Source organism: Plantactinospora solaniradicis (genome assembly GCF_042658085.1).
Lineage (GTDB): Bacteria > Actinomycetota > Actinomycetes > Mycobacteriales > Micromonosporaceae > Plantactinospora > Plantactinospora solaniradicis.
Genome location: NZ_JBHSPR010000020.1, coordinates 417,051 through 474,295, shown reverse-complemented (window position 1 = coordinate 474,295; position 57,245 = coordinate 417,051). Strand labels below are relative to the sequence as shown.

The following is a 57,245-nucleotide window of genomic DNA, read 5'->3' as shown; positions in this document are numbered from 1 at the left end:
GGGTAGGTCGGTGGCCGCTGGTAGAAATGCCGGGGGTGGATGATGAGCCGACGATCGGCGCCGGCCGGGCGATAGATCATGATCAAGGCGGAGGCGGGTACCGGATGGCGGACGGGGATCGGGCACTGGTGCGGGAGCGGGCCGAGGCGGTGCTGCGCCGGTTGGCCGGCGAGCACGCCCGGCTCCGGGACGACCAGTGGCGGGCCATCGAGGCGCTGGTGGTCGACCAGCGCCGGGTGCTCTGCGTACAGCGCACGGGGTGGGGGAAGTCGGCGGTCTACTTCGTCGCGACCGCGCTGTTGCGGGAGGCCCCGAGCCGCGCCGCCGGGCAGGTGGCGGGTGCCGGACGGGCTGCGGTCGCGGGTCCGACGGTCATCGTCTCGCCGTTGCTCGCGTTGATGCGCAACCAGGTCGAGGCGGCTGCCCGGGCCGGCATCCGGGCCCGCACCATCAACTCCGCGAACTCCGACGAGTGGGACGAGATCGCCGGGGAGATCGAGACCGGGGCGGTCGACGTACTGCTGATCAGTCCGGAGCGGCTCAATAACCCGGACTTCCGGGACGGGGTGCTGCCCCGGCTGGCGGCCACCACCGGCCTGCTGGTGGTGGACGAGGCGCACTGCGTCTCCGACTGGGGACACGACTTCCGTCCCGACTACCGCCGGCTGCGTACCTTCCTGGCCGGGTTGCCGGCCGGGACGCCGGTGCTGGCCACGACCGCCACCGCCAACAGTCGGGTCACCGACGACGTGGCAGAGCAGCTCGGTGACGCGTTGGTGCTGCGTGGGCCGCTGGAGCGGGAGTCGCTGCGGCTGGCCGTACTCGACCTACCGAGCCCCGTGTACCGGCTCGGCTGGCTCGCCGACCACCTCGACCGGCTTCCCGGATCCGGGATCATCTACACCCTGACCGTCGCCGCAGCCGCCGAGACCGCCGAGTTCCTGCGGGCGCGCGGCTACGCGGTCGCGTCGTACACCGGTCAGGCCGACGACGCCGACCGCCGCGCGGCCGAGCAGGACCTGCTGGACAACAAGCTGAAGGCCCTGGTGGCAACGTCGGCGCTGGGCATGGGGTTCGACAAGCCCGACCTGGGATTCGTGGTGCACCTGGGCGCACCGCCGTCGCCGATCGCCTACTACCAGCAGGTCGGGCGGGCCGGGCGGGCCGTCGGCGAGGCCGAGGTACTGCTGCTGCCCGGCCAGGAGGACCAGGCGATCTGGCGGTACTTCGCCTCGCTGGCCTTCCCGCCGGAGGAGCAGGTGCGGGCGGTGCTCGGCGCGCTGCGTCCGGACCGTCCGCTCTCCACCCCGGCCCTCGAACCGATCGTCGACCTGCGCCGGGCCCGGCTGGAGCTGATGCTCAAGGTGCTCGACGTCGACGGCGCGGTGCGCCGGGTCCGAGGCGGCTGGCTGGCCACGGGCGAGCCGTGGCACTACGACGCGGCCCGGTTGCGCCGGGTGGCGGAGGCGCGCACCGCCGAGCAGCAGGCCATGCGGGAGTACGCCACGACCGACGGCTGCCGGATGGAATTCCTCCGGCGCTGCCTGGACGATCCGGCGGCCACCCCCTGCGGGCGCTGCGACCGCTGCGACGGGCCACGGTTCGGAACCGAGGTGTCGGCGCCCGCACTCGCGGCGGCGCAGGCGTTCCTCGGCCGCCCCGGAGTGGAGATCACCCCGAAGAAGCTCTGGCCGACCGGGCTGGAGGCGATCGGCGTACCGCTGCGCGGCAAGATCGGTCCCGGTGAGCAGGCGTATCCCGGGCGGGCCGTCGGACGGCTGTCCGATCTCGGTTGGGGTGGGCGGCTGCGCGCCCTGACCGGCCCGGACGCGTCGGACGCGGCCCTGCCGGACGACGTGGCGGCCGCCGTGATCGAGGTGCTGAAGGCCTGGGCGCACGGCGACGATCCCTGGCCGGACCGGCCGGTCGGGGTGGTGGCCGTCGGCTCGCGCCGTCGCGCCCGGCTGGTGCGCGGGCTGGCCGGACGGATCGCCGAGGTCGGCCGGCTGCCGCTGCTCGGCGAGGTGGCCGCCCGGACCGGGGAGCCGGCCGGCCCGGGTCCGCGGGGCAACAGCGCCCAGCGGGTACGCGCACTGCACGGCGCCTTCGAGGTGCCGGAGCCGCTGGCGGAGGCCCTCGCCGGGCTGACCGGTCCGGTGCTGCTGGTCGACGATCTGGTCGACTCGGGCTGGACCATGACGATGGTCGCCCGGCTGCTGCGCCAGGCGGGCGCACCCGGCGTACTGCCGCTGGCGCTCGCGGTGGCGGGCTGAGCAGGCAGGTCAGCCGGGTCGGCCGTAGCCACGGATCGGTTGGTAGTCGACCCGGTCGATCCGGATCCTCGCGCCGGTGCGGGGAGCGTGGATGATCTTGCCCTCGCCGATGTAGATCGCGACATGGTGCAGGTCGCGGTAGTAGAAGACCAGGTCCCCCGCCTGCCGCGCGGCCCGGCTGACCTGGGGTACGGCTCTCCACTGCCGGGCCGCGTTGTGCGGCAGCCGTACGCCGGCAGCCGCCCACGCGGCCGAGGTCAGGCCGGAGCAGTCGTACCCGTCGGGGCCGGATCCGCCCCACCGGTACCGCTTGCCGAGCTGGGCGTACGCGAACCGCACCGCCTTTCCGGCGGCTCCGGTGACCGGCTCGGGCAGCCGGGGTGTGGCCTCGGTCGGCAGGCCCGCCGAGGGATCGGGCAGGTGGGACAGCCGGGCCAGCTCGGTCTCGATGGCGAGCTTCCGGGCGGCGAGCTGCCGCTCCTGGCCACGTTGGCGGACGGCCAGCGCCTCGGCGGTACGCCGGGCCGCCGCCAGCCGCGCGTGGGACTCGGCCAACCGCGAGATGACCCGGTGCTGCTCCCGGCTGAGCCGGTCGAGCAGGATCAGCGGGTCCACCAGGTTGTCCGGTGTCGCGGCGCTGAGCAGCGTACCCACGACACCCAGCGAGCGGGCGTCACCGGTCCGGTAGGCGTGCGCCGCCAACAGGCTGGCCTCGGCCCGGTGCGCCTCGATCGAGCGCTCCAGCGGCCCCATCTCGGCGTGGATCGCCGCGCTGCTCGCCCGGGTTTCGCGTAGCTCCTCGCGCAGGTCGTTGTACTGCTCGACGACGATCTCCAACTGCTCCGCCATGGCGTCGAGCTGCTGTTCGATCGGATCGGCGACCGGAGCTGCCCGGCCCGGAGTCGGGGTGAGGGCCAACGCCACGGTCATCCCGGCGGCGAGGGCAGCGGCGCGACGTGGCAATGCGATGGTCGGCACGACCCTTCAACGATCGACGCCCGGCCCAGGCCACGCCTTGCCGAGAGAATCTGTCCAGACGCGTACCGTAATCGGAACCGTCGGTTGGATACGGTCGGTGACCGGAAGTGCGCCGCGACATGACCGGGGGGTAACCTGCCCGGCGTGACCCAGGAGCAGCCAGCGGAAGCCGCGACGAGCCGGACGGACGCGGCGGCGGCCGGTAGCCGGGCGGAGCGGGCGGTGCCGAACTCCGCACGGACCCGGCAACGGCCGGCCGCCGGCAAGCCGGGCACGGGCGGCTCCGGTGCTGCCGACGGGGCGGACGGCTCCGGTGTTGCCGACACATCGGCGGCGGACGTGTCCGCCGTGCCGGACCGGGGCACCATCCGACTCGCGCTCACCCTGGGCGGCCTGGTCCTGGCCCTGCTCGCCGGCTTCGGCCTCGGCCGGCTGGACACCGGGAGCACTGCCGCACGGGTCACCGGCCCGCTGCCGAGCAGTACCGACGACGGACACAGTCATCCGCCGGGGATGGGCCCGCACGAGCACCCGACCGGTGCCGCCAGCCCGGGACCCGGCGGCGACCCGGGCGGCCTGGCGGTGAGCGCCGCCGGGTACACACTGGTTCCCACGGGTACCTCCCTGACCGCCGGCCGCCGCCAGGACTTCCGGTTCCAGGTGCGTGGGGCGGATCGGCGCGCGGTCACCGGGTTCGCCGTCGTGCACGAGAAGCCGCTGCACATGATCGTGGTCCGTCGGGACCTCACCGGCTACCAGCACCTGCACCCGACGATGGCGCCGGACGGGACCTGGAGCGTGCCGCTCACCCTGCCGACCCCGGGCGCCTGGCGGGCGTACGCCGACTTCACCGTGCTGGACGGCGCGGCGGGGCAGGTTCCGGTGACGCTCGGCGTCGACCTGGTGGCCGCCGGCGCGTACGCTCCGCAGCCGCTTCCCCCGGCGGCCCGGGAGGCCACGGTCGACGGGTTCACCGTCACCTACGAGGGCACACCGCAGGTCGGTGCCACCCAGCCGCTGCTGTTCCGGGTCTTCTCCGGCGGCAACCCCGTCTCCGCACTGGAGCCCTACCTCGGCGCGTACGGGCACCTGGTGGCGCTGCGGGAGGGCGACCTGGGCTACGTGCACGTCCACCCGGAGACCGAGCTGGCGGGCGGGGCGGTGAAGTTCTGGCTGGCCGCGCCGAGTCCCGGCCGCTATCGGCTGTACTTCGACTTCCAGGTTGCCGGTGCGGTACACACCGCCGAGTTCACCCTGACCGTCGCCTGACCCGTCGCCTGACCCGTCGTCTGACCCGTCGTCTGACCCGTCGTTCTGTCCGGCTCGCTGCCTGAGTGGGCCTATCCGGCTCGCCGGACCTGGCGATGGGCCAGGTAGCGCAGCATGTCGCGGATCAGCTTCTTCTCCTCGGGCGCCACGGCGGGATCGGTGAGCCGGGTCATGATCACCCTCAGGTCGGCATCCACCGGCGGCTCGACGCGGTCCTTCCGGGCGAGGCTGGTCGGCTCGCCGTCGGGCAGCCCGAGCGCCCGGAACGCCGCACCGACCGGTACGTCGAGGGCGGAGCAGAACCCGCGTACCTTGGCCAGCTCCGGATAGTCCTGCCAGTCGCCGGCCAGCCAGCGGAAGACGGTCGAGCGGCCGACCCCGGTCTGGGCGGCCACGTCGCTGACCGTCCAGCCGTGCTCGCTCTTGGCGTCGTCGATGGCACGCCGCACGAAGCGGGCGAACGCTGCCTGTGGCGAGTCTTGTGCAGCACCGATGCTCAGCGGAAATCCCTTTCGCCAGACCTCGGGTGGTCGTTTTGAGACTAGTCCGCGAGGGTGGTGGAGAAATCCGACTGACCGACCATCCCGCCGGTACCCTCGGCCAGATATCGCATCCGGTCACCGGCCGACCACGCCGTTATCGGCAGCCGCCCCATGGTCGTGGCGCCGGCCCCGGCTTCCGCCCGGGCCCGGACTACCCGGACCGGGCCTGTCGGTCGAGCAGGGTCTGGAGTCGGGGGGTGAGCTGCCATTCGCCGATCAGTGCGCGGTACTCGTCCCGTTGCTGGGCGGTCGGTTCGGCTCCGGTGTACCGGGCCCGCAGCAGCAGATTGCGCGGGGTGTGCTGGGAGTCGACGAATTCGACCACCTCGACCCGGTAGCCGTGCAGTCGCAGCAGCGCCGCCCGGAGGGCATCGGTGAGCACGTCGGCGAAGCGTTCCCGCAGGATGCCCTGCCGGACCAGCGGGTCGTACGGGCCCGGGGCCGGATGGGCCCGCAGTTGCGCGGCGAGGTCGTGGTGGCAGCACGGGGCGGCCAGCACCCACCGTGCCCGCCAGCCCACCGCCCGGGCCAGAGCCTCGTCGGTCGCGGTGTCACACGCGTGCAGGGCCAGGACGAGATCGGGTGCCGGTTCCACCGCCGCGTCCAGAATCGTGCCGGCCACGAACCGGACCTGGTCGGCGCAGCCGAGTTCACCGGCGAGCGCGGTGTTGCGCTGGCGCTGGTCCTCGCGTACGTCCACGCCGACCAGTTCGACGTCGAGGCCCCGACCGGCCAGATAGCGGTACGCGGCGAAGGTCAGGTACGCGTTCCCGCAGCCGAGGTCGACTACCCGCAACGGGCCGGTCAGGTCGTCGGGCAGGGTCGCAGCCAGGGCGCGCAGGAACGCGTCGACCTGACGTCGCTTGGCGGCGCTGCCGCCGATCGCCGCGAACAGCGGATCGCCGGGATCGAGGAGGTGCTCCTTGGCGCGGTCGTGCGAGCCGGTCGGATCCGTTCCGCGCTGTGCGGCGGCCCGGTGCACCTGTGCCTCGCCCCGCTTAGTCACCCGGAGTTGCAGGGTCGCCGTCGCCGTCTCGACGTGCCAGTTGCCGAACGGTTCGGCCAGCAGCGCGTCCACGGCGGCGTCCGCCTCGGGCCCGGGTTCGACGTTCCGGGTGTACGGGCGGGCACCGTCGTCGGTGACGATCTGCAACCGGGAGCCCGACTTGAGGGCCACCGGGCGGAGTTCGGCGCGTACCACCGTGGGCGGTTCCCCCCGTCGTCGCCCGGCGGCGACGGCGCGGGTCAGTCCAGGGTCGAGCAGCAGCGCCCGTACTTCGGCGAGCGCCACGTCGAGATGCTGGGGCATTTTTCCATTCTCCGCCGGTCTTCCCCGGCCTGGTCGCCGGTCGCCGGCGTCAGCGGAGGTGTCCGGTGCCGGGCGTTTCCGGCAGGTACCGGTGGCCGGGGCGGAACCCGACCACCTCACTCGGCGTGCTGTTCTCAGTTGTCGGTCGACTGCTCGCCGGCGGTACCGGATCCCCGCCGCCGACGTCGCCGCCGACGCGGCTTGCCGGCCGCATCGCCGTCGACCACTGTCGGCGCGCCGCCAGCGGTGCCGTCGGTGGTCTCGGTTGCCAGGCCGACCCCGGCCTCCACGGTCTCCGGCGTTCCGGCCGTTCCCGCCGTCTCGGCGACGACCTCGCCGGCACGACGCCGGCGGCGTTGCCGCCGTCGTGGTTCGTCCGAACCGGTGACCTCGGCTTCCGGTCCGACCGGCTCGGCCGGGCTGGTGCTCCGGCTACTGCCACCACGCCGGTCGCGGGAACGTCCCGCACCCTCGCCGCGACCCGGGCCCGGGCCGCGACGACCGGCCGTACCCCGGGACCGGCCACCGCCGAGGTCCTCCTCGACCTCGGCGGAGAGCCCGGCCCGGGTCCGCTCGGCGGACGGCAGCGTGCCGGCGACGTCGGTCGGGATGTCGAGGTCCGTGTAGAGATGGGCCGAGGTGTGGTACGTCTCCTGCGGTTCCGGCATCTCCAGCCCGAGGGTCTTGTCGATGATCCGCCAACGGGGCATGTCGTCCCAGTCGACGAAGGTCACCGCGACACCCGTCGCGCCGGCCCGACCGGTACGGCCGATCCGGTGCGTGTAGGTGTCCTGGTCCTCGGGACAGTCGTAGTTGATGACGTGGGTGACGCCGGTGACGTCGAGCCCGCGCGCCGCCACGTCGGTGGCGACCAGTACGTCGATCTTTCCGGCCCGGAACGCCCGCAGCGCCCGCTCCCGGGCACCCTGACCCAGGTCGCCGTGTACGGCCGCGACCGCGAACCCGCGGAAGTCGAGGTCCTCGGCGACCCGGTCGGCGGCCCGCTTGGTACGGGTGAAGATCATGGTCAGGCCACGTCCCCGGGCCTGCATGATCCGGGCGACGATCTCGATCTTGTTCATCGAGTGGGTGCGGTAGACCAACTGCTCGGTCTGCGGCGACGGTCCGGTCTCGGCGGTGTGGCCGGCGTGGATGGTCACCGGCTGGCGGAGGAAACGCCGGGACAGCGCGACGATGGGATCCGGCATGGTGGCCGAGAAGAGCATCGTCTGCCGGTCCTCCGGCAGCATCGCCAGGATCTTCTCGACGTCGTCGAGGAAGCCCAGGTCGAGCATCCGGTCCGCCTCGTCGAGGACCAGTGCGTGCACCCGGTCCAGTCGCAGATGCTTCTGCTTGGCCAGGTCCAGCAACCGGCCGGGCGTACCGACCAGGATCTCGATGCCCTTGCGGAGCGCGTCGACCTGCGGCTCGTACGCCACACCGCCGTAGATCGGCAGTACCCGTACGCCCCGGGTCTTGCCGGCCGCGGCGAGATCCTTCGCGACCTGCAGGCCCAGCTCACGGGTGGGTACGACGACCAGTGCCTGCGGCAGCCCGTCGCTGCCCTCGCCGGGCGCGAAGACCCGGTCCAGCAGTGGTACGCCGAAACCGAGGGTCTTGCCGGTGCCGGTGGGTGCCTGGCCGATCAGGTCCGTGCCGCGCAGCCCGATCGGCAGCGCGTACTCCTGGATGGCGAAGGCCCGGGTGATGCCGACCGCAGCGAGTGCGGCGACCGTTTCCTCACGTGCTCCGAGCTCCGCGAACGTGGGAGCCTCGGGGCGGACTGGTGCGTCGGCGGCCAGCGCCTCGCCGGCCATGACGTCTTCGATGTGATCGCTCATGTGGTTGTGGGGGTGCCCTCTCGTGGTGCGCCCCGTTCGTCCGAAGGGCGCGATGTCGGTATGGCGCGGGCCACACGGTTGACGGCTGAACCGCCGAGAAAGACCGGGCCGCACGCGCGCCGCGGAGCAGAATTTTGCGGGGACCGACAGGACCCTTGGATCTCTGCCGCCTGCGGCAACTGATCCATGCTACCTGAGCCGGGTAAATGTCGCCTCCGGTCGGTCAGGTTCGCCTTCGACCGGGGTGGGTCGATGTGATGTCCGTTACATCCGGTCGGCGCGGGTGAACCGTCCCGGATGTCCGTTACGGGCCCTCGAGTCGCCGCGTTCGGAATCCGTCCGGCTCCTCCGCTAGGGGCCCGGCGGACGTCGTCGGGCGGTAACCTGCGGGCGTGTCCGCCCCCGCAGAGCCCACCCGCGCCACATCGGCCGCATCGGTTCCCGCTGTCCCGGTTGTCGCCGACCCCGTCGACCCGCCGACTTCGGCGGCCGTCGTCGACCTGCTCGGCCTGGTCGCCTACGGCGAACTGGTCGCCTTCGACCGGATGGCCGCAGACGCCCGGTTGGCACCTGACCTGGCGCGACGTGCCGTACTGAGCGAGATGGCCGCCGTGGAGATCACGAACTACCGGAGGCTCGCCGATCGGCTCACCGAACTCGGCGTGGCGCCCGGCGAGGCGATGTCCCCGTTCGTGCCGGCGTTGCAGTCGTACCACGACTCGACCGAGCCCAAGGACTGGCTGGAGGCGCTGACCAAGGCGTACGTCGGCGACGGCATCGCGGACGACTTCTTCCGGGAGATGGCGGTCTTCCTCGCCGAACCCGACCGGCAACTCGTGCTCGACGTCCTGCACGACTCCCGGTACGACGAGTTCGCCGGTCAGGAGATCCGACTGGCGATCGCGGCCGACCCGAAGGTGGCGAACCGACTGTCGATGTGGGCACGCCGACTGGTCGGGGAGGGATTGTCCCAGGCCGTACGGATGGCCGCCGAGCGGATGACACTGACCGGCCTGATCGCCCGCGGATTCGACGATCAGGCCGGGGTGCAGGTCCTGTTCAAGCGAATCACCGCCGCACACACCATCCGGATGTCCGCGGTGGGGCTGAACAACTGACCTACGACGCCAAACTGGCCTACGGCGCCGACCGACCTACGGCACCCACCCGCCATGGCGGGGACGGAATCAGCGGGAGACGAACCCGACCGCCCGGGGCGACGCCTCGGCGATCTCGACGTAGGCCACCTTGTCGACGGGCACGATGACCCGTCGGCCCTTCTCGTCCGTCAGCGACAGCGTGCCGTTGTTGGTGAGGGCGTCCGTCACGATCTGCTCGATCTCGGCCGGCGTCTGCGCGCTCTCCAGGACCAGCTCGCGCGGCGCGTACTGCACGCCGATCTTGACCTCCACGGGGCCTCCTCATTCGGGGCGAAAGATCCGCCGTCGGCAAGGCTATCCGATTGGCGGGGGTAACCGTCAGGCCGACTCGCCCTGCAGCGGAAAGCTCGCGATTCCCCGCCAGGACAGGCCGGTGAGCAGCGCCTCCGCCTCGGCCTTCGGCACCTTCCGGCCGCCGGCCAACCAGAACTGGGCCGCCGTCTCCGCCGCGCCGACCAGCCCGGAGGCGAGCAGCTCGGCGCGCGACCGGCTCACTCCGGTGTCCGAGATGATGGTGTCGGTGATCGCCGCGATGCAGCCCTGCTCCACCCGCTCGACCCGCTCGCGTACGGCCGGCTCGTTGCGCAGGTCCGACTCGAAGACCAGCCGGAACGCCCCGCTCTCGTGGTCGACGAAGTCGAAGTAGGCCCGGACGGCTCCGCTGACCCGTTCCTTGTTGTCGCTGGTCGCCGCCATGGCTTCCCGGACCTTCGCCACGATCGCGTCGCAGTGCGTGTCCAGCAACGCCAGATAGAGCTCCAGCTTTCCGGGAAAGTGCTGGTAGAGGACGGGCTTGGAGACCCCGGCCCGCTCGGCGATGTCGTCCATCGCGGCCGAGTGGTACCCCTGGGCGACGAACACCTCCTGGGCCGCCGCGAGCAGCTGCTTACGCCGTGCCGAGCGCGGCAGACGAGTTGGCCGGCCGGCTGTCTGCGCGCCGTTTCCCACCTGGGTCATGGTCACCTCCGCTTCACCTCGCACGCCACCGACCTCACCCACGAACCGGGCGGGGTACCTGACTCGACTGCCGAATTAGCCCGCCGCTGTAACTTATCGGCACTGCCACCACACGGTAGCCTCAGCGGGGGCGACCAAGGAGCGCACGGTGGACGAAACAGGGCAACCCGGAGCCCCCACACCGGGAGAGCACGCTAACGGGGCAGGTCCGCAGGGTGATCCGGCCCGCTCGGCCAATGGCTGGGCGGCCGATGCGGGCTGGTCCGGTGCTGAGATCGGCGTCGATCCGAACGGACGGCAGTGGCATCAGCCGGCCGAGCCGGTGGTGACCCACGGTTGGGGTGACCGTTCCGCGCAGTATGTTCCCCGGCCGCTACCGGCATCGCCCGGCATTCCGATCCGCGAGATCCGGCAACCGGTCAACGGCGTACACCTGGGTGAGGCGCAGGAGGCCGAGCGCGGGTGGGCCGGCGGGCGGACGGTGCCCGGCGAGGCGGTCTATCCGTACGAGGCGGACGGCGCCGACCCGTCCGACCGGCGGGCACCCGGGCCGGACCCGTCGAGCGGCGCGGGGACGGACTATTCCGGTCATCCGCTGTCGCAGCCCCACTACGACGAGGTGGACGCCGCCGGAACGCCACGGCACGCCTTCGGGGACCAGGAGCGTGGCGCCGGACAGGTAGCTCAGCCGCCGCCCTGGCGCGATTCGGGCCAGCCCGGTCAACCGCTGCCGACCTCTGCTCCGCCGGCCAGTTTCCCCGCGCCCTTCTCGGCGCCGCCGGCAGCGGTATCCGCCCCGCCGGCCAGTTTCCCCGCGCCTTTCTCCGCACCGCCGGCAACGGTGTCGGGCCCACCGGCCGCGATGTCCGGTCCGTCCCCGGCCGCGGTCTCCGGTCCGCCGGCCGCGACATCGGGTCAGCCGGGCGCAGTCTCGGCCGCCCCGGCCGGCCCCGCGTCGGAGTACCTGGTGCCGGCGGACTTCGAGCGCCCCCACTACGACCGACCGGTGTCCGAGCGGACCGCGCTGATGCCCGCGGTTCCCCGCCAGCCCGACCACGGTCCGAACCACGTTCCCGGTGCTGACCAGGGCGGATCGCCCGTTCGAGGCTGGCGCGACGCCCAGCAGGAGGAGCGCCAGGCACCGCCGGCCGCTCCCGCCGACGTCCGGAGCGGAGATGCCGGAGCCTGGTCGCCCGGCTGGGCGCCGCCCTGGGCCTCCGGCGGGGCGGTCGCCGACCAGCAGGGTCCCCGGGACGGGGAGAGTTCCCACCGCGCCGAGTCCGCCCCAGAGGCCGAGCAGGGCCGGGACGCGGAGGCGCCCCGGGAGCGCGAGCACTGGTCGCCGTCGACCTGGGCCGATCAACCGGCACAGCGGGCGCCCGAGCAGCCACCGCAGGCCGCCCGGGCCTCCGGGTTCCAGGACGGCTATCCCCAGGCGCTGAACGGGCCCGGCTATTCCGGAGGTCCGGCTGTCGCCAGAGGCGTACCGGCGGCGACCCCGGAGGCGCCCGCCTACCGGTCCGGGACGAACGACTTCGGCGGCCCTGCCGGGCCCGCCGCCCTGACAACCGCGCCAGGTCCGGAGTCGCCGGGTTATCTACCGGGGCCGGGCGGGTTGTCCGGTAATTCCGGTACATCCGGCACGTCGGGTGCGGAATCGGCCGGTTACCTGCCGGGGCCCGGCGGGTTGTCGGCCCCGCCCAGCCCGTCGTCGCCGGGTTATCTGCCCGGGCCGGGCGGACTGGTCGCCGGCGGACCGAACGCCGATCCGGCGAGCTATCCAGTCGACCCGGCGAGCTATCCAGTCGACCCGGTGAGCTATCCAGCAGAACCGGCGAGCTATCCACCCGCATCGCCCGGAGCCGGGTTCCCGCCCGGCCGGGAGCCCTCGGGCTATCCATCGGGGCCGACCGGGTCGGCGCCCCCGCCGTCGGTCGCGGACGCCTCGGGTTATCCGTCCGCGCATGGTGGTGCCGGAGTTCCGTCGGGTGGCGAGTCGTCGGGCTACCCGTCCGCACCCAGCGGCGCCGGGCACGGGCCCGCTGCCGACCCGCCGGGTTATTCGCCCCGACCGGGCGGGACCGGGCCCTCGGCGCCGGCACCGGAGCCATCGAACTATCCGGCCGGGCTCGGCGGTGCCGGGCTTCCGCCGGGCGCCGAGTCGTCGGGCTATCCAACCGGGCCGGGCCCCGTCAGGCCGTCGCCGGCTTCGGAGTCGCCGGGATATCCGACCAGCGGCCGGTCGGCCGCCTATCCACCCCGCCGGGAAGCCCTGGCGTTGCCGACGGCGCCGAGCCAGCCAGGACAGGCGTACCGGTATCCGGAGTCGGCACCGGCGGAACCCGCGTCCCGGCCAGCGGACTCCAGCCTGGACGTGCTTCCGCAACGGGTGCCCGCCGAGCCGGACGTACCGACCGTGCCGGAGCCGCCAGCCGCGGAGCCTCCCGCCGAGACGCCGGAACTCGCCCGAATCGCAACCCACCTGCGTCGGGAGGATGGAGCGGCACAACTGCACGAGCGACCGGACGGTTTCGACGTCAACGCGATCCTCGCTGCGGTCCGGGGCGTGCCCGGGGTACGGGACGCCTCGTTGCGTACCACTCCGGCCGGGGCACACAGCCTCCGGCTGGACCTCTCCGACGGCGCCGACCCCGCCGAGGTGAGCCGCCAGGTGGCACGGCTGCTCCAGGAGCGGATGGGGCTGGCCGCCGCACCACAGAATCTGCCCGGCCCGCCTGCCGCGGGTCCGCCCGGCTTCGGCGCACCGCCGTCCGCCGCCCCCGCGCCCGGCTACGGGTCCGGACAGGCGCGGCAGTCCCCGGCCGAGCCCCGGGAGGCCGCGCCGGCCACCCATGCCGAGCCGTCGACCGAGGAGCCCCGTCGACGCCGGCAGGCACCGAGCCACCGGGGGCGGGCCGCCGTCGGGGAGCAGCCCGCGGGGGCGCCGACCGAGACCCTCCGGGGCGCCCCGGCCGGTACGACCGGAGTCAGCCCCGTTACGGCCGGCACCTCGTACTCCGGCAGTCAGGTGACGACGACCGAGACGGCACCGTCCCGGCCGCTCAACCCGGGATCACCGCCGGGACCCCGCGTGATCATCGATCACGTGCAGGTGAGCACGTTCGGCCTGGACGCCACCGTCGAGGTCCGGCTCGCCGCCGGGGAACATCCGGCGACCGGGTTGGCCACCGGTCCGGCGGTCGACGGGTACGTCCTGCGTCTCTGCGCGGTCGCGGCGGCGGCGGCGATCGACGAGCTGCTCAGCGCCTCGACCCGGGTGACCGAACGGGGCCGCTGCTTCGTGGAGCACGCCGCGGTCGTACCGTTCGGCAGTTGCGAGGTGGCCACCGTGGTGGTCCTGCTGGTCTGCGACGGCTGGGTCGAGCAACTCGCCGGATCGGCGCTGGTCGCCGGTGACCCACGCCAGGCGGTGGTCCGCGCCACCCTGGCCGCGGTGAACCGTCGGCTTGAGGCGTTGCTCACCTGACCCGGCGACGGGACCTGCGGAACGGCAGCGCAATCGTGACGACCGGGGAGGAGGCGCGCACATGGTGTCTCCGCCCCGGTGCCCCCGCGGTCGGACCTCCCGCAGCAGCCCGCACGATCGTCGTGCCCCCGGCACACTTGACAGATGAAACGTGCGCTGCTGGAGGCGGACGAGTCGATCGCCCGGGACGAGCTGCCGCCGCCGTGGCCCGGCCGGGCCGTACGGATCGACGGGTCCGTCACGTACGTCCGGGACACCCCGGCGACCCGGGCGGACGCCGAGCCGGCGCTGTACGTGCACGGACTCGGCGGCTCGGCGCAGAACTGGACAGATCTCGCCGGCCTGCTCGCCGACCGCCTGGACGGCCAGGCCATCGATCTGCCCGGCTTCGGCCGGAGTGACCCGGGTCATCGGTACACCATCCCCGCCTTCGCCGATCGGGTCATCCGGTACATAGAACATTCCGATCGGGGTCCGGTGCACCTGTTCGGGAACTCGCTCGGCGGTGCCATCTCGGTACGGGTCGCCGGCCTGCGCCCCGACCTCGTGCGCACGCTCACCCTGATCTCGCCCGCGATGCCGTTCCTCGATCCCCGGCGGTCGTTGCAGGGTCGGATGGTGCCGCTGCTGGCGGTGCCCGGGGCGGAACGGTTCGCCTCGCGATGGCTGACCCAGTTGCCGCCGGAGGAGATGGCCCGCCAGGTGATGGAGGCCTGCGTGGCCGACACGCGGCGGATCTGTGACCAGCGGCGCCAGGAGGCGATCGACGAGATCCGGATCCGGTACACCGCCGAGCACTACGCCTCGGCCTACCTGCGTACGCTGCGCGGGCTGGTCGGCAGTTTCGTCCGGGCGTACCTGCCCGGTGCCGGTTCGCTGTGGCGGATCGCCGGTCTGATCACCGCGCCGACCCTGGTCGTCGGCGGTACGCAGGACCGGCTGGTCGACGTCCGGGTGCCGGCCCAGGTGGCTCGACTGATCCCGGACAGCCGACTGCTGGTGCTGGACGGCGTCGGGCACGTGCCGCAGATGGAGGTGCCCCGGACGGTGGCCCGGGCGGCCGCCGCGCTGCTGGCCGAGACGGCCCCCGTCTCGGCTGCTGGATAGGACCGGCCACCAGTTGGGAGGCACCGGCGTCAGCCGAGCGCGGTGGCACTTCCGAGCTGGCCCGATGTCACCAAAGATGCAACCAAACTGATGGGCCTGGCGTACTAAGTAGGCGTGTGGATCAACGTTCGGCCCGACCCCTCGGCACCCGGCTCCGCCCCGCCGTCCGATGAGACGGATTCGGGACCACGGGAAGCCCGGCGGCGCCGTTCCCGACGCGGTCACCTGCTCGCGGTGTCCCTGTCGGGCGTGGCCGCCACGGTCGCGGTCGTCGCGTTGCTGGTGCCGCCGGCCGACCATTCGGCCGCCGAGGAAGCGCCGACGTCGGCTCCACCCGCCGGGCCGACGGCTCCGGTCAGCGTCGTCACCCCGACGCCTACGCCCACGCCTACCCCGGTCGTACCGCCACCGCCCGTCCTGCGGCTCGCCGGTCCGGTCCCGCCGACGGGGTCGGGCAAGTTCAGCTACGCGACCGGTCGGGGCGAGGTGCTCGGCCGCGCCGGAACCCTGCGCCGCTACCGGGTGGCGATGGAGCGGGGCGCCAACGAGGACCTCGAGGAGTTCGCCGCGAAGGTGGACGCCTCGTTGGCCGACCCGCGCAGTTGGATCGGCAGCGGGCGGCTGCGGTTGCAGCGGGTCCCCGACGGCGCCGGACACGACTTCACGATCTATCTCGCCACCGCCAACACGACCCGGACGATGTGCGCCCGGTCCGGGGTGAACATCCAGGTCAACGGCAGGCCGTACACCTCCTGCCGGGGCACTGGACGGGTGATCCTCAATCTCGACCGCTGGCGGCTCTCCGTCCCGCACTTCGTCTCCGCCAAGGTGCCCCTGGAGGTGTACCGGACCTACGTCGTCAACCACGAGGTGGGACACGAGCTGGGGCACGGACACGAGCAGTGCCCGCGTACCGGCCGGGCCGCGCCGGTCATGATGCAGCAGACGCTGTTCCTCAGGGGTTGCCTGGCGAACCCGTGGCCGTACCTGCGGGGGAAGCGGCACGCCGGCCCATCGCTGTGACGCGGAGCCGCCCGGTCCGTTCCGTCGGTCGGCTTATTCCCGCTCCCGGATTTCGGGCAGGTGTTTCACCTCATGGTCGGTTTCGGGTCCGGCGAGCGACAATGGCCCGACATGCCACTGTCGATGCGCTCAGCCGCCGGCTGAGCGACGATCGGAACCGGGGAGTCCACCGTGTCACTGCCCCCGCTCGTCGAACCCGCCGCCGAGCTGACCGTTGACGAGATCCGCCGCTACTCGCGCCACCTGATCATCCCGGACGTAGGGGTCGAGGGGCAGAAGCGGTTGAAGAATGCCCGGGTGCTCTGTGTCGGGGCCGGTGGCCTCGGCTCGCCCGCGCTGATGTACCTGGCCGCGGCCGGAGTCGGCACGCTCGGCATCATCGACTTCGACACCGTCGACGAGTCCAACCTGCAACGGCAGATCATCCACGGCCAGTCGGACGTCGGCCGGCCGAAGGCCGAGTCTGCGGCGGCCACCATTCGGGAGATCAACCCCCTGGTCCAGGTGGAGATCCACAACACCGCCCTGGACCGGGACAACGTCAAGGAGATCTTCAGCCAGTACGACCTGATCGTCGACGGGACGGACAACTTCGCCACCCGGTACATGGTCAACGACGCGGCGGTGCTGCTCGGCAAGCCGTACGTCTGGGGGTCGATCTACCGCTTCGACGGTCAGGCGTCGGTGTTCTGGGCCGAGCACGGTCCCTGCTACCGCTGCCTCTACCCGGAGCCGCCGCCGCCCGGGATGGTGCCGTCCTGCGCCGAGGGCGGCGTGCTCGGCGTGCTCTGCGCGTCGATCGGCGCGATCCAGGTCACCGAGGCGATCAAGCTGCTCACCGGAATCGGTGAGCCGCTGGTCGGCCGGCTGATGGTGTACGACGCACTGGAGATGTCGTACCGGAAGATCAAGGTCCGTAAGGATCCGGCCTGTGCGCTGTGCGGGGAGAACCCCACCGTGACCGAGCTGCTGGAGGACTACGAGGACTTCTGCGGCGCCGTCTCGCCCGAGGCGGAGGCGGCGGTGGCGGAGTCCACCATCACCGCCCGGGAGCTGAAGGACTGGCAGGACGCCGGCAAGGACATCTTCCTGGTCGACGTCCGGGAGCCGGCGGAGTACGAGATCGTCCGCATTCCCGGCGCGACGTTGATCCCGAAGGGTGACATCCTCTCCGGCGCGGCCCTGGCCACGCTGCCGCAGGACAAGCAGCTCGTGCTGCACTGCAAGTCGGGCGTACGGTCCGCCGAGGCGCTGGCCGCGGTGAAGGCCGCCGGGTTCCGCGACGCGGTGCACGTCCAGGGTGGGGTGCTCTCCTGGATCAAGCAGATCGACCCGTCCCTGCCCGCCTACTGAGGTCCACCCCGGCAGCCGGCGACACCGCCTGATCGCGGGGCAGCTCCCTTCCTGGAGCTGCCCCGCGACGCGTTTTCCCGGCGGATCGTCGTCCTACGGATGCTCGGCGAATATCTCTTGCCGGCGCACGATGTAGTAGATGTACTATCTTCTCGCGTAGGAGTTAGACGGGGAGGTGTAGCTCTATGACCATCGTCGGACAGCCGGAACGGACACCTGAGCCGGCCGGAGTGTTGGCGGAGCGGCCCGTGCTGGACGTGCGTGACCTGCGGATGAGGTACGGCAGCACGGACGTGCTGACCGGGGTGACCTTCACCGCCCGCCCCGGCGAGGTGCTGACGCTGCTGGGTCCGAACGGCGCGGGCAAGACCACGACGATCGAGATCCTGGAGGGGTTCCGGATGCGCTCGGCCGGCGAGGTCACCGTGTTGGGTGTGGACCCGGCCCACGGTGACGAGCGGTGGCGGGCGCGGCTGGGCGTGGTGCTCCAGTCCTGGCGGGACCATTCCAAGTGGCGGGTACGCGAGCTGCTCGGCCACCTCGGTTCGTACTACCCGCCGTACTCGACGGAGCAGATCCGGCGGCCCTGGGACGTCGACGAACTGGTGGACGTGGTCGGGCTGACCCCGCACGCGCACAAGCGGGTCGGCCAGCTCTCCGGCGGGCAGCGGCGGCGACTGGACGTCGCGATCGGCATCGTCGGCCGACCCGAGCTGCTGTTCCTCGACGAGCCGACGGCGGGATTCGACCCGGAGGCCCGCCGCGAGTTCCACGACCTGGTGCACCGCCTGACCGACCTGGAGCAGACCACGATCCTGCTGACCACCCACGATCTGGACGAGGCGGAGAAACTGGCCGACCGGATCCTGATCCTGGCCGGCGGTTCGATCATCGCCGACGGGTCGGCCGAGCAGTTGGCCCGGCGGATGTCGTCGGAGGCCGAGGTGAAGTGGAGTCAGGGCGGCCAGCGTTTCGTGCACGCCACCACCGACGCCACCCGCTACGTCCGGGAGTTGTTCCAGCAGCACGGCGACGGCATCACCGACCTGGAGGTCCGGCGGGCCACCCTGGAGGACACCTACATGGCGCTGGTGCGCGAGTTCGAGTCCGGCCAGGGCGCCGCCGCGCTCCGCGAGTTCGAGGGGGCGAACCGGTGAATCCGAGCCTGGTAGCGGTCCGAGCCGGCGTGACGCGTGGCGGGATCGAGGTGCGGCAGAGCCTGACCAACGTGCAGGACTTGTGGAACTACTTCTTCCCGAACTTCGCCTTCCTGGTCGTCATGTTCTTCATGCGGGGTGCCACGGTCCCCGGCACGAACTTCTCCCTCGGCGCCCGTACGCTGCCGAGCGTGCTCGGCGGGGGGCTGGCGTTCGGAGCGCTGGTGACGATGATGATGACCCTCACCGTCGAACGCGAGGACGGCACCCTGCTCCGGGCCAAGGCGGTCCCGAACGGCATGCTCGGCTACCTGGTCGGCAAGGTGGTGCAGGTGGCCGGGATGAGCCTGATCGGCTCCGCCATCCTGGTGATCCCGGGGGTGTTCCTGGTGGACGGCCTGGCGCCCGGCGGCCCCGGCTCCTGGCTGATCCTGCTCTGCGTGGTGGTCCTGGGCCTGGTCGCCTGCCTGCCTCTTGGCGCCATCTTCGGTTCGCTGTTCGCCAACCCGCGCAACGTCGGGGTGATCATGCTGCCTATCATGGGCCTCGTCGCCACCTCGGGGATCTTCTATCCGATCACCAGCTTCCCGGTCTGGTTGCAGTGGATCGGCCAGGCGTTTCCGGTCTACTGGCTCGGCCTGGGAATGCGCTCGGCGCTGTTGCCCGACGAACTGGCGGCGGTGGAGCTCGGCGGGTCCTGGCGGCATCTGGAGACGTTCGGCGTACTCGGTGCCTGGGCCGTGGTGGGCGTGGTGGTGGCGCCGATCGTGTTGCGCCGGATGGCCCGCCGGGAGTCCGGGTCGAGCGTGGCGGCCCGCAAGGAGAAGGCGTTGCAGAGGGTCAACTGATGAGTGAGGCGATCTACAACCGGATCGCGGTGCTGCGGGCGGAACGCGGGATCTCGCGCCGGGACCTCGCCGACGCGCTCGGGGTGCACTACCAGACGATCGGTTACCTGGAGCGGGGCGAGTACAACCCCAGCCTGCACCTGGCGCTGCGCATCGCGGAGTACTTCGAGGTGACGGTGGAGGTGGTCTTCTCCACCCGACCCTTCCCCCGGATCGGCGCCGCGGAGCGGGCCACGGCCTGAGCGCCGTCGTCTCGCCCGCCGCCCCGCCCGATCCGAGTCCAAATTGGACCGGATAGCCTTCGCGCCATGGCTGAGGTCGGCGGCGGTGCGCGGTCCGTGCCGGGATCCAGCGGATTCCCGGTGACCCGTGCCCGCCGCTGACCCGTCCGAGCGGCCCCGGCAGCCGTTCCGGGCCTTCGTCGGGCGCCACCAGGGGCTCATCGGGACGACGCTCTTCGTCGTGCTGGGCGGCGGCGGTATCGCCGCCTGGCACCGCTGGGACCTGTGGTGGCTGGAGAATTCCCTGGTCCAGGCGCTGCTGATCGGCATCGCCAGCGTGGGCATGGCGGTGCTGTTCTTCTGGGGCGAGGGCGGATTGCCGGGGACGGCGGGCCGCTCCCGCCCGCGCCGACCCCGGGCCGAGCGGGAAACCGCGCGCCCCCACGGCTGGCGCCGCAGCAGCGGCCGGCGGTCCGTCCGGCGCCGCCGGGCAAAGTAGGTCCGGCCCGGTAGGTCAGAGGAGCACCAGGTCGTCGCGGTGCACGACCTCGCGCTCGTACGCCGGGCCGAGCGCGGCGGCGAGTTCCGAGGTGGACCGGCCGAGCAGGCTGGGCAGTTCCACCGCGTCGTAGTTGACCAGACCCCGGGCCACCGCGGCGCCGGCCGCGTCCACCAGGTCGACCGGGTCCCCGGCGGTGAACGTGCCGTCCACGGCGGTGATTCCGGCGGGTAGCAGCGACTTCCGCCGGCCCACCACCGCCTGCACCGCTCCCGGGTCGAGGTGCAGCCGGCCCCGGGGCGAGGTGGCATGGGCGAGCCAGAACAGCCGGGCGGTCGGCCGCTGCCGGACCCGGTGGAAGAAGGTGCCGACCTCGGCGCCGGCGAGTGCGTCCGGCGCCAGCGACGCGGAGGTCAGCACCACCGGGATGCCGAAGCCGGTCGCGATCCGGGCCGCCTCGACCTTGGTGACCATGCCCCCGGTGCCGACCCCGGCCCGTCCGGCCCGGCCGACAGCGACGTGGGCGAGGTCCTGCTCGTCGCGGACCTCCTCGATCCGTACCGTGCCGGGCCGGGCCGGGTCACCGGTGTAGAGCGCGTCGACGTCGGAGAGCAGCACCAGCAGGTCGGCGTGGACCAGCGCCGCCACCAGCGCGGCCAGCCGGTCGTTGTCACCGAACCGGATCTCGTCGGTGGCCACCGTGTCGTTCTCGTTCACGATCGGCACCGCGCCGAGGTCGAGAAGTTTGCGCAGGGTGCGGTAGGCGTTGCGGTAGTGGGCCCGCCGGGTGACGTCGTCGACGGTCAGCAGCACCTGGCCGACCGTACGGCCGTGCCGGGCGAGACCGGCCGAGTAGCGCCCGATCAGCAGTCCCTGCCCGACGCTGGCCGCCGCCTGCTGGGTGGCCAGGTCGCGGGGGCGGCGGGGCAGCCCGAGCGGGGCCAGGCCGGCGGCGATCGCTCCGGACGACACCAGCACCAGCTCGCGGTCCGCCGGAACCGCACGCCGACGACCGGACCCGGCCGGTCGCGGGGCGGCCTCCGTCGGCTCGACACCGGGCGACCCACCGGCCAGCCAGCCGGCGAGTACGTCGGCCAGCACGTCGACCCGTTCCGTGTCCAGCCCACCGGCGGCCGTGGTGAGCGACGACGAGCCGACCTTCACCACGATCCGGCGTGCTGTGTTGACTGCTTCCCGCACCCGCCCATTCTGCTCGGCCGCCCCCCTCGGCCGGGGCACCGGCCGGCGGCTCCCATATCGTGGCGGTTCATGACGCCGGAGGAGTACGTCGAAGAGGTGCTCGCGTTGGTCGAGCGCATCCCACCGGGGCGGGTCATGTCGTACGGCGGGATCGCCGATCACCTGGCCGACCGGTCCGGCCGGGCGTCGGCCCGACTGGTCGGTTCGATCATGGCCCGGCACGGTGCCGCGGTGCCCTGGTACCGGGTGGTCAACTCGGCGGGCCGGCTGCCGCCGGGACACGAGAACGAGGCACGCGCCCGGTTGATCGCCGAGGGGACTCCGCTGCGCGGCGCCGGGGTCGACATGTCGGCGGCCGACTGGCACCCGACCGGTTGACGCTGCCCGACCGGCTCCCGCCGCCGGAGGCGACGGCGTCGCCGTCAGCTCGCGGGGACGGGTACCGGCCGGCTGCTGTGCCGCAGGATGCGTTCCTTGTCCGGGCCACCGGGCACGGTCACCAGCAGGCAACCCGAGCGCGGCGCGACCGAGGCCGCCGAGCCGAGCAACTGGGCGCCCCGGACCAGGACGGCGGCGAGTTCGGTGTCGTTGAGACGTACGCCCAGGATGTTGGTCCGGACGTGCCGGCCGGCGGCCAGCAGCGCGGCCCGCCACGCGGCGGCGGCCAGGGCCTGCCGGCGGGCGTGCCGGGGCGCGGACGCACCGACGGCGGCCGGATCGAGCAGGGCGGTACGCCCCTGCCGCCAGCCGCCGGTCAGCACGGCGGGCTGGCCCGGCTGGGTGATGTGCAGGCGGTGCAGTTCGTACCGGCGCCGAACCCCGGCGGTGACCCGCTCCGGAAAGACCGGCGTGCCCAGCCGGACCAGAAGTTCGGCGAGGCGAGCGGCGGCGGCCGCCGAGCTGAACTCGGCCAGGACGGTGGTCGGCTGCCGCACGCTCTCCACTCGGGTGCACCTGATCAGGCACGCCGCCTCGAAGGCATCGGCCAGCGAGGTTCGGTCCAGCAGGCTGGTTCCGCCGGACGGCCGGACGGGCGGCCGCGTGGAGACGTACGCCCCGGTGCTCCAGATCATTTCTGTCGCCCCCCGTAGTCGCGACAACCAACTACGTCAACGGTGGCTGTATCCGCCGTCAGGCGGTAGACATCGCTTGAAGGCTTGAGGAAAATTTGCGCTGAGTGTCGATCTTCGCCGGGGTGGTGGTGGGGTGGGCGGGGCACGGTCGCACCGACGCGCTGGCCGAGGACTGGCCGGCCGGCGGCTCCACACGCTTGCCGTGGCGGTTGCCGTGGTTTCCACCGTGCTGCCCCTCACCGCCGCCTGTACGTCTGAAGTGGCCGAGCCGACCAGGCTGCGGATCGCCACCGGCAGCGCGACGGCGGTGTACTACGCGGTCGGTCAGTCCCTGGCCAGCATCCTCAACCGGGAACTGCCCGACGTGACCGCGAGCGTGGTGGTCACCGCCGCGTCGGCGGAGAACGTCTCGCTGGTTTCCAGCGGCCGGGCCGAGCTGGGCTTCACCCAGGCCGACATCCTGCCCGTCGACGCACCGGCCGGCGGCGGGATGAGCGCCATCGCGCGGGTCTACGACGACCTGCTGCACCTGGTCACCCGGGCGCAGGGGCCGATCCGCCAGCTCCAGGACCTGCGCGGTCGCCGGGTGGCGATCGGGGCGCCGGGCTCGGGCACCGCGGTCACGGCCGGCCGGCTGCTCGCGGTGGCCGAGGTGGACGACGAACTGGCCGAGACGCTGCGCCTCGGCATCGACGACTCGGTGGCGGCACTGCGGGCCGGCAAGATCGACGCGTTCTTCTTCTCCGGCGGCCTGCCGGTCAAGGCCGTGGCGGACTTCGCCGCCGAGACCCCGGCCCGGTTCGTCGGCCTCGGCCAGTGGGTCGAGCCGCTGCGCAAGTCGTACCGGGAGGTGTACGTCGGCCGGGACATCCCCACCTCGGCGTACGGCACGGAACCGGTGACGACGGTGGCGGTGCCGAACTATCTGGTGGTGGCCACGGCGTTGCCGGAACAACTCGTCTACGACGTGACCCGACTGCTGATGCAGCGACGCGACGAACTCAGCAGCGCCCATCCGGCCGCCGCCCGGCTGAACGCACAGTCGGCGATCACCACGACTCCGCTCGCCCTCCATCCCGGCGCGGCGCGGTACTACCAGACCCACAAACCCTGAGCCGGGTCAGGCGGGCCCGGGTGGTTCCACCGGCCGGGGCGGTGCCGGCGGTTCGGCCGCCCGGAACCACACCTGCGCGGCGAGCCCGGTCGGTTCGGCCTGCCGCATCGTCAGCCGGCCGCCGGAGGCGTCGACCAGCACCGCCACGATGGTCAGGCCGAGGCCGGCACCGTCGATGTTCTGGGTGTCCGGCGCCCGCCAGAACCGTTCGGTCGACGATTCGAGCTGTGTGTCGGTCATTCCGGGGCCGTCGTCGGTGACCTCGACGACCACCCCCTCGTCGCGGTGGTGGACCGAGACGTCGACCCGCCCGCCGGAATGGCCGAACTTGACCGCGTTGTCGATCAGAGCGTCCAGCACCTGGTCGACCGCGGTCCGCACCGCGCGGGCGTACGCCGGGCCGCCGTCGCCCGGCCGCAGCCGCAGCGCGATGCCGTGCCGGTTGGCCAACGGCTGCCAGGCGGCGACCCGGGACGCGGCCACCGCCGCGGCGTTCACCACCACCATCGTGTGCTGGGCCCGTTCGGCGCGGGCCAGGGTGAGCAGCCCGTCGAGTACCTGGGCCAGCCGGTCGGTCTCCTCCAGGGCCAGCTTGTGCTCGTCTCGGCCGTACTCGTCGGTCAGGCTCGGGCCGAGTTCCTCGACCCGCAGCCGCAACGCGGTCAGCGGGTTGCGCAACTGGTGACTCGCGTGCGCGACGAACGCCCGTTGGCGTTCCAGGGCGTCGGCGACCGCGTCCGCCATCTCGTTGAAGCTGGTGGCGAGCCGGCGCAGCTCGGGCGGCCCCTGCTGGGTCGGTACCCGGGCCAGGCCGTCTCCGGCGGCGATGTCATGGGTCACCACGTCGAGGACGGTGACCGGGCGCAACACCCAGCCGGCCAGCCGGAACGCGGTCATCACCCCGGCGGAGACGGCCAGCAGCCCGATCGTGGCCAGCGCCGCCCACCAGACGGCGACGGTCCGGCGGACCCGGTTGGTCGACGAGACCGTGACGACCGCCCCGATCACCTCGCCGCCGTCGTTCACCGGCACCGCCACCACCAGCAGGTCGGCCTGCCAGGGCCAGACCACCTCCGGAATGGTCATCTGCCGGCCGGCCAGGGCACCGAAGACCGCCGGATCGGTCAACTCCGAACCGACGTGCAGGCCACCGGTGGCCACCACCGACCGTCGTTCCCGGTCGATCACGGCGGCGGTGATCCCGTACAACTCCCGGTAGCGCCGCAGTTCGTCGTCGATCGCGCTGACCGCACCGCTGCGCAGCGCGGGGCCGGAGAGTGACGCGAACCGGTTGGCGTCGGCCAACCGGTCCGCCCTGAGCTGTTCGGTCTCCCGGTTGGCCAGGGTGACGGCCAGCGGCGTCTCCAGGGCGAGCAGGACCAGGATCATGAGCAGCGAGTAGCTGAAGACCAGGCGGCGGCGCACGTCGGCTCCGGACTACTCGGCCCGGAGCCGGTAGCCGATGCCGCGCACGGTCTGCACCAGGTCGGGGTCGCCGAGCTTGCCGCGCAGCGAGCCGACGTGCACCTCGACGGTGTGCCGGGCCGCGCCGGTGGTCGGCCAGACGTCGAGGACGATGCGCTCGTGCGGCACCACCGAACCCGGTTGCCGGGCCACCGACACCAGGATGTCGAACTCCTTGCGGGTCAGCGTCACCGGCTGCCCGCCCACGGTGACGAGTCGGGCCGCGACGTCGATCCAGATCGGACCGACCTCGATGATCTCCGGACGGGGTGCCCCGGCCCTGGCCCGACGCAGCACGGCGACGATCCGGGCCTCCAGTTCGGCCATCGAGAACGGTTTCACCACGTAGTCGTCGGCGCCCATCCGCAGCCCCAGGACCCGGTCGCGTTCCTCACCGCGCGCGGTGACCGCGATGATGCCGAGCTGCGCGCTGCGCTGGCGCAGGGCCCGGCACACCTCCACGCCGTCGCCGTCGGGCAGGGTGAGGTCGAGCAGCACCAGGTCACAGGGCGCGGCGGCGAGCGCGGCGGCGGCGGTCGCGGCCCGCTCCACGTCGTACCCGCGCCGGGACAGGGCGGACGCCATCGCGCCGGCCACCCGGGCGTCGTCCTCGACCAACAGGATCCGCATACCCGCCCGCTCCTCGTCTGGTGGTACCAGCACTGCGATCATCGCGCATCCAGCAGCCAGGACAGAATGCCGGGATTCTCAAGATTGCCTCAACTTCGTACATCGATGTTCCTGACCTGCGATGAGACGGGTTAGATCAAGGTCATCCGAGTTGGCGCGGCCGCCCCTGTCGGACCCTTTTCGTCGTACATCGTCGTATGAAGGGGTTATCAGGTGAACCGAAGACTCTCCGGAATCGCACTGCCGACCGCGATCGCCGTGGCCCTGCTGGGCACCCCGGTCCTGACGTCCGCGACCGCGGACGCGGCGAACGCCGCGGGCCGGGTGCCCAAGCCGCAGTCCGTGCTCGGCTGGGTGCCGTGTGCCGACTACAAGCTGGCCACCTACGAACAGATCGCCGACTACTACCGGAAACTGGACCAGGCCAGCGACCGGATGAAGCTGGTTGAGATCGGGAAGACCAGCGAGGGACGGCCGCAACTGATGGCCATCGTCTCCTCCGAGGAGAACCTCAAGGACAGCAACCTGAACCGGTACCGGGAGACCTCGGTCCGGCTCTCCCAGGGCGACGGGCTCTCCGAGTCGGTGGCCCGGGGCCTGGCGCAGAGCGGCAAGGCGGTCGCCTGGGTCGACTTCGGCATCCACTCCACCGAGGTGGCCGGGCACCAGACCGCCCCGCAGTTCGCGTACGACCTGCTGACCAGCGAGACGCCGGAGGCGCGGGCGATCCGGGACAACGTCATCACGCTGCTGGTCCCGAACACCAACCCGGACGGCGGCACCAAGGTCGCCGAGTGGTACCGGCAGAACCTGGGCGGGCCGTACCAGGACGCCGGCTATCCGGAGCTGTACCAGAAGTACGCCGGGCACGACAACAACCGTGACTGGTACATGTTCAACCTCCAGGAGACCCAGAACGTCGGCCGGCAACTGTTCCACGAGTGGCTGCCGCAGGTGATGCACAACGTGCACCAGACGGCGGTCTTCCCGGCCCGGATCAGCATCCCGCCGTTCGAGGACCCGCTGAACCCGAACATCCACCCGCAGGTGGTGCGGGGCGTCAACATCGTCGGTGACGCGATGGGACAACGGCTGGAGCGCGAGGACAAGGGCGGCGCGCTGGCCCGGCAGTCGTACGACATCTGGTGGAACGGCGGGGCCCGGACCGCGCCGTACTACCACAACCAGATCGGCATCCTGACCGAGACCGCACACGCCTCGGCGACCCCGAGGGTGTACGACCCGAAGGACTTCCCGGCCACGTTCGCCGACGGCACCTCGACGAGCAAGCCGTCGGTCTTCTACCCGAGCCCGTGGCAGGGCGGCGAGTGGCACCTGTCGCAGAGCTGCGACTACATCAAGACCGCCTCCTGGGCGATGCTCCGGCTGGCCAGCGACGACCGCGAGGGCTGGCTCTACGGGGCGTACCAGATGGCCCGGGACGGCGCCAGGGACGGTGCCGGCACCACCTACGTGATCCCGGCCGACCAGGCGGACTTCCCGACCGCCACCAAGCTGGTCGACAAGCTGCGCTGGAACAACATCCGGGTCGAGCAGGCGCTCGCCTCGTTCAAGGTGGGCAAGCGCACCTACCCGGCCGGCAGCTACCTGGTCCGGGAGGCCCAGCCGTACCGGGCGGCCGTGCTGGACCTGCTCAACCCGCAGGTCTACCCGGACCGCCGGCTCTACCCGGGCGGCCCGCTGGAGCCGCCGTACGACATCACCGGCTACACCCTGTCGTTCCAGATGGGCGTCACCGTCGACAAGCTCGACAAGACGGTCCGGGTCAGCGCCGCCGAGGTCGGTTGGCCGAAGGTCCCGACCGGGACGGTGGCCGGGGCGCCGAAGCACGCGTACGCGCTCGACCCCCGGGTCAACGACAGCTCGACCGCGGTGAACGCGCTGCTGGCGGCGGGGGAGAAGGTCTCCCGCAGCACGGGTGAGGTGACCACCCGTACCGGCAAGCTGCCGGCCGGCACCTTCCTGGTGAAGACCGGCCCGGAGACCGGTGACCGGGTCACCGCCCTCGCCACCGAACTGGGGCTCAGTATCGCGGCGGTGGACGCCAAGCCGGCACAGGCTAAGGCGCTGGCCGCACCCCGGATCGGCCTGTACGACGGGTTCAACAACTACGACGAGGGCTGGACCCGGCTGATCCTGGACCAGTTCCGGTTCCCGTACCAGAAGCTGACCAATGCGGCGGTGCGGGCCGGGAACCTGCGGGCGGCGTACGACACGATCGTGCTGCCCGACGCCACGTACAACTCGATGCGCAACGGTCGGGCGGCCGGCTCGCTGCCGGACGCGTACACCGGTGGGATGACCGACGCGGGTGTGGCCAACCTCAAGGCGTTCGTCGAGGCGGGCGGCACCGTGGTCACCCTGAACCGGGCGGCGCAGTTGCCGATCCAGGCGTTCGGCGTACCTGTGAAGGACGTCACCGCCGGGGTGGAGGAGACCGAACTCAACATCCCGGGTTCGGTGCTGAACCTGAACGTCGACGCCAGCGACCCGGTGGCGGCCGGCTTCGGCGCGACCGCCTCGGCGTTCGTGGCGGACGGCCCGGCGTTCGAGGTGAACCCCGGTGCCAAGGGCGTCTCGGTGGCGGCGACCTGGCCGACGGAGAACCTGCTGAAGAGCGGGTTCCTGCTCGGTGAGGACGTCATCGGCGGCAAGAGCGCCGTGGTGACCGCGAAGGTGGGTGACGGGCAGGTGGTGATGATCGGCTTCAAGCCGCAGCACCGGGCGCAGTCGCACGGCACCTACCGGCTGCTGTTCAACGCGATGTACCTGGGTGGTCAGCGCTGACCTGAGACTCAGGCTGGGGGTGGCCGGTCGGCACTACGCCGATCGGCCACCACTACCGCACGAACGCCGGAGCCCGGACAAGATCGGTGCGGATAACATTCCGGCGCATGGATGCCCCGCCGCCGTCCCGGGCCCCCCTCCTGCCCCGGCGGGTGCATGCCGGGTACGCCCTCGGATCGCTGGCCACCGGTGCCTTCGGTACGGTCCCCGGCCTGGTGCTGTTGCCGTACCTGACCGACACCCTGGGCGTGGCCGCCGGGCTGGCCGCCCTGCTGGTCCTGCTGCCGAAGGCCTGGGACGTGCTGGTGAACCCGGTCGCCGGCCGGATCTCGGACCGGACCCGGTCCCGTTGGGGCGCCCGGCGGCCATACCTGTTGGCCGGCGGTCTCGCCCTGGCCGTCCTCTTCGCCTCGATCTTCGCCGCGCCGTTCGACGCGGGTCCGGCCGCCGCCGGGTACGTCGCGGTGGCGTTCCTGCTCACCGCGACCGCGTTCGCCTTCTTCCAGGTCCCGTACGTGGCGATGCCGGCCGAGCTGACCGACGACTACGCCGAGCGGACCCGGTTGATGACCTGGCGGGTCGCCGTGCTGGCGCTGGCCATCCTGGTCTCCGGCGCGCTGGCCCCGGTGGTGGTGAGCGCCGGTGGTGACGGCGTAGCCGGACACCGTTGGCTGGGACTGTTCGTGGCGGTGCTGATCGTGGCCGGGGCGGTCGGCGCGTTCCTCGGCACCCGGTCCGCCCCGACCGGCGTCGTGGTGGCGAGCGAGCCGAGCCTGCGGGCCCAGCTCGCGGTCGCCATCGCCAACCGGCCGTTCCGGCTCCTGCTGATCTGCTTCGTCGTCCAGTCGGCCGGCGTCGCGACCGTGCTGGCCGGGGTCAGCTACTTCGCCACACACGTGCTGCGCGACCCGGACACCGGGTCCACCCTGCTGTTCGCCTGCTTCGTCGGCCCGGCCCTGCTGGTGATGCCGCTCTGGAGCCGGGCCGGTGGCCGGCTGGGCAAGGCGCGGGCGTTCGGCGTCGCGTCGCTGCTCTTCGCGGTCGGCGCGCTGGCGCTGGCCGCCGCGCCGGTGCTGCCGTCGCCGGCGGTCTACCTGGTGGTCGCGCTGATCGGCTGCGGCTACGCCGGTCAGCAGGTCTTCGCGCTGGCCATGCTGCCGGACTGCATCGCGTACGACACCGCGCGGACCGGTCGCCGGCAGGCCGGGGTCTTCACCGGGCTCTGGACGGCCGGCGAGACGTTCGGGCTGGCGCTCGGACCGGGCATCTACGGCCTGGTGCTCCAGGTGTTCGGTTACGTCTCCTCGGCCACCGGCTCGGCGGCGGCGCAGTCCGACACCGCCCGCACCGGGGTGCTGCTCGGCTTCACGGTGCTGCCGGCGCTGCTGGTCGGGCTGGCCCTGTTCGCGATGCGCGGCTACGACCTGACACCGGAGCGGTTGGCCTCGGCCGCCGATCCGGCAACATGACCGCGATCCGGTAACCGGGCGATTACCCTGTATTGATGGTCGAACCGGACGATTCACCGACCGGGCCCGGCTCGCCCGGTACCGCCGGGCGGGTGTCCGAGATCGACCGGGTGAAGGCGTTCAGCGACGCCGTCATCGCCATCGTCATCACCCTGCTGGTGTTGGAGTTGCGCGTACCCGAGCACGAACCGGGGGGTCTGCTCCGGGGGCTGCGCGAGGAGTGGCCGTCCTACCTGGCGTTCGTGGTGTCCTTCATCTACATCGGCGTCATCTGGCTCAACCACCACGCGTTGCTGCGGCTGATCCGGGGCATGACCCTCGGCCTCAACTGGATCAACCTCGGGATCCTGTTCGGTGCGGTGATCATCCCGTTTCCGACCACCGTGCTCGCCTCGGCCCTGGGCCACGGCAGTGACAACTACGACCGGCGGGTGGCGGTCGCGCTCTACGCGCTCTCCGCGATGTTGATGTCGGCTCCCTGGATGGTCTTCTTCGGTTACCTGCGGCGCCACCCCGAACTGCTCGCCCCGGGGGTGACCCGCCGGTACGTCCGGACCCAGACTCCCCGTCCGCTCACCGGCCTGGTGCTGTACGGCCTGAGCGGGCTGCTCGGCTGGTTCGTCAACCCGGTGTTGGGGCTGGTCGGGATCATCGTGATGATCCTCTACCACGCGCTCACCAGCGAGGGGCTGCGCGAGGGGCCGCTCGGCCGGCTGTTCGGCAGAACTCCGACCTGATCCCACGGGTCGGTTCCACGGCACGGATCCCGGCCGTGCAGCGGGTTCGCGTCGGGGCCACCTGCGCGTTGTCGGCTGTTACGGTGCACGCCATGATCGAGGCGTTGCCGCCGGAGGGCGTACCCGCGGACAAGGTCCTGGCCGAGCTGCGCGACCTGCGTGCGGCAGACCTGCCTACGCACGGCGGGCGGCTGTTCGCCTACGTCTACGACTCCGCGCTGCCCGGCCTGGACGACCTGGCGATGTCGGCGTACGCCCTGGCGGCGCACGTCAACGGGCTCGACCCGACCGCCTTTCCGTCCGTACTGGGGCTGGAGAACGCGCTGGTCGGCGCGGCGTCCCGGCTGCTCGGCGGCGGGCCGGGTACGGCCGCGCCGGACGTCGTCGGCAGCGTCACCAGCGGTGGCACCGAGTCGCTGATCCTGGCCGTCAAGGCGGCCCGGGACGCCCGGCCGGAGGTGGCCCGCCCCCGGTTGGTGGTGCCGACGACCGGGCACGCGGCGTTCGCCAAGGCGGCGCACTATCTCGGGGTCGCGCTCGACCAGGTGCCGGTGTCGGCGCGGACGCTCCGCCCCGAGGTCGGTGAGGTGGCGGCGGCGATCGGCCCGGACACCGTACTGGTGGGGTGCTCGGCGCCGTCGTACCCGTACGGGGTGGTGGATCCGGTCGCCGAGATCGCCGGGGCCGCCGCCGGGGTCGGGGTCCGGTGCCACGTGGACGCCTGCTTCGGCGGGTGGACCCTGCCGTTCCTGCGCCGGCTCGGCGTCGCGGTGCCGCCGTTCGACTTCGGCCTGCCGGGCGTCACCTCGATCTCGGTGGACCTGCACAAGTACGCGTACGCCCCGAAGGGGGTGTCGGTGCTGCTGCACCGGGATGCCGAACTGCGCCGTCCGCAGTACTTCGCGTTCGCCGGCTGGCCCGGGTACACCCTGGTCAACCCGGTGATCTCGTCCACCCGGTCGGGCGGGCCGCTGGCCGCCGCGTACGCCACGCTGCGGCATCTCGGCGAGGCCGGTTACCTGGCCCTGGCCGAGCGCACCCTGGCGGCGGTACGCGGACTGGCCGCCCAGGTGTCCGGTGTGGAGGGGCTGCGGCTGCTCGTCGATCCGGAGTCGACCGTGGTCTGCTTCGTCAGCACCGATCCCGGACTCGACCTGTTCGTCCTCGCCGACGAGCTGACCGCGCGCGGCTGGCACACCCAACCCCAGTTGTCGTACGGCGGAGTGCCGGCGAACATCCACCTGTCGGTGACCGCCTCGGTGGCGCCCCGGGTGGTCGAGTTCGGCGCGGACCTGCGGGACGCGGTCCGGGCCGCCCGGGGTGCCGGCCCGGTGCGGCTCCCCGCCGAGCTGCTGGGCACGCTCGGTGCGCTGGCCCCCGAGCAGCTCACCCCGGACCTGGTCGCCGGCATCGCCGCCGGGCTGGGGCTGGACCCGGCCGCCGCCGGTCGGCCGCCGGAGCGGATGGCGCCGGTGAACGCCCTGCTGGACGCCGCTCCGGTGCCGGTACGGGAACGCCTGCTGGCCGAGTTCCTCGGCGTCCTGCAACGGCCGACGTACTGATTTCGTTTGATCGATGTTTTTCTGTCCGTAGATATTTACTGTTAATAATCCTTACTTTATCTTGAGGGTACCTTCCCGATGAAGTAAGGAGCCCACGATGCGAAGAACCGTGGTCCTGGCGCTGACTACCGTCGCCGCCGTCCTCTCCGCTCTCGTCGTCGCCGTGCCGGCGGCCCAGGCGCACGGCTACATCTCGTCGCCACCCAGCCGGCAGGCGCTCTGCGCGCAGGGCCGGGTCGCCAACTGCGGCCAGATCCAGTACGAGCCGCAGAGCGTGGAGGGACCGAAGGGGCTGCGCAACTGCCACGCCAACATCGGCCACTTCGCGGTGCTGAGCGACGAGAGCCGGAACTGGCCGGCCACCTCGGTCGGCAACTCGGTGACGTTCAACTGGGTGCTGACCGCCCGGCACGCCACCAGCACCTGGGAGTACTACATCGGCAACTCCCGGATCGCCGTGTTCGACGACGGCGGGCGGCAGCCGGGTGCCACCGTCTCACACAACGTCAGCATGGGCGGGCGGACCGGCCGGCAGAAGCTGCTGGCGATCTGGAACATCGCCGACACGGCGAACGCCTTCTACGCCTGCGTCGACCTCCAGATCGGTGGCGGCGGAAGCAACCCTCCGAACCCGACCCCCACGCCCACCCGGACGGCGAACCCGACCACCCCGCCGCCCACCACCGCACCGCCACCGGTCGGCGGAACCTGGCAGGCCGGTACGACGTACCAGGTCGGCAGCCAGGTGACCTACGGCGGGGCGACCTACCGCTGCCGGCAGGCACACACCGCCATCGCCGGCTGGGAACCGCCGAACGTTCCGGCCCTCTGGCAACGCGTCTGAGCTAGCCCCGGGCGGGGCGTACCCGTCGCGGATACGGACCCATACCCCCTGTGGGTCCGTATCCGCCACAGGTCCGCCACCCGCACCCGCAGCCCACCCGCACACCGGCTCAGAAGTAACCGCGTACCGGAGACGAGGCCATGACCCGCTACCGCCGTACCGTGATCGTCGCGACGCTGTTGCTGCTCGGCGGCTGCGCGTCCGCTCCGGAGGGGACCGGCGCCGCACCCGCCGTCCCCGCACCGGCACCGACCGGCTCCGCCGTGCCGGCCCCGGCCGACGCGACCGGTGCGTTCAACGAGGCGGACGTGATGTTCCTGCAGATGATGGTGACCCATCACGGTCAGGGGCTGGAACTGGTACGCCTCGTGGAGAGCCGGGCCCGGCGGACCGAGGTGAAGACCCTGGCCGCCGCGATCGACGTCACCCAGGACGCCGAGCGGGAGACCATGCGGGACTGGCTGAGCGGTTGGGGCCGGAGCACCTCGGCGGACCCGGACGTCCACGCGCACGCAGACCACGGCGGAATGCCGGCGACCGGGCCGGAGCAGATCGCCGCGCTGGCCCGGACCACCGGCACCGAGTTCGAGACCGCCTTCCTCAACCTGCTGATCGCGCACCAGCACAACGCCGTCGAGATGGCCCGGGTCGAAACCCGGTCCGGTACCCACGCGGGCGCCCTTGACCTGGCCCGGCGGATCGACCTGTCCCGAACCGCGCAGATCAACCAGATGTTGGCACTGCTTCCACCGGCGACGCTCCGGTAGGGGGCAGTTGGTCCGGGAGCGCGAGAAAGTTCTTTGGAGATTGTTTCGGCCGGCGGCAACCTGCGGGCCTTGGATCGCTTGTACCCGGATGTAAGCAAACATCGCCACCATCCGGGGGATCTGAGATGTCCGCACGTCACGGCCTACTGCTGCCAGTCGCCGCCATCGTCCTCGGACTCACCGGCTGCGGTTCGACGCCGGCTCCCGCTCCGATCTCGGCTGCTCCGCCCTCGGTGGTTCCCACCTCGGCACGCCCTGCCGTCACCGAGTCGCCGGCACGGAAGGCCGGGGGCGGGGCTGGGGCTGGGGCCGGGAAGTGCCCCTCGGCAAAGGCCCTCGAGAAGCTGGCCGACCTGCCGAGGGGCTGGCACATCGTTGCGTCGAGTGTGGAGTGCTGGAAGGAATGGGCGACGGCCGACCCGGAGGGTCCGACCGTCGGCGACGGCGTCTACCTGTTCCGGTACAAGGCCGGTTCGGGGTGGCGTTACCACAGCCAGGGGAGCGGGTACCACTGCAAGGATCTTGGCATCAACGAGGCTGCGCCGTTCTGCCAGTACCCCTGAGCTCGGCTACCGAGAGGTAGTGCGATGGTCCGCACTGCTTACGGTGTACGGCGCGGGCGGCCGGACGTATCGACATTGCCGCCGCCTGAGCGAAATTCGGCGCGCGGGGAGCAGGAGCCGGGCATGTCCAACTCCATAGACGACCTCTTCTGCGAGTTCGTCCGGACCCGGTCGCCGGCGTTGCTGCGGACGGCGTTCCTGCTGACCGGCGACCGACACCTCGCCGAGGACCTGGTGCAGGACGCGCTGGCCCGTACCCATCGGGGCCGGCATCGGCTGGATGACCCCGGGCATTTCGAGGCTTACACCCGTACGGCGATGTACCACCAGCATGTGAGCTGGTGGCGACGCCGCAAGGTGACCGAGTCCCTGCCCGGCGAGCTGGCCGACGTGGTTCAGCCGGGCAGCGACCACGCCCGCCGCAGCGACCTCAAGCTCGCCCTGCATCAGGTCCTCGACCAGCTCACCCGGCGGCAACGTGCGGTGCTGGTGCTGCGGTTCTTCGAGGATCGCAGCGAGGCCGAGGCCGCGGACCTGCTGCACTGCTCGGTCGGCACGATCAAGAGCCAGACCAGCAAGGCGCTGGCCCGCATCCGGGAGATGGCGCCCGACCTGCTCTCGGCCGTGATGGAGGAAGCCTGATGACCGACAACCTCGGGTCGCTGCGTCAGGCCATGTCCGATCTGGCCGAGCACGGCGGCAGCGCCGACATGTACGAGCGGTCCCTGCACAAGTCTCGGCAGGTGCAGCGACGCGCCCGGGTCGCCACGGCCGCCACGGCCGCGGTGGCGGTATTCGCCATCGGTGGTGCGGTCGCCCTCGGCACCGCCAACCGGCCGAGTCCGCCGGCCCCGGGGGCGACCCAGACGCCGTCACCCAGCATCGCACCGACTCCTGCGGTGCCGAGCAGGACACCGCCGTCGTCGCCGCACTCGTCCACCCGTACCAGTAATCGACCTCGGTATCCGGACTGCCCCTCCGCGACGACCCTGGAGAAGCTCGCCGACCTGCCGAAGGACTGGCGGTTCGTTCCCTCGCGGGTGAAGTGCTGGAAGAACTGGGCAACGGCCGATGCGGAGGGTCCGACGGCCGGCGACGGCGTCTACCTGTTCCAGTACAAGGCCGGCACGGGCTGGCGGTACCACAGCCAGGGCAGCGGCTTCTATTGCGAAGACCTGGGGATCACCAGCGGCAATCCGCCGTTCTGCGAGATGAATTAGCCGGGCCGCCACCAACCGCGCGCGGACCGCCGTCCCGGCGCCGGTGCTGCCGGCGGTGCAGGACCACCAGTGCGACCAGCGACGGTCCCAGCTCGGTACCGCCGGCGACCTCGTGCAGCACCAGAGCGTCCGGCACCGCCGGAGCCCGCCGCAGCCGTTCCACCATGACGCGCTGGCGTAACCCGAACATCCGTACGTCCCTCGATGTCCTCGCGAGTCAGGCCGGGAGGGTCACCACCCTGCCGGTGCGGCGGGCCCGCTCGGCGGCCCACACGACGCGGTGGCCCGCCAGGCTCTCCCGGGCGTCGGAACTCAGCAGCGACCCGTCGCCGGTGGCGATCGCCGCCACGAACGCGTCGGCGAGCGCGTCGTCACCACCGCCGTGACCATGCGCCTCGGCGTCGGCACCGGTCTCGACCGTCCGCACATCACCGGTGACGAAGTCGGAGACGGTCAGCCGGTGCCCGTCACCCTCGATGGCGCCACGGGTACCGAAGATCCGGGTCTGTCGGCCGGAGTGCGGGGTGAAGGCGGTCACGGTGAACGAGGCGGTTCTGCCGGACCCGAACTCCAGGTTCACCACCTGGTGGTCCACCACGTCGTTGTCGCTGGCGTACACACACCGCCCGTACGGCCCGGTCCGCAGCGCGGCCCGTACGCCGGCCTCGGTGGGATCGTGGGTCACCGCACCGAGCGGCCAGACCTCCCGACGCGGATCGCCCAGACAGGACAGGTAGAGCCGGGTCGCGGAGTAGGCGCAGTCCGGCTCCACCGGACAGTCGAGGCATCGGTCGGCGGCACCGGCTGGCCGGTTCTCCGGGCGGAAGTGGGACAGCCGGCCGAACGAGGCGACCCGGACCGGGACCTCACCCAGCAGATGGATGATCCAGTCGATGTCGTGACAGGACTTGGTCAGCAACACCGGGCCCGATTCGTCGGCCCGGCGCCAGTTGCCCCGGACGTACGAGTGGGCGAAGTGCCACCAGCCGACCGGCTCCAGGTGCTGCACACTGATCGGCTCGCCGATCCGACCCTGCGCGACGAGTTCCCGGATCCGGCGGGTGTAGGGCGTGTACCGGAGCACATGACAGACGGCGAGCATGGTCCCGGCCCGCTCCACGGCCTCGACGATCCGGAGGCAGTCGGCCTCGGTGGTGGCCATCGGCTTCTCCAGCAGGATGTGGTAGCCGAGGCCGGCGAACCGCACCGCGGGTTGCGCGTGCTCGGTGTCCTGGGTCGCGATGACGATGCCGTCCGCGATCCGGCCCGCCGCCGCCAGTTCCCGCCAGTCCGCGAAGACCAGCTCCGGCGCCAGGTCGAACTCGGCGGCGAACCTGGCCCGACGTACCGGATCGGGCTCGGCGACCCCGACGATGGTCGCCCCGGTCGTCCGGGCGCGTCGGGCATAGCCCGTTCCGCGCAGCCCCGCCCCCGCCACGACGAGCGACACTTCCGCCATCCGCACCACCTGCCCATCTCCGCCCATGATCCCACCGGGCGTCGGATCAACCCAGCCGTGCTGTGGTTCACTGTCCCGTGGAGGACGGGAGAGGAGGCGGCCGTGCAGCTACCGGCGGTGCTCGGTGAGCCGATCCGGTTCGTGCTGAACTGGGGGCGGCGCTACTCACTCTGGGTCTTCAACTTCGGGCTGGCCTGCTGCGCGATCGAGTTCATCGCGACGAGCATGGGTCGGCACGACTTCATCCGGCTCGGCGTGATCCCGTTCGCGCACGGTCCGCGCCAGGCCGACCTGATGGTGGTCTCCGGGACGGTCACCGACAAGATGGCGCCGGCGATCAAGCGGCTCTACGACCAGATGCCCGAGCCGAAGTACGTCATCTCGTTCGGCGCCTGCTCGAACTGCGGCGGGCCGTACTGGGACTCGTACTCGGTGACCAAGGGCGTCGATCAGATCATCCCGGTCGACGTCTACGTTCCGGGCTGCCCGCCGCGTCCGGAGGCGCTGCTGCACGGCATCCTCCGCCTTCAGGAGAAGATCGCCGCCGAGCAGTCCGGGATCGGTGGCGTCGCCCGGCCCGACGCGCTGGAATCGCCGGCCGACCGTGCCGGGCCGCCGGCCGGCCGGAGCGTCGAGTCGCTGACCGCCGCCCCGGTGCCGTCACCCGTGCCGCCACCGGTCGGAGATCGCTGACCACTGCCCGTCGCCCGTCCGTCCGAGCCGCCCTTCCGTCGGAATTGGCGGGTTGACCGATTGAGCCGGTATCGCGACGCTCTCGCGGTTACTCTCGCGACTCATGAGACTGCGCAGAGTTATTGGGGCGACTGGGGCAGTTGTGGCGATCGTCGTGATGACGGTCGGCGGTCCGGCGGTGGCCGTACCGGTCGGTTCGGTCGGTTCGGTGCCCTCGACCGGCTACACCGGAGTGGTCGGCGACGAGTCCGGCCAGCCGGTCGCCGGGGCCTGCCTCACCCTGCTTCGTACCGAGACCGAGGCGCAGGGCGAGTTCTGCGCCGATGCGCAGGGTCGCTACGCCATCAGCGGCGTGCCCACCGATGTCGGCTACCGGGTCCGGGTGACGGCGCCCGGTTACCGGACGCACTGGTGGCCCGACGCGCCCGACCACCTCAACGCCGAGACCGTCTGGGTCCCCGGCACGACCCTGGTACGGCGGAACGTCACCGTCGGACGGGGTTCCGGCACCATCCGGGGCCGGATCGTGGACGACTCCGAAGCCCCGGCGGACGCCACGGTCAGCATCTGGTCCCTCGATCGGGAATGGCGGGCGCTGGCGTACGCCACGCCGGGTGGTGACGGCCGGTACGAGCTGCCCAACCTGCCGCCGGGGCAGTACCAGGCCGCCCTCTTCAGCGACGTGTACGGCACCCAGTGGATGCCGGGCAGCCAGGACCGGACCGCCGCGTCCGCGTATTCGCTCGGCGACGGGCAGACCCTGGTGCTGGACGAGCGCTGGCTGCCGCTCGGCACGGTCGAGGTGCGGGTGACCGACACGGTGACCGGGCTGCCCGTACCCCGGCCGTGTGCCCGGATCGACACCCCACTGCGAACCCTGGACGCCTGCGGTGCCGCCGGCCTGGTCCGGCTCGGGCAGGTACCGCCGGGTCGCTGGGCGGTGGCCGTCGACGCCGTACCCTCGCACTTCGCGGCCGAGCAGCCGGTACCGGTCGACGTCGTCCGGGGTGCGGTCGCCCCGCTGGCCGTGGAGTTGGTGGCCGGCGCCGGGGTGACCACCACCGTGCGGGACGCGGCGACCGGCGAACCGGCGGACCGGGTCTGCGTCCGGCTCGTCGCGCCGAAGTGGGATGGCCAGTCCACCGGCCAGGGCGGCTACTGCTCCGACGAGACGGGCCGGCTCGCGATCGGGCCATTGACGACCTCGACCACCGCCCAGCTCTACGCGTACCAGGCGGTCGATCCGTACGACCCGCCGGCCCGGCGGTACGGCGCCCAGTGGGTCACCGCGAACGGCGGCTCGGGGGACCAACGCGCCGCGCTCCGGGTGGCGATCCGGCAGGGTACGACCGTCGCCATCCCACCGATCCGGATGGATCCACCCGGCGCGGTCAGCGGGACCGTCTCGGACGCGACGACCGGCGCGCCGGTGCCGGACGTCTGCGCCCACCCGTACGCCTTCCGGCCGGACCAGGGACCGGGGCACGGTCGGCACTGCTCGGCGGCCGACGGCCGGTACACCATCGACGACCTCGGCCCGTACCAGTGGCCGGTGCAGTTCGTGCCGCCGCCGGGCAGCCCGTACGCCTGGCAGTGGTCGGGCGACGCGGCCGACCGGTTCAGCGCCAGCCTGGCCCGGGTGCCCGTCGGCGGCACCGCCACCGTGCCCGCCCGGCTCGTCGCCGGGGGCACGCTGGCCGGCACGGTCACCCGGGACGGCGGTCCAGCCGGTTCCGGGTACGTCTGGACGTACCACCGCCGCACCGGAGACGTCGCCGGGGCGGGGCCGGCGTACCTGCGGCCGGACGGCGGATTCGCCCTGCCCGGCCACCGCACCCAGCAGGTGTACGTCGAGTACCGCGACCCGGCCACCACCTGCTGGTACGGCGTTCCGGCGGTGCCGTCGGTCGCGACGGCGGTCGGGGTGACCGCCGGAGACACCACGACGGTGGCGCTGGACCTGCGCGACACGTGTGCGCCCCGACCGGCCGGTTAGGCAGGACACAGCCGGCCGGTTAGCCAGGCCACAGCCGCTGGTGGTGCAGCAGGTCTACCCTGCGGATCATGACCGACAACACCGAGCGGCGAGCGGAGTGGCTGGTCGACGTCCTGATCGCCGAATTCGGTGAGTCGATGACCGTCGATCCGGCCGCGTTCCGGCGCAAGTTCCGCAAGATGGCCGCCTCACCGTTCGCGTTCTACCGGGGCAGCGCGTCCGTCTTCTACGCCGACCTCTCCGGCGATTTCGCCGACGACCGGTTCCTCGACGCCCGGACCAGCCGGGTCTGGATCCACGGGGACCTGCACGCCGAGAACTTCGGCACGTACATGAACGGCTCCGGCCAACTGGTGTTCAACGTCAACGACTTCGACGAGGCGTACGTCGGGCCGTTCTCCTGGGACCTGAAGCGGTTCGCCGCCAGCGTCGCCCTGCTCGGGTACGGCAAGGCGCTCTCCGACACCGCGATCGGCGACCTGGTCACCCGGTTCGCCACCGCGTACCTCACCGAGCTGCGGGCCATCGCCGGCGGCGGGGACGACGCGATCGGGTCGATCATGCTGGACAACGCCGACGGCGTGCTGCGCCGGGTGCTCCAGCAGGCCCGGCTCAGCACCCGGGTCGACCTGCTCGCCGCACAGACCACCATCGACCAGTACGAGCGCCGGTTCTCCCTCGGCGACGGCGTGTACGAGGTCGACCGCGAGGTCCGGACAGCCGTGATCGAGGCGTTCGAGCGGTACCTGAACACCCTGCCCCCGGCCAGCGCCGACGTCCGCCCGGTCTCGGTGCAGATCAAGGACGTCGTGCTCCGCAAGGGCGTCGGAATCGGCTCGGCCGGGCTGCCGTCGTACAACCTGCTGCTGGAGGGGCACACCCAGGCGCTGGAGAACGACGTGGTCATCTACATGAAGCGCGCCCAGGTGCCGGCGGTGGCCCGGTACGTCGACGACGAGGGCGTCCGGGACTACTTCCGGCACCAGGGCCACCGGACCGCCGAGTCGCAGCGGGCGTTGCAGGCGCACGCCGACCCGTGGCTGGGCTTCACGGAGCTGGACGGGCACGGCCAGCTCGTCGCCGAGGTCTCCCCGTACGCCGCCGACCTGGACTGGTCCGACGTGAACGAGCCGGAGGAACTGGCCGGGGTACTCGGTGACCTGGGTCGGGCGGTGGCCCGGATGCACTCGGTGGCCGACGACGAGTCGAGCCACGACCTGGTCGACTTCTCCACCGAGGAGGCGATCGTCGCCTCGGTGGAGACCGACGAGGACGGCTTCGTGGCGCACCTGGTCGAGTTCGCGCACGCGTACGGGGCACGGGCCCGGCAGGACCATCAGATCTTCGTGGACCTGTTCCGCAACGGCCAACTGCCGGGGATCTGAGTCCCGACGCCGCCGGGGTCGTGCGGGGGCATTCCCGTCGGTCGCGCTCGTTAGGATCCGCCGATCGAATTGGTGGCGACCGGACGGGGGCGACGTGTTCGCGGGACTGGACGAGATCGACTGGGCGTCGATGAACCACGCGTACGGGCCGGCCGTCGAGGTGCCCGAGCTGCTGCGGGGACTGGTCAGCGACGACCCCGCAGTCCGGGAGACCGCCCTCGACGGGATGGACGGTGCGGTGCACCACCAGGGCGATGTCTACGAGTGCACGCTCGCCTGTGTCCCGTACCTCTTCGAGGCGGCCACCCGGCCGGGTGGGCCCGACCGGGGCCCGATCGTGAAGCTGCTCGCCAGCATCGGCTGTGCCGAGGTCGACGACCTGGATGAGCTGTTCAGGTCGGTAGCGGCCGACGCGGACCGGGAGGGTGCGGACGAGGAGGACTGGGCGGACAACTACCGGCGGGCCCAGTTGGCGGTCGCGGCCGGTTATCCGGTGTTCCTGGAGCTGCTCGCCGACCCGGACCCGGAGGTCCGACGGGCCGTCCCCGAGGCGCTGCTGGTGTGCCGGGCCGAGGCGTCCGCGGTGCTCGGCACGCTCCGGCGGCGGCTGCCGGTCGAACCGGATCCCGAGGCCCGGACCGCCCTGGTCGAAGCGGTCGGCACGCTCGTCCGCCGGGCCGCCGCCGGCCAACTGACCACCGTGGACGAGCCGGAGTTGCGCGCGGCGACGGAGTGGCTGGTCGACCTCGTCGGCGGCTCGCCCGATCCGGCGGTCGGCGGTCGTGCAGAAGCGTCGGGCGGCGGCGATCATCTCGATCCGGTGCTGCGGCTGACCGCGCTCACCGCCGTCAGCGGCGGAACGCCGGCCATGTTGCCGGCCGATCTGGTGCCGCGCGCCCTCGCCCTGCTCGACGCGGCGTACCAGCCGGACGGGCCGGTTCCCGCGCCGGCCGGATTCCACACCGACACCCTGCGCGGTGCCGTACGCGAGCTTCGGGAAGCCGATGTCGCCGGGCGGCACAACCCACGGCTCGGCCCGGCCGTCAGCGACCTGAGCCGTGCCCTCGGTGACCGGGTGCCGGACCGGATCCAGCTCCTCGGCGCCCTGCTCCGCTCGTCCGACTGGGAACGTCGGATGGACGCCATCCGGGCCACCGGCAATCTGGTCGACGGCTGGCGGGGCGACTACCGGGATCTGGTCGCCGGGATCGGCCGGCAGTTGTCGGACCCGGATCCGCGACTCTCCCGGGCGGCGGGCCGGGTGCTCGTCCATCTCGGCGAGCTGAACCGGCCCGTGGTCGACGTGCTCGCCGAGAGCGTGGCCGGTGCGGCACCCGAGGAGTCGCACCGCCGGAACGGCGGCCCACCGGCCTGGATCACGGTGTGGCCGAGTCACGCACCCACCGTCGGCGACACGCTGAACGCCCTCGCCCGGCTCGGCGATCCACGGGCGGTCCCGCCCCTGCGGTGGGCGTTGGAGCGCGACGATCCGCCGAAGGACGTCGGCGCCGCAGTGAGTTCACTCGGTCCGACCGCCGTCGCGCTGCTGCCGCTGATCCGGCACCAGTTGCGCATCCTTCCCGAGTCGGCCTCCGATCTCGCCGTCCGCCGCCAGGACCTGACGCGCGCGGTATGCAGCTTCGGCCCGGCCGGTGCGGCGGCCCTGCCGGAACTGCTGCCGCTGGCCACCCACGAGTACGTGATCCGACCGCTCGGGCGGCTCGGCCCGGCCGCACGGGACGCCGTACCGGTGCTGCGACCGCTGCTCGACGCGCCGGAACGGGGCCTGGCGCTCGCCGCCGTCTCGTCGCTGTACCGGATCACCGCAGATCCGGCGCCGGTGCTTCCGGTGCTCGGCCGGTTCCTCGACGGCGACCGGTACGCCGCGACGGCGGCGGCCGGCGAGATCGCCGAGATCGGGCCGGCCGCCGCCGGTCAGCTTCCCCGGCTCCGCGCCCTGCTGGCGGAGCCGGACCCGCACGGTTGGCTGCACCTGCGGGCTGCGCAGGCACTCTGGCGGGTCGCCGGGGACGCCGACGCCGTCCTGCCGGTGCTGGCCGAACTGTGGGACCGCAACGTCTCCACCCGGACGACGGTGGCGACGATCTGGGCGGAGATCGGGCCGCCCGCCGCCGCCGCGTTGCCGTTGCTCCGGGCCGAGCAGGCCCGGCCCCGTCGGCACACCGCTCGGGACAACGGCTGGAGCAGCAGTCAGGTGACCGAGGACGAGGAGCTGCTGCGGCTGATGGCCGGTACGGTCGACGCGCTCCAGCCGGCCGGCGGGTAACGCCGCCCCGGGTGGTCACCGCTCGAAGTCGAGGACCACCTTGATGTCGTCGGCCTCCGGGCTGTACGCCTTCGACCACTCGCTGACCGGAACCCGTCGGGTGATCATCCTGCCGAGCCAATCGGGGTCGGCGGCGGCCAGCGCCTCGGCGGCCAGCTCCCAGTGCCGCCGGTTCGCGTTGACGGTGCCGAAAACGACGTTGTTCTCCAGCACCAACGCCCGGTTGAGCGCGCCCGCGTCGAAGTCGATCGTCCGGCCGCCCGAGGAGACACCGGTCAGGCAGACGATGCCGTTCGGCGCCGCCTGGCACATCGAGTCGAGGACCACCGGTGGGGCGCCGGTGCACTCCAGCACGATGTCGAACTCGCGGCCCAACTCGTGGACGGTGCCGGTGTGGAACTGGCCGCCGAGCGCTTCCACCAGGGCCGGCTTCTCGCCGTTGGCCGAGCGGTTCAGCACGTGCACCTCGAAGCCACGCTGCGCGGCGAGTAGGGAGGCGAGCAGGCCGATCGGCCCGGCACCGGCGACCAGTACGGTCTTCGGCTCCCAATTGGCACGGCCACCGATCCGTTCGATGTGCTCCCACGCCTTGGCCACCACGCTGGTCGGTTCGAGCAGCATGCCCAGCTCGGCCAGTTTCGGGTCGAGCCGTACGGCGAACTTCGGCGGGATCCGCCACCGGTCCCGGGCGAAGCCCTGCAACCCCTTGATGCCGTGCTCGGTGTACTGGCCGTTACGGCACATGTCCCATTCGCCGGCGGCACAGTTGGTGCAGGGTACCGGATCGGGGTACCGCACGATTCCCGCCACCAGGTCACCCGGGGACAGCGCCCCGGTGGGATCGTCGACGACCCGGCCGAGCGACTCGTGCCCGAGCACGAGTTCGGTCGAGCCGGGTGCCGGCTCGCCGTACTCGCCACGAATGATCTCGTGATCGGTGCCGCAGACGCCGACCGCGACCGCCTCGACCAGCACCGCACCCTCGTCGGCATCCGGCTCGGGGAAGTCCTCGACCAGCCGTACCGAGTTGGGCTTACCCGGAGTAACGGTTATCGCGCGCACCCGGCTCATTCTTCCCGGTCGACCCGTCCGGTACGCCCGAACCGAGCTTTGTGGCACGGCAATCTCCGTCGCGCCGACCGAGGTTGGCCCGGTTCGGAGCGATCCGGGCCGGCTCCGCCGGTCGATGGCCGGCGACGTCCGGGCCGGATGGCCATAGGATCGCGGGCATGACGCCGGAACAGGTCGGTAACCGGTTGGCCGCCCTGCTCGCCCACCCGGGCGCGACGGAGGAGACACCCGCGGCCCCGGGCGCGACGCACGCTGGCCCCACCGTGGGCGCCCAGGCGCAGGTGTCCGGCGGCCAGGTGTCGGTCGGCCAGTCCGGCGGCCAGGCGTACGCGCGGGCGACCGTAGACGTTCCGCCGGCCAGTTGGCGGGACGCCGTCCGGGCCGCCCGGGACGATGCCGAGCTGGCCTGCGACTTCTTCGACTGGCTCTCCGCCGTCGACGAGCTGGCCGACGGGTTCGACGTGGTCGTGCACCTCTGGTCGACCGCGCACCGGCACGGCGTACTGCTCCGGACCCGGGTGCCCCGGGACGCCGCCGCCATCCCGTCCGTGGTGGACCTGTTCCCCGGGGCGGCCTGGCACGAGCGGGAGACCCACGAGATGTTCGGCATCGACTTCGAGGGGCACCCCGACCTCGCACCGCTGCTGTTGCCGCCGGAGTTCGAGGGGCATCCGCTGCGCAAGGAGTTCGTCCTCGCCTCCCGGGTCGCGAAGGCCTGGCCGGGCGCGAAGGAGCCCGGCGAGTCCGAGGCAGGTACGACGCGCCGACAGGCGATGCGGCCACCGGGCGTACCGGCTCCGGGCGAGTGGGGTCCGGCGGCGGCCGTACCCGGAACCGAGAGCCCGCCGGAGCGGCCGGCCCGGCGCCGTCCCACGGCCGGCCCGCCCGGCCGCCCGTCCCCGGCCGCGACCAGACCAGAGGGCGAACCGGAGCCGGGGCCGCCGGCTCGGCCCGACGCGACCGACGGCAGCGGAGGTTCCTGATGCCGCTCTGGCTGGAGTTGCTGATCCGGGTCGGCGGGGTGGTCGCCGCGTTCCTGGTCCTGCCGCTGGTCGTGGGGCAGGCCGAACACAAGGTGATGGCGCACATGCAGGGCCGGCTCGGCCCGATGTACGCGGGCGGGTTCCACGGCTGGGCCCAGCTCATCGCCGACGGGGTCAAGTTCGTGCAGAAGGAGGACATCACGCCCCGCGAGGCGGACCGGGCGGTGTTCCGGCTCGCTCCCGTGGTGGCGCTGGTGCCGTACCTGCTGGCCCTGCTGGTCATTCCACTCGGCCCGAACGACCTGGTCGGGCAGCCGCTGGACATCGGGCTGTTCTTCGTGCTCGCGGTGGTCGGGATAGGGGTGGTCGCCGTACTGATGTCGGCCTGGGCCTCGGCCAACAAGTACAGCCTGCTCGGTGGGATCCGGGGCGCGGCGCAGCTGCTCGGCTACGAACTGCCGCTGGTGCTCGCGGCGGCCAGTGTCGCGATGGCCGCCGGTACGTTGAGCCTGCCCGGCATCGTCACCGCCTGGGAGCCGTGGTGGCTGCTCTGGCAGGCGCCCGCGATGATCGTCTTCTTCATCGCCGGGGTCGCCGAGATCCGCCGCCCGCCGTTCGACATGCCGATCGCCGACTCCGAGCTGGTCTTCGGTTACATGACCGAGTACACCGGCCTGCGGTTCGCGTTCTTCCTGCTCGCCGAGTACGTCGGGATCGTGGTGATCGCCGCGCTGACCACCGTGCTCTTTCTCGGTGGCTGGCAGGGGCCGTTCGGCGACGAATACCTCGGCTGGCTCTGGACCCTGATCAAGGTGTTCCTGGTTTCCTTCGTGATCATCTGGTTCCGGGTGACGTACCCGCGACTGCGGGAGGACCAGTTGCAGCGGCTCTGCTGGCTGGTGCTGGTGCCGGTGGCGCTCGGCCAACTCGTCCTGACCGTCGGAGTCAGGCTCGCCCTCGACTGACGGCATCTCCGTCACCGCTCCGGTGCGGTCGCTGCCCGATGATCCGGGATCGTGGAGTCGGGCCGTCGTTGCCGCGACGGTCCGACTCCACGACCCCGGATCCTGACTGCCCGGTCCGGGGACTCAGGGGCGGTCCGATGCCGGGGGATCGGGGAGCGGTAGCGGGTTTTGCCGGCACCATTCCATCGCTACCGCGCCCTTGAAGCACCGGCCCTCCGGGCCGGCCCGTTCGCCGCACGCCTGACATAACCCGCCGATCATCCGATGCCGCCGCAGCACCTCGACCAGGTGTGTCCAGACGATCTCCGGCGGAATCGGCTCCCCGTGGGCCGCGACCTCCAGATGGCCAGTGAGAATCAGTGCCTCTCGGGAGTCGAGTCGCTCCACCAGCCTCGCATCTCCTCGTCGCGGTGCGCCCAGCGATGACCGGGCGGCAGTACGCAGGTTCGGCCGTTAGTTCGGTTGGTCGCGCCGCACTCCGGGTCCAGCGCGCGTGGTGGCTCGGCGCCCTCAACCACGTCGCCAGATGTCACGCCGATTCCTCCCGGACGACTCTGCCGGCGAATGCGGACCCGTCAGCGTGGACAGCTCGTTCCGCGCTGGCACGGCGCCGCTCAGCCGCCGCTCGGCGACCTCACGGATCCAGCACCACCCCGACTCGCCCACCGCCGAGTCGCAGCTCAGGCAGTGGCCGTTCAGGGGTACGTGTCGGTCGGCCACGTCGGCCATCGCCTCCAACTCGGCCCCAGCCGGTACGGCCTCGCGCGTGTCGAACAGCGCGACGGAGTCGGCGGTCAACCGCATCGTCGTGGTCCTTTCCGTCGCCGTGGCTTCCACCGAGCAGTGTGCGGCTCCCGAGTGGGGACCCCTCACCCTCGTTGTCCGTCATGGCTGGCCCGGCTCCGGCCGAGTGGACAGGTAGCGACTGCTGACGGAGCAGAGCCGGACCGCCACTCACTTTGTGGTTGCTGCTGCCAGTTGTCAACTAGCAACTTGTCAACCACGCAAGTTGCTGATTGATTTCCACCAGAACGGGAAGATCCCGCCGTGCGGTTGATGGGAATGGCCGAGGTGGTCGAACGACTCGGCGTGTCCCGACAGCGTGTCGGCCACTTGATCGAACGGCCAGACTTCCCACGCCCCATCGCCGTGTTGAAGGCCGGCCGGATCTGGAATGCCGACGACATCGAGGCGTGGATCACCGAACATCAGCCCTGGAAAGCCGGCGAGTAATCCGCTTCGGCTGTCTCCATTGATCACGTGAAATTTGGCTCGTTATAGCCGGCCGGACTTTACGCGATCATGGAATGGGGCACCGAGTGCCTAGAGGTGCCGAGGGGTCAGGCGGCTGATCGGTACACGTAGACCTCGTCCATTGGGCGATCCGGTGGGTGTGCACGACCAGCCCGCCGTCGGTCTCGATGCGTCAGCAGTAGGGGGCTCCATCGAGAAGCTCGCGGCGGTGGCCGTCGTCGGGCAGGGCGTCGAGGTAGTCGGTGGTCCAGCCGCCGGCCGGCGGGTAGGGATCGCTCAGGGCCGCGGTCATGGTGCTGCTCCTCGTCGCGGGTGGGTGGCGGTCACCCAGAGCCACGGTACCGCCTCAACTGGCCGGGGGTGGTCGCGCCGGGACGGCCGACACGGCAGGATGGGGCGCATGAGCGAGCGCAGCGAGGCCGCGCCACGCACCGGCGGGGCGAGGATATGAGCATCCCGGGCGAGGGGCTGGCAAAGGGGCTGGCCGTCACCCTGAAGACGATGACCCGTCGCTCGCACACCCAGCAGTACCCCGACGTCGCCCCCGAGCTGCCGCCACGCTCCCGGGGCGTCATCGCGCTGTCGGAGGAGAACTGCACGGTCTGCATGCTCTGCGCCCGGGAGTGCCCGGACTGGTGCATCTACATCGACTCCCACAAGGAGGAGGTGGCGGTGCCCGGCGCGGCCCGGCCGCGTCAGCGCAACGTGCTGGACAAGTTCGACATCGACTTCTCGCTCTGCATGTACTGCGGCATCTGCATCGAGGTCTGCCCCTTCGACGCGCTCTACTGGTCCCCGGAGTTCGAGTACGCCGAGTACGACATCCGGAACCTGCTGCACGACAAGGAGCACCTCGGGGAGTGGATGGCCACCGTGCCGCCGCCGCCCGCGCACGACCCGAACGGTGAGCCGGCGAAGGAGGAGGCCGCCGCGCGCAAGGCGGCCACGTCCGGCGCGGCCGGAGACCGGTCGGCCGGCCCGGCGGTACGCACCCAGCGCCCGGCCCGCCCTGCGTCCGCTCCGCCGGCTGCCGACCGTCCCAGTTCGGCTCCACCAGCGAATGAGGAGCCGCCGTGACGGCCGCGGACCTCCTGATGATCGCCCTGGGGGCGGTCGCGGTCGGTGCCGGCGTGCTGGTGGTGTCCACCCGGCACCTGGTCCGGGCCGGCCTCTACCTGGTGGTGTGCCTCGGCGCGGTCGCCGGGCTCTACCTCGTGCTCACCGCCGAACTAGTGGCCTGGGTGCAGTTGCTGATCTACGTTGGTGCGGTCGTGGTGCTGCTGCTCTTCGCGGTGATGCTGACCCGGGCACCGATCGGCGCCGCCGACGACCTCGACCGACCCGGCTGGCCGGCCGCGCTGATCGGTGGCGGGAGCGGGCTGGGCCTGGCCGCCCTGCTGGTCGACGCGTTCCGCTGGTCCATAGTCGACCTGCCGGCGCCGGGGACCGCCGAGCGGTTGGGCACCGAACTCTTCCAGTCCTGGGTGCTGCCGTTCGAGGTGCTCTCCGTACTGCTGCTCTCCGCCCTGGTCGGTGCGATCGCGATCAGCGTACGGATTCCGGGGCGGCGGCAATGAGGCCCGTCATCCCGTACGTCATCGCCGCCGCCCTCTTCGGACTGGGCGTGTACGGCGTACTGCGCCGCCGCAACGCCGTCCTGGTGCTGATGGCGGTGGAGTTGATGCTCAACGCGGTCAACCTGCTCCTGGTCACCGCGAACGCCGCCCCGCTGCACGCGGCCCTCGGCACGGCGGCACCGGCCGGCAGCCCCGGCGCCCCCGGCACCGTCGACGCCGGTGCGCTGCCGTTCACCGGACAGGCGTTCACGCTCTTCGTCATCGTGATCGCCGCCGCCGAGGTCGGGGTGGGGCTGGCGATCGTGCTCCAGCTCTACCGGCTGCGCGGCACGGTGGCGATCGACGACGTACGCCTCGACGAGCACACCCCCGACGCCGGTCCACGGGCGATCATGGAGGCGCCGGCGAGGACGGGAGCGGCGATGGGGCCGGCGACGGGACCGGTCCGATGACCGGCGCACAGACGCTCGGCGCGCTGCTGCCGACCGTACCCTTCGGACTGGCCCTGGTCGGGCTGCTGCTGCCGCAGCGGTCCCGGGCGGTCGCGGCGGGCCTCGGCATCACGGGCGCGGCGGCGGCGCTGGTCTGCGCGGTGGCGCTCGCCATCACCATCGACCACGGGATCACCGAGTCGGCCGCCGAGTGGATCGATTTCGGCGGGCTGTCGGTCACGCTCAGCGTCCGGCTCGACCCGGCCACCGCGCTGGTGGCGATCGCGGTGGCGGTGGTGGCGCTGGCCGTGCAGGTCTACTCGGTCGGCTACCTGCACGACGACGACCGGTACGCCCCGTACGCCGCGCAGATCAGCCTCTTCACCGCCGCGATGCTGCTGGTCGTGGTCGCCGGTGACCTGATCATGTTGCTGGTCGGCTGGGAGGTGATGGGCATCTGCTCCTATCTCCTCATCGGCCACGACCGCCGGCTGCCGGAGGCGCCCGCCGCTGCCGTGAAGGCGTTCCTGGTGACCCGGGTCGGCGACGTCGGCTTCCTACTCGGCATCGTGGTGCTCGGCGTCTCGGCCGGGAGTTTCCGGATCTCCGACGTGCTGGCCCACGATTTCAGCCCCGGTACGCTGACCGCCGCCTGCCTGCTCCTGCTCGCCGGAGTGGCCGGAAAGAGCGCCCAGTTCCCGCTGCACACCTGGCTGCCGGACGCGATGGCCGGCCCGACACCGATCTCGGCACTGATCCATGCCGCGACGATGGTGGCCGCCGGGATCTACGCGGTGACCCGGCTCTTCCCGCTGTTCGAGCGGGCGCCGGCCGCGCTGGCGGTGCTCGGCGTGATGGCCGCGGTCACCCTGCTGCTCGGGGCGCTCGCCGCCACCGCGCAGGACGACATCAAGCGGGTACTGGCCTGGTCGACCGTCTCCCAGCTCGGCTACATGGCCGGGGCGCTCGCCGTCGGCTCGCCGCCCGCCGCACTGTTCCACCTGCTCAGTCACGCCGCCTTCAAGGCGCTGCTGTTCCTCGCCGCCGGAGCGGTGATCCACTCCGTCGGCAGCAACCTGATGTCCGCGATGGGCGGGCTGCGCCGGCCGATGCCGGTCACCTTCTGGTGTACCGCGATCGGGTTGGGCGCGCTGGCCGGGGTGCCGCCGCTGGCCGGGTTCTGGAGCAAGGACGGCATCCTGGTCGTCGCCGAGCAGGCGGCCCGGCACCACACCGGCCCGGCCGCCGCCTGGGTGGGCTGGCTGGTCTGGATCGCCGGGCTGGTCGGGGTCGGCCTGACCGCCTGGTACGCCGCCCGCCTGCTGCTGCGTACCTTCCTCGGCGCGTCCCGCGCCCAGACCCACCCGATGGACGAGTCGGCCGGCATCGACGCGCCGGCCACCACACCGGCGCACACCCCGGTCGGTACGCCGCACGATCCGCCCGGACTGCTGCGCTGGCCGGTACTGCTGCTCGCGGTGCCGAGTGTGGCGCTCGGCTTCGCGGTCTTCGTCGCCCCGTTCCGGTCCGCGCTCGCCCTGGACGAGGCACACCTGGACGCCTTCCTGATCATCCCGGTGGCGCTGCTGCTGCTCGGGGCGGGCCTCGCCTGGTGGCGCTGGCGGGCCGATCCGGCCGCCGATCCCGCGACCGGCCTGGGTCCGCTGCGCCCGGCCTTCGCCCGGGCCTTCTGGCTCGACGAGGTCCAGCACGCGCTCGTCGTACGCCCGGTGCGGGCGCTCGGCCGACTCGCCCGCCGGATCGACGAGACGGTGGTGGACGGCGCGGTCGAGGGGACCGGTCGGGGTACGACGGGCCTGGGTGGCGGGCTGGACCTGCTGCACCGGGCCGGGGTGCCCCGGGCGGTGGTCGCGGTGCTGGCCGGGGCGCTGCTGCTCGGCATCGCCGCCGTGGCACTGGGAGGCTCGGCATGAGCGAGCGGGGAGCCTCGGCATGAGCGAGCTGGGATGCTCGGCATGAGCGGACGTGGCGGGGTGTCGGCATGAGTCTCGGCGCGGTCGGACTGGTCGCCGTACTGGCGCTGCCCGCACTGGGCGCGGCGGTGCTCGCCGTACTGCCGGCCCGGGTGGACCGGGCGGCCCGGATCACCGGTACGGCCTTCGCCGCGGCCGCCTTCGTGATCAGTGTGCTGCTGGCGCTCGGCGCCCACGACAACTGGTTCGGCTACCGGCCGCGGACCGCCGGCGGACCCGGCGTACGGCCGTGGCACGAACTCGACCTGACCTGGGTACCCGGACTCGACCTGCGGTTCCACCTCGGCGTCGACGGCGTGTCCTATCCGCTCGTGGTGCTGACCGCGCTGCTGACCCTGCTCTGCTGCGCGTACACGGCGTGGCGGGTGCCGGCACCGGGGCGGGGCCGGACCCTGGTCGCGCTGCTGCTGATCGTCGAGGTCGGCATCCTGGGCACCTTCCTCGCCCTCGACCTCGTGCTGTTCTTCCTGTTCTTCGAGGTCGTGCTGCTACCGATGTACGCGATCATCGCGATCTGGGGTGGCGAGGACCGGCAGCACGCGGCCCGGAAGTTCGCCCTCTACACCCTCTTCGGCTCGGTGCTGCTGCTCGTCGGCGTCTTCACCGTGGTCACCGCCGCCGGCACCGCCGACCTGGTCGACCTGACGGGTGGCGGCGAGCTGTCCCGGGGCACCCAGCTGGCCGCCTTCACCCTGCTCGCGATCGCGTTCGCGGTGAAGAGTCCGCTCTGGCCGCTGCACTCCTGGCTGCCGGACGCGCACACCCAGGCACCGACGGTGGGCAGCGTCATCCTGGCCGGGGTGCTGCTGAAGATGGGCACGTACGGGCTGATCCGGGTCGCGGTCGGAGTCGCCCCCGAGGGCGCCCGGTGGGCCGCACCGGTGCTCGGGACGCTCGCCGTGGCGGCGATCATCGTCGGCTCGCTGGTCTGCCTGGCGCAGAGCGAGTTGAAGCGACTGATCGCCTACTCCAGCGTCGGGCACATGGGTTTCGTGCTGCTCGGGGTCGCCACGCTGACCGCCACCGGCATCCAGGCCGCCCTGATCGGCAACATCGCGCACGGCGTCATCACCGGACTGCTCTTCTTCCTCGCCGGAGCGATCAAGGACCGCGCACACACCGGAGCGCTGGCCGAACTGGGCGGGCTGCGCGAGAGCACGCCCCGGCTGGCCGGTCTGCTCGGCTTCGCCGCGATCGCCTCGCTCGGGCTGCCCGGACTCGCCGGGTTCTGGGGGGAGGCGTTCGCGGTGGTCGCCGCGTGGCGGGTCGGCGGACCGCTCTGGACCACGCTGGCGGTGCTCGCCGCGCTGGGCGGGGCGCTCACGGCGGCGTACCTGCTGCGGCTGCTGCGTCGGGTCACCCACGGGCCGGCAGCTCCGGCGGTGCTGACCCTGACGCCGGGGCTGACCGGAGCCGAGCTGGCCGCCTGGGGACCGCTGGTGCTGCTCGCCCTCGCGATCGGGTTGGCCCCGACACTGGTGCTCGGCTACGCCGAGGTGCCGGTCGGGGCGCTGCTGGAGGCGATCCGATGAGTCCCGTTACCCGGTGGATGCCGTGATCCAGACCGTCGACAACGTGGCACTGCTGCCGGCGTACCTGGCGGCCGGTACCGCCGTACTCGTGTTGCTGGCCGACCTGCTGGTCGCCCGGCGCGGCGCGACGGTGGCGGTCTTCGCCGTCGGGGCGGCCGCCACCGCGCTCGGCGCGGTCCTGGTCGGCGCCGCCGGTACGCGTCGGACATTCTGCGTCGGCGACGCCTGCTCCTATCTGGCAGGTGGTCGGGCGGCCCTGGTCGGTTGCCTGTTCGCGCTGCTCATCCTCGGGGTGCTGGCGCTCTCCGCACCGCTGCTGCGGGCCGGCGAGGTGCCGCCGGGGGAGTACTGCTTCCTGCTCGCCTGCTCGATGACCGGCGGTGTGGTGCTCGGCGCGGCCGGCGACCTGATCACCCTGGTCGTGGCGCTGGAGACGCTGACGCTGCCGCTGTACGTGCTGGTCGGGCTCCGGCACCGCAGCGTGGCCGGTGCCGAGGCGGCGCTGACCTTCTTCGTGGTCAGTGTGGTGGCGACCGCGGTGACCCTGCTCGGCGCCGCGCTGCTCTACGCGGTCACCGGCGCGGTGCACCTGAGCCGGCTCGGTGCCGTCTTCGGAGTCGAGGGGTCGGCGGTCGAGGGGTCGGCGGTCGACGCGTCCGGCGGGGCGGTGGCGGTCGATCCGGGGCTACTGGACCTGCCGCTCACCGTGGTCGCGGTCGCGCTGGTGGTGCTCGGGCTGGCCTTCAAGGTGGCGGCGGTACCGTTCCACGCCTGGGCCCCGGCCACCTACGACGGGGCGCCGGTACCGGTGGCCGCGTACCTCTCCACCGCCTCGAAGCTCGGTGGGGTGGTCGCGCTGCTCGCGGTCACCGCGACCGCGCTGCCGGCGAGCGTCACCGGGCCGGTGCTGGCGGCGGTGGCCGTACTCACCATGACCGTCGGGAACCTCGTGGCGCTGCGGCAGCGCCGGATGGTCCGGCTGCTGGCCTGGTCGTCGGTGGCCCAGGCCGGCTACATCGTCGCCCCGCTGGGCGCGCTGGCGTTGTCCGCCGGCCGGACCCCGGAGGCGTTCGACACGGCGGTGGCCGCCGCGGTGGCGTACACGGTCTTCTACGTGGTGCTGGAACTGGCCGCCTTCGCGGCCGTCGTCGCGCTGCGCCCGGCGGTGGCCGACGGCGGCGAGATCGAGGACTACCGGGGCGCGGCCCGGCGCCGGCCGTGGGTCGGCGCGGCGTTCGTGCTCGCGCTGGTCGGGCTGGCCGGACTGCCGCCGGGGCTGGCCGGACTGTTCGCGAAGGTCACCATCGTGCGGTCGCTGCTGGACGGTGGAGCCGGCTGGCTCGCCGTGGTGGTGGCGCTGAACGCGGTGGTCGGGCTCGCCTACTACGTACGGGTCGCCGCGATGCTCTACGCCTCGGAGCCGGTGGCGCCCCGGGCCGGGGATGCCGCCGCCGCGCCGGTCGTCCCCGCCGACCCGGGCGCCCCGGCCCTGCCCGTGGGCGCACCCGTGCCGTCGGCCGGCCCGGTCCGGCCGAGCTGGGCGGTTGTCGCCGCGCTGGCCGTCGCCACCGTGGTCGCGATCGTCGTCGGGTTCGCCCCACAACTCATCCTGGACGTCGCCGGACTGTGACAATCGTTCGCTTTCCCAGGTAACTCACAGTCATATCTGGATTGTTGACGGGGTATCCCGTTGTTGAACCGGTCAGCGGGTCCACCTACCCGCGCACCGAAGGAGTTACCGTGCATAGCCATCACAACCGGCTCAAGACGGCCGCGCTACTTGGCCTGCTCACCGCTCTGATCCTCGGCGTCGGTTACTGGTTCGGCGGAAGTGGCGGTCTGGTGATCGCCGTACTGCTGTCGCTGGCCATGAACGCCGGCAGCTACTTTTGGTCGGACAAGCTCGCGCTGCGGTCAATGCGGGCGCAACCGGTCACCGAGGCCGAGTTCCCCGCGCTGTACCAGATGGTCCGGGAGCTGGCCACCGAGGCCGGTCAGCCGATGCCCCGGCTGTACGTCAGCCCGACCATGCAGCCCAACGCGTTCGCCACGGGACGCAATCCCCAGCACGCGGCGGTCGCCGTGACAACGGGCATCACGCAGATCCTGGACTACCGGGAGCTGCGGGGCGTCATCGGTCACGAGTTGTCCCACGTCTACAACCGGGACATCCTGATCTCCAGCGTCGCCGCCGGCCTCGCCGGCATCATCACCACGCTCGCCTACCTGGCCTGGTTCATTCCGCTGGGCGGCGGGGACGACGAGGACTCGCCGAACCCGGCGGCCCTGCTGCTGATGCTGATCCTCGGCCCGATCGCGGCCTCGGTCATCCAGTTGGCGATCAGCCGTAACCGCGAGTTCCAGGCGGACGCCTCCGGCGCGACCCTGACCAAGGACCCACTGGCCCTGGCCAGCGCCCTCCGGAAGATCCACAACGGGACCCAGCGGATGCCGCTGCCAGCCGACAACCGGCTGACCAGCACCGCCCACCTGATGATCGACAACCCCTTCCGGGGTGGTGGGATGGCGAACCTCTTCTCCACCCACCCGAAGATGGAGGAGCGGGTACGCCGCCTGGAGCAGATGGCCGTCAACAGCGGTCCGGTCCAGTTCCAGCGCTGACCTGCCCTCGTTCCCGCCCGTAAGCCAGTCGGCCCCCGGCTCCTACGAAAGTAGCCGGGGGCCGACTTCGTACGTCCTCAGCGGTACCAGTGCATATGCGTCGGGTGCATATGCGTCGGGTTCGGGTGGTGACGTAGCGCCTAATCCGGTTCAACCCGTGCAGGGCTCACGTTAGGGTCGGTAGGTCTTCCGCTCGTTACCGTACGACCGACCCGAGGGGGTTCCACCCGTGACCGCGCTGCGTCAGTACCTGGGAGTCTGGCGGATTCCAGGTGCGCCGATGCTGCTGATCGCCGGCATCGTCGGCCGGCTCGGTATCGGCATGACCCCACTGGCGCTGCTGATGGTCGTCGAACAGGTCACCGGCCGGTACGCGCTGGCCGCCGTCGCCGGTGGGGTGTACGCACTCGCCGGTGCCGCGCTGAGCCCGATCGCCGGCCGGATCGCCGACCGGGTGGGGCCGAGCCGGGTACTGCTGATCACCGCCGTGGCGCATCCGGTGGCGCTGATCGGGCTGCTGCTCGCCAGCCGAGCCGGCTCGGACGGCTTGACGCTGATCTTCATCGCCTCGGCGGTGGCCGGGGCGACGTACCCGCCGTTGACCGCCGCCATCCGGGGTGCCTGGAACGACCTCACCGACCCCGCCTCCGGCCGGTACGCCCTGCGTAACACCGCACTCGCCGCCGAGACCTCGCTGTTCGAGCTGGTCTTCGTCATCGGCCCCACGCTGGTCGCGGTCTTCGTACTGGTTGCCGATGCTGCGGCGGCACTGATCGGGGCGGCGGTGGTCACACTGATCGGTACCGCCATCGTGGCCCTCGGCCCGGTGATGCGCGGTTGGCGCCCGCACCCGACCGACAGCCACGCCAAGGGCCTCGGCCCGCTGCGGGTGGGCGGATTCCCCGCCCTGCTGTTCTGCGTGGCCGGACTCGGCATCGCGTTCGGCGCGGCCGGGGTGGCCGTCCCGGCGTACGCCTCCGCGCACGACGTGGACAACGCGGAGAGCGTCGCCGGAATCCTGCTCGCCATGTGGGGCACCGGCAGCGCGATCGGCGGCGTCTGGTTCGGCACCCGCAAACCGTCCCGCAACGCCGCCCGGCAGTTCGCCCAACTTCTCGGCCTGCTCGCGGCCACCTTCGCGGTCTTCGCGGTGATGCCCGGTCCGATCGCGCTCGGCGTCGCGCTGGTGGTCGGCGGTGCGACCATCGCCCCCGCACTCACCCTGGAGAACACCATGGTCGGGCGGATCTCGCCGGCCAGCATGCTCAACGAGGCGTACACCTGGGTCGTCACCGTGGCGGTCGCGTCCAGTGCCGCCGGTGGCGCCGGAGCCGGGATCCTGGCCGACCAGGTCGGCGTACCGTGGGCGTTCCTCTTCGCCGGTGCGGCGGTGGCGGCCGCCGCAGTGGTCGCGGCGATGCCCGCCGGCTCGATCGCCCGAGCCGAAGCCCAAGCCGAGGTACGCCTGGAGCAGGCCCTCGCCGCCGACCCGACGTAGCTCGGGGCGGCGGACGGGGGCCG

General features: G+C 72.2%; 51 protein-coding genes. 36 read left to right on the top strand and 15 right to left on the bottom strand.

Annotated features, from left to right (window positions below; all coding sequences use genetic code 11):
* Window positions 1-104: 104 nt before the first annotated feature.
* The gene (locus ACFP2T_RS26565; RefSeq protein WP_377426009.1) at window positions 105-2,273 is read left to right on the top strand and encodes a RecQ family ATP-dependent DNA helicase; all 2,169 of its coding nucleotides are present in this window, start codon (window positions 105-107) and stop codon (window positions 2,271-2,273) included.
* Window positions 2,274-2,282: 9 nt separating this feature from the next.
* On the opposite strand, the gene ACFP2T_RS26560 is transcribed toward ACFP2T_RS26565, so the two are convergent.
* A complete protein-coding gene (locus ACFP2T_RS26560; RefSeq protein WP_377426006.1) occupies window positions 2,283-3,251 on the bottom strand; it encodes a C40 family peptidase in 969 nt (322 codons plus the stop codon).
* 144 nt (window positions 3,252-3,395) lie between these two features.
* Here ACFP2T_RS26560 and ACFP2T_RS26555 point away from each other — a divergent pair, with 144 nt between their 5' ends.
* Window positions 3,396-4,520: a hypothetical protein gene (locus tag ACFP2T_RS26555; RefSeq protein ID WP_377426003.1), complete on the top strand. Its 1,125-nt coding sequence runs from the start codon at window positions 3,396-3,398 to the stop codon at window positions 4,518-4,520.
* 71 nt (window positions 4,521-4,591) lie between these two features.
* Here the strand turns inward: ACFP2T_RS26555 and ACFP2T_RS26550 are convergent, their stop codons facing one another.
* From ACFP2T_RS26550 to ACFP2T_RS26540, 3 genes are all read right to left on the bottom strand, one after another.
* Window positions 4,592-5,014 (bottom strand): helix-turn-helix domain-containing protein, encoded by a 423-nt coding sequence (locus tag ACFP2T_RS26550; protein WP_377426245.1) that lies wholly within the window; start codon window positions 5,012-5,014, stop codon window positions 4,592-4,594.
* Window positions 5,015-5,213: 199 nt separating this feature from the next.
* Entirely contained in the window at window positions 5,214-6,371 is a 1,158-nt protein-coding gene (locus ACFP2T_RS26545) for a class I SAM-dependent methyltransferase (protein ID WP_377426001.1), read from the bottom strand.
* A gap of 134 nt (window positions 6,372-6,505) precedes the next feature.
* Entirely contained in the window at window positions 6,506-8,212 is a 1,707-nt protein-coding gene (locus tag ACFP2T_RS26540) for a DEAD/DEAH box helicase (RefSeq protein WP_377425999.1), read from the bottom strand.
* A 392-nt stretch (window positions 8,213-8,604) separates the two neighbouring features.
* Here ACFP2T_RS26540 and ACFP2T_RS26535 point away from each other — a divergent pair, with 392 nt between their 5' ends.
* A complete protein-coding gene (locus tag ACFP2T_RS26535) occupies window positions 8,605-9,330 on the top strand; it encodes a ferritin-like fold-containing protein (protein WP_377425997.1) in 726 nt (241 codons plus the stop codon).
* A gap of 69 nt (window positions 9,331-9,399) precedes the next feature.
* Here the strand turns inward: ACFP2T_RS26535 and ACFP2T_RS26530 are convergent, their stop codons facing one another.
* Together ACFP2T_RS26530 and ACFP2T_RS26525 are read right to left on the bottom strand one after the other, a co-directional pair.
* Window positions 9,400-9,624 carry a DUF3107 domain-containing protein gene (locus tag ACFP2T_RS26530; RefSeq protein ID WP_192765498.1) on the bottom strand — a complete coding sequence of 75 codons (225 nt, stop codon included), beginning with the start codon at window positions 9,622-9,624 and terminating at the stop codon, window positions 9,400-9,402.
* 66 nt (window positions 9,625-9,690) lie between these two features.
* On the bottom strand, window positions 9,691-10,329 hold the full coding sequence (locus tag ACFP2T_RS26525; protein ID WP_192765497.1) for a TetR/AcrR family transcriptional regulator: 639 nt from the start codon (window positions 10,327-10,329) through the stop codon (window positions 9,691-9,693).
* A gap of 1,669 nt (window positions 10,330-11,998) precedes the next feature.
* Here ACFP2T_RS26525 and ACFP2T_RS26520 point away from each other — a divergent pair.
* The 8 genes from ACFP2T_RS26520 to ACFP2T_RS26485 all read left to right on the top strand — a co-directional run bounded on the left by ACFP2T_RS26520 (window position 11,999) and on the right by ACFP2T_RS26485 (window position 20,024).
* A complete protein-coding gene (locus ACFP2T_RS26520; protein ID WP_377426243.1) occupies window positions 11,999-13,816 on the top strand; it encodes a hypothetical protein in 1,818 nt (605 codons plus the stop codon).
* A 144-nt stretch (window positions 13,817-13,960) separates the two neighbouring features.
* A complete protein-coding gene (locus ACFP2T_RS26515; protein WP_377425994.1) occupies window positions 13,961-14,923 on the top strand; it encodes an alpha/beta fold hydrolase in 963 nt (320 codons plus the stop codon).
* A gap of 234 nt (window positions 14,924-15,157) precedes the next feature.
* A complete protein-coding gene (locus tag ACFP2T_RS26510) occupies window positions 15,158-15,946 on the top strand; it encodes a DUF3152 domain-containing protein (RefSeq protein WP_377425991.1) in 789 nt (262 codons plus the stop codon).
* A gap of 150 nt (window positions 15,947-16,096) precedes the next feature.
* Complete coding sequence (moeZ, locus tag ACFP2T_RS26505) at window positions 16,097-17,299, top strand: adenylyltransferase/sulfurtransferase MoeZ (protein ID WP_377426240.1); 1,203 nt, start codon at window positions 16,097-16,099, stop codon at window positions 17,297-17,299.
* A 185-nt stretch (window positions 17,300-17,484) separates the two neighbouring features.
* A complete protein-coding gene (locus tag ACFP2T_RS26500) occupies window positions 17,485-18,456 on the top strand; it encodes an ABC transporter ATP-binding protein (protein ID WP_377425988.1) in 972 nt (323 codons plus the stop codon).
* Window positions 18,453-19,304: an ABC transporter permease gene (locus tag ACFP2T_RS26495; protein ID WP_377425986.1), complete on the top strand. Its 852-nt coding sequence runs from the start codon at window positions 18,453-18,455 to the stop codon at window positions 19,302-19,304. The genes ACFP2T_RS26500 and ACFP2T_RS26495 overlap by 4 nt, the downstream gene beginning before the upstream one ends.
* Window positions 19,304-19,546, top strand: a complete 243-nt coding sequence (locus ACFP2T_RS26490; RefSeq protein ID WP_377425984.1) for a helix-turn-helix transcriptional regulator — start codon at window positions 19,304-19,306, stop codon at window positions 19,544-19,546. Before ACFP2T_RS26495 ends, ACFP2T_RS26490 begins: the two co-directional genes overlap by 1 nt.
* 127 nt (window positions 19,547-19,673) lie before the next feature.
* Window positions 19,674-20,024 carry a hypothetical protein gene (locus ACFP2T_RS26485; RefSeq protein WP_377425981.1) on the top strand — a complete coding sequence of 117 codons (351 nt, stop codon included), beginning with the start codon at window positions 19,674-19,676 and terminating at the stop codon, window positions 20,022-20,024.
* Between the two features lie 15 nt (window positions 20,025-20,039).
* Here the strand turns inward: ACFP2T_RS26485 and proB are convergent, their stop codons facing one another.
* Window positions 20,040-21,224 (bottom strand): glutamate 5-kinase, encoded by a 1,185-nt coding sequence (proB, locus tag ACFP2T_RS26480; protein WP_377425978.1) that lies wholly within the window; start codon window positions 21,222-21,224, stop codon window positions 20,040-20,042.
* Between the two features lie 69 nt (window positions 21,225-21,293).
* On the opposite strand from proB, the gene ACFP2T_RS26475 reads away from it, so the two are divergent.
* Window positions 21,294-21,602, top strand: coding sequence for an MGMT family protein (locus ACFP2T_RS26475; protein ID WP_377425976.1), 309 nt, complete (start codon window positions 21,294-21,296; stop codon window positions 21,600-21,602).
* A gap of 44 nt (window positions 21,603-21,646) precedes the next feature.
* On the opposite strand, the gene ACFP2T_RS26470 is transcribed toward ACFP2T_RS26475, so the two are convergent.
* Window positions 21,647-22,297, bottom strand: coding sequence for a hypothetical protein (locus ACFP2T_RS26470; RefSeq protein WP_377425974.1), 651 nt, complete (start codon window positions 22,295-22,297; stop codon window positions 21,647-21,649).
* 202 nt (window positions 22,298-22,499) lie between these two features.
* On the opposite strand from ACFP2T_RS26470, the gene ACFP2T_RS26465 reads away from it, so the two are divergent.
* A complete protein-coding gene (locus ACFP2T_RS26465) occupies window positions 22,500-23,411 on the top strand; it encodes a TAXI family TRAP transporter solute-binding subunit (protein ID WP_377425971.1) in 912 nt (303 codons plus the stop codon).
* A gap of 6 nt (window positions 23,412-23,417) precedes the next feature.
* Here ACFP2T_RS26465 and ACFP2T_RS26460 read toward each other — a convergent pair whose 3' ends face one another.
* Window positions 23,418-24,836 (bottom strand): sensor histidine kinase, encoded by a 1,419-nt coding sequence (locus tag ACFP2T_RS26460; protein WP_377425968.1) that lies wholly within the window; start codon window positions 24,834-24,836, stop codon window positions 23,418-23,420.
* A 12-nt stretch (window positions 24,837-24,848) separates the two neighbouring features.
* Window positions 24,849-25,505: a response regulator transcription factor gene (locus ACFP2T_RS26455; protein WP_377426238.1), complete on the bottom strand. Its 657-nt coding sequence runs from the start codon at window positions 25,503-25,505 to the stop codon at window positions 24,849-24,851.
* A gap of 213 nt (window positions 25,506-25,718) precedes the next feature.
* Here ACFP2T_RS26455 and ACFP2T_RS26450 point away from each other — a divergent pair, with 213 nt between their 5' ends.
* The 9 genes from ACFP2T_RS26450 to ACFP2T_RS26410 all read left to right on the top strand — a co-directional run bounded on the left by ACFP2T_RS26450 (window position 25,719) and on the right by ACFP2T_RS26410 (window position 35,475).
* Window positions 25,719-28,313 carry a M14 family metallopeptidase gene (locus ACFP2T_RS26450; RefSeq protein WP_377425965.1) on the top strand — a complete coding sequence of 865 codons (2,595 nt, stop codon included), beginning with the start codon at window positions 25,719-25,721 and terminating at the stop codon, window positions 28,311-28,313.
* Between the two features lie 107 nt (window positions 28,314-28,420).
* On the top strand, window positions 28,421-29,782 hold the full coding sequence (locus ACFP2T_RS26445) for an MFS transporter (protein ID WP_377425963.1): 1,362 nt from the start codon (window positions 28,421-28,423) through the stop codon (window positions 29,780-29,782).
* Window positions 29,783-29,817: 35 nt separating this feature from the next.
* On the top strand, window positions 29,818-30,519 hold the full coding sequence (locus tag ACFP2T_RS26440) for a TMEM175 family protein (protein ID WP_377425960.1): 702 nt from the start codon (window positions 29,818-29,820) through the stop codon (window positions 30,517-30,519).
* Window positions 30,520-30,611: 92 nt separating this feature from the next.
* Window positions 30,612-32,081 carry a pyridoxal phosphate-dependent decarboxylase family protein gene (locus tag ACFP2T_RS26435; RefSeq protein ID WP_377425958.1) on the top strand — a complete coding sequence of 490 codons (1,470 nt, stop codon included), beginning with the start codon at window positions 30,612-30,614 and terminating at the stop codon, window positions 32,079-32,081.
* Window positions 32,082-32,178: 97 nt separating this feature from the next.
* A complete protein-coding gene (locus tag ACFP2T_RS26430) occupies window positions 32,179-32,925 on the top strand; it encodes a lytic polysaccharide monooxygenase (protein WP_377425956.1) in 747 nt (248 codons plus the stop codon).
* 140 nt (window positions 32,926-33,065) lie between these two features.
* Window positions 33,066-33,692 (top strand): DUF305 domain-containing protein, encoded by a 627-nt coding sequence (locus ACFP2T_RS26425; RefSeq protein ID WP_377425953.1) that lies wholly within the window; start codon window positions 33,066-33,068, stop codon window positions 33,690-33,692.
* Window positions 33,693-33,817: 125 nt separating this feature from the next.
* On the top strand, window positions 33,818-34,255 hold the full coding sequence (locus tag ACFP2T_RS26420; RefSeq protein ID WP_377425950.1) for a hypothetical protein: 438 nt from the start codon (window positions 33,818-33,820) through the stop codon (window positions 34,253-34,255).
* Window positions 34,256-34,378: 123 nt separating this feature from the next.
* Window positions 34,379-34,897, top strand: a complete 519-nt coding sequence (locus tag ACFP2T_RS26415) for a SigE family RNA polymerase sigma factor (protein ID WP_377425947.1) — start codon at window positions 34,379-34,381, stop codon at window positions 34,895-34,897.
* Window positions 34,897-35,475 carry a hypothetical protein gene (locus tag ACFP2T_RS26410; protein ID WP_377425945.1) on the top strand — a complete coding sequence of 193 codons (579 nt, stop codon included), beginning with the start codon at window positions 34,897-34,899 and terminating at the stop codon, window positions 35,473-35,475. Before ACFP2T_RS26415 ends, ACFP2T_RS26410 begins: the two co-directional genes overlap by 1 nt.
* A 217-nt stretch (window positions 35,476-35,692) precedes the next feature.
* On the opposite strand, the gene ACFP2T_RS26405 is transcribed toward ACFP2T_RS26410, so the two are convergent.
* Entirely contained in the window at window positions 35,693-36,934 is a 1,242-nt protein-coding gene (locus ACFP2T_RS26405; RefSeq protein ID WP_377425942.1) for a Gfo/Idh/MocA family protein, read from the bottom strand.
* A 102-nt stretch (window positions 36,935-37,036) separates the two neighbouring features.
* Here ACFP2T_RS26405 and ACFP2T_RS26400 point away from each other — a divergent pair, with 102 nt between their 5' ends.
* The 4 genes from ACFP2T_RS26400 to ACFP2T_RS26385 all read left to right on the top strand — a co-directional run bounded on the left by ACFP2T_RS26400 (window position 37,037) and on the right by ACFP2T_RS26385 (window position 43,295).
* Window positions 37,037-37,627 carry an NADH-quinone oxidoreductase subunit B gene (locus tag ACFP2T_RS26400; protein WP_377425939.1) on the top strand — a complete coding sequence of 197 codons (591 nt, stop codon included), beginning with the start codon at window positions 37,037-37,039 and terminating at the stop codon, window positions 37,625-37,627.
* Window positions 37,628-37,769: 142 nt separating this feature from the next.
* The gene (locus tag ACFP2T_RS26395; protein WP_377425936.1) at window positions 37,770-39,623 is read left to right on the top strand and encodes a carboxypeptidase regulatory-like domain-containing protein; all 1,854 of its coding nucleotides are present in this window, start codon (window positions 37,770-37,772) and stop codon (window positions 39,621-39,623) included.
* Window positions 39,624-39,691: 68 nt separating this feature from the next.
* Window positions 39,692-41,008 (top strand): DUF2252 domain-containing protein, encoded by a 1,317-nt coding sequence (locus ACFP2T_RS26390; RefSeq protein ID WP_377425933.1) that lies wholly within the window; start codon window positions 39,692-39,694, stop codon window positions 41,006-41,008.
* Between the two features lie 94 nt (window positions 41,009-41,102).
* On the top strand, window positions 41,103-43,295 hold the full coding sequence (locus ACFP2T_RS26385) for a hypothetical protein (RefSeq protein ID WP_377425930.1): 2,193 nt from the start codon (window positions 41,103-41,105) through the stop codon (window positions 43,293-43,295).
* A gap of 15 nt (window positions 43,296-43,310) precedes the next feature.
* Here the strand turns inward: ACFP2T_RS26385 and ACFP2T_RS26380 are convergent, their stop codons facing one another.
* Complete coding sequence (locus ACFP2T_RS26380) at window positions 43,311-44,357, bottom strand: glucose 1-dehydrogenase (protein WP_377425927.1); 1,047 nt, start codon at window positions 44,355-44,357, stop codon at window positions 43,311-43,313.
* A gap of 167 nt (window positions 44,358-44,524) precedes the next feature.
* Between ACFP2T_RS26380 and ACFP2T_RS26375 the strand changes: the two genes are divergently transcribed.
* Both ACFP2T_RS26375 and nuoH read left to right on the top strand, forming a co-directional pair.
* Entirely contained in the window at window positions 44,525-45,349 is an 825-nt protein-coding gene (locus ACFP2T_RS26375) for an NADH-quinone oxidoreductase subunit C (RefSeq protein ID WP_377425924.1), read from the top strand.
* Window positions 45,349-46,314: an NADH-quinone oxidoreductase subunit NuoH gene (gene nuoH / locus ACFP2T_RS26370; protein ID WP_377425921.1), complete on the top strand. Its 966-nt coding sequence runs from the start codon at window positions 45,349-45,351 to the stop codon at window positions 46,312-46,314. Before ACFP2T_RS26375 ends, nuoH begins: the two co-directional genes overlap by 1 nt.
* Window positions 46,315-46,437: 123 nt before the next feature.
* On the opposite strand, the gene ACFP2T_RS26365 is transcribed toward nuoH, so the two are convergent.
* From ACFP2T_RS26365 to ACFP2T_RS26355, 3 genes are all read right to left on the bottom strand, one after another.
* Entirely contained in the window at window positions 46,438-46,701 is a 264-nt protein-coding gene (locus ACFP2T_RS26365) for a hypothetical protein (protein WP_377425918.1), read from the bottom strand.
* A 123-nt stretch (window positions 46,702-46,824) separates the two neighbouring features.
* Entirely contained in the window at window positions 46,825-47,118 is a 294-nt protein-coding gene (locus tag ACFP2T_RS26360) for a hypothetical protein (protein ID WP_377425916.1), read from the bottom strand.
* A gap of 192 nt (window positions 47,119-47,310) precedes the next feature.
* On the bottom strand, window positions 47,311-47,574 hold the full coding sequence (locus ACFP2T_RS26355; protein WP_377425914.1) for a hypothetical protein: 264 nt from the start codon (window positions 47,572-47,574) through the stop codon (window positions 47,311-47,313).
* A gap of 441 nt (window positions 47,575-48,015) precedes the next feature.
* On the opposite strand from ACFP2T_RS26355, the gene ACFP2T_RS26350 reads away from it, so the two are divergent.
* The 8 genes from ACFP2T_RS26350 to ACFP2T_RS26315 all read left to right on the top strand — a co-directional run bounded on the left by ACFP2T_RS26350 (window position 48,016) and on the right by ACFP2T_RS26315 (window position 57,222).
* The gene (locus ACFP2T_RS26350) at window positions 48,016-48,645 is read left to right on the top strand and encodes a NuoI/complex I 23 kDa subunit family protein (protein WP_377425912.1); all 630 of its coding nucleotides are present in this window, start codon (window positions 48,016-48,018) and stop codon (window positions 48,643-48,645) included.
* Entirely contained in the window at window positions 48,642-49,145 is a 504-nt protein-coding gene (locus ACFP2T_RS26345) for an NADH-quinone oxidoreductase subunit J family protein (protein WP_377425909.1), read from the top strand. Before ACFP2T_RS26350 ends, ACFP2T_RS26345 begins: the two co-directional genes overlap by 4 nt.
* A complete protein-coding gene (locus ACFP2T_RS26340) occupies window positions 49,142-49,597 on the top strand; it encodes an NADH-quinone oxidoreductase subunit NuoK (protein WP_377425906.1) in 456 nt (151 codons plus the stop codon). Before ACFP2T_RS26345 ends, ACFP2T_RS26340 begins: the two co-directional genes overlap by 4 nt.
* A complete protein-coding gene (locus ACFP2T_RS26335) occupies window positions 49,594-51,510 on the top strand; it encodes an NADH-quinone oxidoreductase subunit 5 family protein (RefSeq protein WP_377425903.1) in 1,917 nt (638 codons plus the stop codon). The genes ACFP2T_RS26340 and ACFP2T_RS26335 overlap by 4 nt, the downstream gene beginning before the upstream one ends.
* A 68-nt stretch (window positions 51,511-51,578) precedes the next feature.
* Complete coding sequence (locus ACFP2T_RS26330) at window positions 51,579-53,102, top strand: complex I subunit 4 family protein (protein ID WP_377425900.1); 1,524 nt, start codon at window positions 51,579-51,581, stop codon at window positions 53,100-53,102.
* A gap of 13 nt (window positions 53,103-53,115) precedes the next feature.
* Window positions 53,116-54,732, top strand: a complete 1,617-nt coding sequence (locus tag ACFP2T_RS26325; RefSeq protein ID WP_377425899.1) for an NADH-quinone oxidoreductase subunit N — start codon at window positions 53,116-53,118, stop codon at window positions 54,730-54,732.
* A 110-nt stretch (window positions 54,733-54,842) separates the two neighbouring features.
* Window positions 54,843-55,724, top strand: coding sequence for a zinc metalloprotease HtpX (gene htpX / locus ACFP2T_RS26320; RefSeq protein WP_377425897.1), 882 nt, complete (start codon window positions 54,843-54,845; stop codon window positions 55,722-55,724).
* 229 nt (window positions 55,725-55,953) lie between these two features.
* A complete protein-coding gene (locus tag ACFP2T_RS26315) occupies window positions 55,954-57,222 on the top strand; it encodes an MFS transporter (protein WP_377425895.1) in 1,269 nt (422 codons plus the stop codon).
* Window positions 57,223-57,245: the final 23 nt, after the last annotated feature.

Excerpts from the sequence above, each read along its gene's own strand:
- ACFP2T_RS26565 (WP_377426009.1), top strand. The coding sequence starts at position 105 with ATGGCGGACGGGGATCGGGCACTGGTGCGGGAGCGGGCCGAGGCGGTG.
- ACFP2T_RS26545 (WP_377426001.1), bottom strand. The coding sequence starts at position 6,371 with ATGCCCCAGCATCTCGACGTGGCGCTCGCCGAAGTACGGGCGCTGCTG.
- ACFP2T_RS26540 (WP_377425999.1), bottom strand. The coding sequence starts at position 8,212 with ATGAGCGATCACATCGAAGACGTCATGGCCGGCGAGGCGCTGGCCGCC.
- ACFP2T_RS26525 (WP_192765497.1), bottom strand. The coding sequence starts at position 10,329 with ATGACCCAGGTGGGAAACGGCGCGCAGACAGCCGGCCGGCCAACTCGT.
- ACFP2T_RS26515 (WP_377425994.1), top strand. The coding sequence starts at position 13,961 with ATGAAACGTGCGCTGCTGGAGGCGGACGAGTCGATCGCCCGGGACGAG.
- ACFP2T_RS26500 (WP_377425988.1), top strand. The coding sequence starts at position 17,485 with ATGACCATCGTCGGACAGCCGGAACGGACACCTGAGCCGGCCGGAGTG.
- ACFP2T_RS26490 (WP_377425984.1), top strand. The coding sequence starts at position 19,304 with ATGAGTGAGGCGATCTACAACCGGATCGCGGTGCTGCGGGCGGAACGC.
- ACFP2T_RS26475 (WP_377425976.1), top strand. The coding sequence starts at position 21,294 with ATGACGCCGGAGGAGTACGTCGAAGAGGTGCTCGCGTTGGTCGAGCGC.
- ACFP2T_RS26470 (WP_377425974.1), bottom strand. The coding sequence starts at position 22,297 with ATGATCTGGAGCACCGGGGCGTACGTCTCCACGCGGCCGCCCGTCCGG.
- ACFP2T_RS26455 (WP_377426238.1), bottom strand. The coding sequence starts at position 25,505 with ATGCGGATCCTGTTGGTCGAGGACGACGCCCGGGTGGCCGGCGCGATG.
- ACFP2T_RS26445 (WP_377425963.1), top strand. The coding sequence starts at position 28,421 with ATGGATGCCCCGCCGCCGTCCCGGGCCCCCCTCCTGCCCCGGCGGGTG.
- ACFP2T_RS26440 (WP_377425960.1), top strand. The coding sequence starts at position 29,818 with ATGGTCGAACCGGACGATTCACCGACCGGGCCCGGCTCGCCCGGTACC.
- ACFP2T_RS26435 (WP_377425958.1), top strand. The coding sequence starts at position 30,612 with ATGATCGAGGCGTTGCCGCCGGAGGGCGTACCCGCGGACAAGGTCCTG.
- ACFP2T_RS26430 (WP_377425956.1), top strand. The coding sequence starts at position 32,179 with ATGCGAAGAACCGTGGTCCTGGCGCTGACTACCGTCGCCGCCGTCCTC.
- ACFP2T_RS26425 (WP_377425953.1), top strand. The coding sequence starts at position 33,066 with ATGACCCGCTACCGCCGTACCGTGATCGTCGCGACGCTGTTGCTGCTC.
- ACFP2T_RS26420 (WP_377425950.1), top strand. The coding sequence starts at position 33,818 with ATGTCCGCACGTCACGGCCTACTGCTGCCAGTCGCCGCCATCGTCCTC.
- ACFP2T_RS26415 (WP_377425947.1), top strand. The coding sequence starts at position 34,379 with ATGTCCAACTCCATAGACGACCTCTTCTGCGAGTTCGTCCGGACCCGG.
- ACFP2T_RS26410 (WP_377425945.1), top strand. The coding sequence starts at position 34,897 with ATGACCGACAACCTCGGGTCGCTGCGTCAGGCCATGTCCGATCTGGCC.
- ACFP2T_RS26405 (WP_377425942.1), bottom strand. The coding sequence starts at position 36,934 with ATGGCGGAAGTGTCGCTCGTCGTGGCGGGGGCGGGGCTGCGCGGAACG.
- ACFP2T_RS26390 (WP_377425933.1), top strand. The coding sequence starts at position 39,692 with ATGACCGACAACACCGAGCGGCGAGCGGAGTGGCTGGTCGACGTCCTG.
- ACFP2T_RS26375 (WP_377425924.1), top strand. The coding sequence starts at position 44,525 with ATGACGCCGGAACAGGTCGGTAACCGGTTGGCCGCCCTGCTCGCCCAC.
- nuoH (WP_377425921.1), top strand. The coding sequence starts at position 45,349 with ATGCCGCTCTGGCTGGAGTTGCTGATCCGGGTCGGCGGGGTGGTCGCC.
- ACFP2T_RS26360 (WP_377425916.1), bottom strand. The coding sequence starts at position 47,118 with ATGCGGTTGACCGCCGACTCCGTCGCGCTGTTCGACACGCGCGAGGCC.
- ACFP2T_RS26350 (WP_377425912.1), top strand. The coding sequence starts at position 48,016 with ATGAGCATCCCGGGCGAGGGGCTGGCAAAGGGGCTGGCCGTCACCCTG.
- ACFP2T_RS26340 (WP_377425906.1), top strand. The coding sequence starts at position 49,142 with ATGAGGCCCGTCATCCCGTACGTCATCGCCGCCGCCCTCTTCGGACTG.
- ACFP2T_RS26335 (WP_377425903.1), top strand. The coding sequence starts at position 49,594 with ATGACCGGCGCACAGACGCTCGGCGCGCTGCTGCCGACCGTACCCTTC.
- ACFP2T_RS26330 (WP_377425900.1), top strand. The coding sequence starts at position 51,579 with ATGAGTCTCGGCGCGGTCGGACTGGTCGCCGTACTGGCGCTGCCCGCA.